The organism is Halobacillus sp. A1-3, assembly GCF_050971765.1.
In the GTDB taxonomy this organism is placed as follows: domain Bacteria; phylum Bacillota; class Bacilli; order Bacillales; family Halobacillaceae; genus Halobacillus; species Halobacillus mangrovi_B.
The window spans coordinates 171,607-229,277 of the sequence record NZ_JBPCEO010000008.1 but is presented as its reverse complement, the minus strand read 5'-3'; the positions used below and the strand labels follow the sequence as shown (position 1 = coordinate 229,277).

Annotated in this window: 57 protein-coding genes and 1 riboswitch (2 of these 58 only partly in view); of the genes, 23 read left to right on the top strand and 34 right to left on the bottom strand. The window is 41.2% G+C overall.

Features of this window, described 5'->3' with window-relative positions:
• The 5 genes in view from ACRYKC_RS15365 to ACRYKC_RS15345 are tightly spaced (each overlapping or abutting the next) and all read left to right on the top strand, a layout consistent with a single transcriptional unit that may run on beyond the window.
• Positions 1–367: the 3' end of an ABC transporter substrate-binding protein gene (locus ACRYKC_RS15365; RefSeq protein ID WP_433807888.1), read on the top strand. The gene continues 872 nt to the left of window position 1, outside the view; the window shows 367 of its 1,239 coding nt (coding positions 873–1,239); its start codon lies off the left edge, out of view; its stop codon occupies positions 365–367.
• The gene (locus ACRYKC_RS15360) at positions 348–1,205 is read left to right on the top strand and encodes an ABC transporter permease (protein ID WP_433807886.1); all 858 of its coding nucleotides are present in this window, start codon (positions 348–350) and stop codon (positions 1,203–1,205) included. The genes ACRYKC_RS15365 and ACRYKC_RS15360 overlap by 20 nt, the downstream gene beginning before the upstream one ends.
• Positions 1,205–2,014, top strand: a complete 810-nt coding sequence (locus tag ACRYKC_RS15355) for an ABC transporter permease (RefSeq protein ID WP_433807884.1) — start codon at positions 1,205–1,207, stop codon at positions 2,012–2,014. Before ACRYKC_RS15360 ends, ACRYKC_RS15355 begins: the two co-directional genes overlap by 1 nt.
• Complete coding sequence (locus ACRYKC_RS15350; RefSeq protein WP_433807882.1) at positions 2,011–2,976, top strand: ABC transporter ATP-binding protein; 966 nt, start codon at positions 2,011–2,013, stop codon at positions 2,974–2,976. Before ACRYKC_RS15355 ends, ACRYKC_RS15350 begins: the two co-directional genes overlap by 4 nt.
• Positions 2,973–3,617 carry a TVP38/TMEM64 family protein gene (locus ACRYKC_RS15345; RefSeq protein WP_433807880.1) on the top strand — a complete coding sequence of 215 codons (645 nt, stop codon included), beginning with the start codon at positions 2,973–2,975 and terminating at the stop codon, positions 3,615–3,617. The genes ACRYKC_RS15350 and ACRYKC_RS15345 overlap by 4 nt, the downstream gene beginning before the upstream one ends.
• Positions 3,618–3,649: 32 nt before the next feature.
• Here the strand turns inward: ACRYKC_RS15345 and ACRYKC_RS15340 are convergent, their stop codons facing one another.
• From ACRYKC_RS15340 to ACRYKC_RS15315, 6 genes are all read right to left on the bottom strand, one after another.
• Positions 3,650–4,732, bottom strand: coding sequence for an FAD-dependent oxidoreductase (locus tag ACRYKC_RS15340; RefSeq protein ID WP_433807878.1), 1,083 nt, complete (start codon positions 4,730–4,732; stop codon positions 3,650–3,652).
• A gap of 67 nt (positions 4,733–4,799) precedes the next feature.
• Positions 4,800–5,117: a thioredoxin family protein gene (locus ACRYKC_RS15335; protein WP_433807876.1), complete on the bottom strand. Its 318-nt coding sequence runs from the start codon at positions 5,115–5,117 to the stop codon at positions 4,800–4,802.
• Positions 5,118–5,192: 75 nt separating this feature from the next.
• A complete protein-coding gene (locus ACRYKC_RS15330; protein ID WP_433807874.1) occupies positions 5,193–6,008 on the bottom strand; it encodes a DUF368 domain-containing protein in 816 nt (271 codons plus the stop codon).
• A gap of 316 nt (positions 6,009–6,324) precedes the next feature.
• On the bottom strand, positions 6,325–7,845 hold the full coding sequence (locus tag ACRYKC_RS15325) for a glycine betaine uptake BCCT transporter (protein WP_433807872.1): 1,521 nt from the start codon (positions 7,843–7,845) through the stop codon (positions 6,325–6,327).
• Between the two features lie 192 nt (positions 7,846–8,037).
• Positions 8,038–9,339: a DUF2254 domain-containing protein gene (locus ACRYKC_RS15320; RefSeq protein WP_433807870.1), complete on the bottom strand. Its 1,302-nt coding sequence runs from the start codon at positions 9,337–9,339 to the stop codon at positions 8,038–8,040.
• A 14-nt stretch (positions 9,340–9,353) separates the two neighbouring features.
• Positions 9,354–9,923 carry a nucleotidyltransferase domain-containing protein gene (locus tag ACRYKC_RS15315; protein ID WP_433807868.1) on the bottom strand — a complete coding sequence of 190 codons (570 nt, stop codon included), beginning with the start codon at positions 9,921–9,923 and terminating at the stop codon, positions 9,354–9,356.
• Between the two features lie 127 nt (positions 9,924–10,050).
• On the opposite strand from ACRYKC_RS15315, the gene ACRYKC_RS15310 reads away from it, so the two are divergent.
• Both ACRYKC_RS15310 and ACRYKC_RS15305 read left to right on the top strand, forming a co-directional pair.
• Positions 10,051–10,632, top strand: coding sequence for a GNAT family N-acetyltransferase (locus ACRYKC_RS15310; protein WP_433807866.1), 582 nt, complete (start codon positions 10,051–10,053; stop codon positions 10,630–10,632).
• Between the two features lie 103 nt (positions 10,633–10,735).
• Positions 10,736–12,274 carry a BCCT family transporter gene (locus ACRYKC_RS15305; protein ID WP_433807864.1) on the top strand — a complete coding sequence of 513 codons (1,539 nt, stop codon included), beginning with the start codon at positions 10,736–10,738 and terminating at the stop codon, positions 12,272–12,274.
• Positions 12,275–12,331: 57 nt separating this feature from the next.
• On the opposite strand, the gene ACRYKC_RS15300 is transcribed toward ACRYKC_RS15305, so the two are convergent.
• From ACRYKC_RS15300 to ACRYKC_RS15280, 5 genes are all read right to left on the bottom strand, one after another.
• Positions 12,332–13,354 (bottom strand): AimR family lysis-lysogeny pheromone receptor, encoded by a 1,023-nt coding sequence (locus tag ACRYKC_RS15300; protein WP_433807862.1) that lies wholly within the window; start codon positions 13,352–13,354, stop codon positions 12,332–12,334.
• A 153-nt stretch (positions 13,355–13,507) separates the two neighbouring features.
• Positions 13,508–14,116 (bottom strand): metal-dependent hydrolase, encoded by a 609-nt coding sequence (locus ACRYKC_RS15295; RefSeq protein ID WP_433807860.1) that lies wholly within the window; start codon positions 14,114–14,116, stop codon positions 13,508–13,510.
• A 710-nt stretch (positions 14,117–14,826) separates the two neighbouring features.
• Entirely contained in the window at positions 14,827–15,111 is a 285-nt protein-coding gene (locus ACRYKC_RS15290) for an iron-sulfur cluster assembly accessory protein (protein ID WP_433807858.1), read from the bottom strand.
• Between the two features lie 153 nt (positions 15,112–15,264).
• Positions 15,265–15,681 carry an organic hydroperoxide resistance protein gene (locus ACRYKC_RS15285; protein ID WP_433807856.1) on the bottom strand — a complete coding sequence of 139 codons (417 nt, stop codon included), beginning with the start codon at positions 15,679–15,681 and terminating at the stop codon, positions 15,265–15,267.
• Between the two features lie 75 nt (positions 15,682–15,756).
• Positions 15,757–16,065 carry a YkvA family protein gene (locus tag ACRYKC_RS15280; RefSeq protein WP_433807854.1) on the bottom strand — a complete coding sequence of 103 codons (309 nt, stop codon included), beginning with the start codon at positions 16,063–16,065 and terminating at the stop codon, positions 15,757–15,759.
• A 185-nt stretch (positions 16,066–16,250) separates the two neighbouring features.
• On the opposite strand from ACRYKC_RS15280, the gene ACRYKC_RS15275 reads away from it, so the two are divergent.
• A complete protein-coding gene (locus ACRYKC_RS15275) occupies positions 16,251–16,802 on the top strand; it encodes an NADPH-dependent FMN reductase (RefSeq protein WP_433807852.1) in 552 nt (183 codons plus the stop codon).
• Between the two features lie 666 nt (positions 16,803–17,468).
• Positions 17,469–17,666 (top strand): hypothetical protein, encoded by a 198-nt coding sequence (locus ACRYKC_RS15270; RefSeq protein WP_433807850.1) that lies wholly within the window; start codon positions 17,469–17,471, stop codon positions 17,664–17,666.
• Between the two features lie 49 nt (positions 17,667–17,715).
• Here the strand turns inward: ACRYKC_RS15270 and ACRYKC_RS15265 are convergent, their stop codons facing one another.
• The 6 genes from ACRYKC_RS15265 to ACRYKC_RS15240 form a co-directional block, all read right to left on the bottom strand.
• Entirely contained in the window at positions 17,716–18,597 is an 882-nt protein-coding gene (locus ACRYKC_RS15265) for a diacylglycerol/lipid kinase family protein (protein ID WP_433807848.1), read from the bottom strand.
• 70 nt (positions 18,598–18,667) lie between these two features.
• Positions 18,668–19,138 (bottom strand): GNAT family N-acetyltransferase, encoded by a 471-nt coding sequence (locus ACRYKC_RS15260; RefSeq protein ID WP_433807846.1) that lies wholly within the window; start codon positions 19,136–19,138, stop codon positions 18,668–18,670.
• A 23-nt stretch (positions 19,139–19,161) separates the two neighbouring features.
• Positions 19,162–19,437 carry a GNAT family N-acetyltransferase gene (locus ACRYKC_RS15255; RefSeq protein WP_433807844.1) on the bottom strand — a complete coding sequence of 92 codons (276 nt, stop codon included), beginning with the start codon at positions 19,435–19,437 and terminating at the stop codon, positions 19,162–19,164.
• A gap of 430 nt (positions 19,438–19,867) precedes the next feature.
• Positions 19,868–21,310, bottom strand: coding sequence for a carbon starvation CstA family protein (locus ACRYKC_RS15250; protein WP_433807842.1), 1,443 nt, complete (start codon positions 21,308–21,310; stop codon positions 19,868–19,870).
• A gap of 138 nt (positions 21,311–21,448) precedes the next feature.
• Positions 21,449–22,186, bottom strand: coding sequence for a LytR/AlgR family response regulator transcription factor (locus tag ACRYKC_RS15245; protein ID WP_433807840.1), 738 nt, complete (start codon positions 22,184–22,186; stop codon positions 21,449–21,451).
• A complete protein-coding gene (locus tag ACRYKC_RS15240) occupies positions 22,183–23,928 on the bottom strand; it encodes a LytS/YhcK type 5TM receptor domain-containing protein (RefSeq protein WP_433807838.1) in 1,746 nt (581 codons plus the stop codon). Before ACRYKC_RS15240 ends, ACRYKC_RS15245 begins: the two co-directional genes overlap by 4 nt.
• A 106-nt stretch (positions 23,929–24,034) precedes the next feature.
• Between ACRYKC_RS15240 and ACRYKC_RS15235 the strand changes: the two genes are divergently transcribed.
• Entirely contained in the window at positions 24,035–24,811 is a 777-nt protein-coding gene (locus ACRYKC_RS15235; RefSeq protein WP_433807836.1) for a carbon-nitrogen family hydrolase, read from the top strand.
• An 18-nt stretch (positions 24,812–24,829) separates the two neighbouring features.
• On the opposite strand, the gene ACRYKC_RS15230 is transcribed toward ACRYKC_RS15235, so the two are convergent.
• Together ACRYKC_RS15230 and ACRYKC_RS15225 are read right to left on the bottom strand one after the other, a co-directional pair.
• Positions 24,830–25,921, bottom strand: coding sequence for a nitric oxide synthase oxygenase (locus tag ACRYKC_RS15230; RefSeq protein ID WP_433807834.1), 1,092 nt, complete (start codon positions 25,919–25,921; stop codon positions 24,830–24,832).
• A gap of 70 nt (positions 25,922–25,991) precedes the next feature.
• A complete protein-coding gene (locus tag ACRYKC_RS15225) occupies positions 25,992–27,323 on the bottom strand; it encodes a CoA-disulfide reductase (RefSeq protein ID WP_433807832.1) in 1,332 nt (443 codons plus the stop codon).
• Between the two features lie 285 nt (positions 27,324–27,608).
• Here ACRYKC_RS15225 and ACRYKC_RS15220 point away from each other — a divergent pair, with 285 nt between their 5' ends.
• The gene (locus ACRYKC_RS15220; protein WP_433807830.1) at positions 27,609–28,778 is read left to right on the top strand and encodes a pyridoxal phosphate-dependent aminotransferase; all 1,170 of its coding nucleotides are present in this window, start codon (positions 27,609–27,611) and stop codon (positions 28,776–28,778) included.
• A 133-nt stretch (positions 28,779–28,911) separates the two neighbouring features.
• Here the strand turns inward: ACRYKC_RS15220 and ACRYKC_RS15215 are convergent, their stop codons facing one another.
• Positions 28,912–30,366, bottom strand: a complete 1,455-nt coding sequence (locus tag ACRYKC_RS15215) for an aldehyde dehydrogenase family protein (protein ID WP_433807828.1) — start codon at positions 30,364–30,366, stop codon at positions 28,912–28,914.
• Between the two features lie 90 nt (positions 30,367–30,456).
• Positions 30,457–30,903, bottom strand: coding sequence for a GNAT family N-acetyltransferase (locus ACRYKC_RS15210; RefSeq protein WP_433807826.1), 447 nt, complete (start codon positions 30,901–30,903; stop codon positions 30,457–30,459).
• Between the two features lie 494 nt (positions 30,904–31,397).
• On the opposite strand from ACRYKC_RS15210, the gene ACRYKC_RS15205 reads away from it, so the two are divergent.
• Both ACRYKC_RS15205 and ACRYKC_RS15200 read left to right on the top strand, forming a co-directional pair.
• Positions 31,398–32,774, top strand: a complete 1,377-nt coding sequence (locus ACRYKC_RS15205) for a DUF2254 domain-containing protein (protein WP_433807824.1) — start codon at positions 31,398–31,400, stop codon at positions 32,772–32,774.
• A gap of 189 nt (positions 32,775–32,963) precedes the next feature.
• Positions 32,964–33,866 carry a cation diffusion facilitator family transporter gene (locus ACRYKC_RS15200; RefSeq protein ID WP_433807822.1) on the top strand — a complete coding sequence of 301 codons (903 nt, stop codon included), beginning with the start codon at positions 32,964–32,966 and terminating at the stop codon, positions 33,864–33,866.
• Positions 33,867–33,888: 22 nt separating this feature from the next.
• Here the strand turns inward: ACRYKC_RS15200 and ACRYKC_RS15195 are convergent, their stop codons facing one another.
• Entirely contained in the window at positions 33,889–34,314 is a 426-nt protein-coding gene (locus ACRYKC_RS15195; protein WP_433807820.1) for a pyridoxamine 5'-phosphate oxidase family protein, read from the bottom strand.
• Positions 34,315–34,655: 341 nt separating this feature from the next.
• Here ACRYKC_RS15195 and ACRYKC_RS15190 point away from each other — a divergent pair, with 341 nt between their 5' ends.
• Entirely contained in the window at positions 34,656–35,519 is an 864-nt protein-coding gene (locus ACRYKC_RS15190) for an alpha/beta hydrolase (protein ID WP_433807818.1), read from the top strand.
• 38 nt (positions 35,520–35,557) lie between these two features.
• Here ACRYKC_RS15190 and ACRYKC_RS15185 read toward each other — a convergent pair whose 3' ends face one another.
• Complete coding sequence (locus ACRYKC_RS15185; protein ID WP_433807816.1) at positions 35,558–35,701, bottom strand: hypothetical protein; 144 nt, start codon at positions 35,699–35,701, stop codon at positions 35,558–35,560.
• 79 nt (positions 35,702–35,780) lie between these two features.
• A complete protein-coding gene (locus ACRYKC_RS15180; RefSeq protein WP_433807814.1) occupies positions 35,781–36,461 on the bottom strand; it encodes a class I SAM-dependent methyltransferase in 681 nt (226 codons plus the stop codon).
• A 207-nt stretch (positions 36,462–36,668) separates the two neighbouring features.
• A riboswitch (cobalamin riboswitch) is annotated at positions 36,669–36,844 on the top strand.
• Positions 36,845–36,984: 140 nt separating this feature from the next.
• Here ACRYKC_RS15180 and ACRYKC_RS15175 point away from each other — a divergent pair.
• The 5 genes from ACRYKC_RS15175 (at position 36,985) to ACRYKC_RS15155 (ending at position 42,545) form a co-directional block, all read left to right on the top strand.
• Positions 36,985–39,219: a ribonucleoside-diphosphate reductase subunit alpha gene (locus tag ACRYKC_RS15175; RefSeq protein ID WP_433807812.1), complete on the top strand. Its 2,235-nt coding sequence runs from the start codon at positions 36,985–36,987 to the stop codon at positions 39,217–39,219.
• 14 nt (positions 39,220–39,233) lie between these two features.
• Positions 39,234–40,271, top strand: coding sequence for a ribonucleotide-diphosphate reductase subunit beta (locus ACRYKC_RS15170; RefSeq protein ID WP_433807810.1), 1,038 nt, complete (start codon positions 39,234–39,236; stop codon positions 40,269–40,271).
• A 220-nt stretch (positions 40,272–40,491) separates the two neighbouring features.
• Positions 40,492–40,833: a P-II family nitrogen regulator gene (locus tag ACRYKC_RS15165; RefSeq protein ID WP_433807808.1), complete on the top strand. Its 342-nt coding sequence runs from the start codon at positions 40,492–40,494 to the stop codon at positions 40,831–40,833.
• A 30-nt stretch (positions 40,834–40,863) separates the two neighbouring features.
• Positions 40,864–42,258: an ammonium transporter gene (locus ACRYKC_RS15160; RefSeq protein ID WP_433807806.1), complete on the top strand. Its 1,395-nt coding sequence runs from the start codon at positions 40,864–40,866 to the stop codon at positions 42,256–42,258.
• Positions 42,259–42,305: 47 nt separating this feature from the next.
• The gene (locus tag ACRYKC_RS15155) at positions 42,306–42,545 is read left to right on the top strand and encodes a putative holin-like toxin (protein ID WP_433807804.1); all 240 of its coding nucleotides are present in this window, start codon (positions 42,306–42,308) and stop codon (positions 42,543–42,545) included.
• 212 nt (positions 42,546–42,757) lie between these two features.
• Here ACRYKC_RS15155 and ACRYKC_RS15150 read toward each other — a convergent pair whose 3' ends face one another.
• Positions 42,758–44,434, bottom strand: coding sequence for a YndJ family protein (locus ACRYKC_RS15150; RefSeq protein ID WP_433807802.1), 1,677 nt, complete (start codon positions 44,432–44,434; stop codon positions 42,758–42,760).
• 123 nt (positions 44,435–44,557) lie between these two features.
• On the opposite strand from ACRYKC_RS15150, the gene ACRYKC_RS15145 reads away from it, so the two are divergent.
• Both ACRYKC_RS15145 and ACRYKC_RS15140 read left to right on the top strand, forming a co-directional pair.
• Entirely contained in the window at positions 44,558–45,136 is a 579-nt protein-coding gene (locus tag ACRYKC_RS15145; protein WP_433807800.1) for a sigma-70 family RNA polymerase sigma factor, read from the top strand.
• Positions 45,129–45,773 (top strand): hypothetical protein, encoded by a 645-nt coding sequence (locus ACRYKC_RS15140; protein WP_433807798.1) that lies wholly within the window; start codon positions 45,129–45,131, stop codon positions 45,771–45,773. Before ACRYKC_RS15145 ends, ACRYKC_RS15140 begins: the two co-directional genes overlap by 8 nt.
• Before the next feature lie 33 nt (positions 45,774–45,806).
• On the opposite strand, the gene ACRYKC_RS15135 is transcribed toward ACRYKC_RS15140, so the two are convergent.
• Positions 45,807–46,445, bottom strand: a complete 639-nt coding sequence (locus ACRYKC_RS15135; RefSeq protein ID WP_433807796.1) for a uracil-DNA glycosylase — start codon at positions 46,443–46,445, stop codon at positions 45,807–45,809.
• Positions 46,446–47,084: 639 nt separating this feature from the next.
• Here ACRYKC_RS15135 and ACRYKC_RS15130 point away from each other — a divergent pair.
• Positions 47,085–49,226 (top strand): MMPL family transporter, encoded by a 2,142-nt coding sequence (locus ACRYKC_RS15130; protein ID WP_433807794.1) that lies wholly within the window; start codon positions 47,085–47,087, stop codon positions 49,224–49,226.
• 25 nt (positions 49,227–49,251) lie between these two features.
• Here ACRYKC_RS15130 and ACRYKC_RS15125 read toward each other — a convergent pair whose 3' ends face one another.
• From ACRYKC_RS15125 to ACRYKC_RS15115, 3 genes are all read right to left on the bottom strand, one after another.
• Positions 49,252–50,238 carry a sodium:calcium antiporter gene (locus tag ACRYKC_RS15125; RefSeq protein WP_433807792.1) on the bottom strand — a complete coding sequence of 329 codons (987 nt, stop codon included), beginning with the start codon at positions 50,236–50,238 and terminating at the stop codon, positions 49,252–49,254.
• Between the two features lie 106 nt (positions 50,239–50,344).
• On the bottom strand, positions 50,345–51,853 hold the full coding sequence (locus ACRYKC_RS15120; protein WP_433807790.1) for a phytoene desaturase family protein: 1,509 nt from the start codon (positions 51,851–51,853) through the stop codon (positions 50,345–50,347).
• A 17-nt stretch (positions 51,854–51,870) separates the two neighbouring features.
• A complete protein-coding gene (locus ACRYKC_RS15115) occupies positions 51,871–52,428 on the bottom strand; it encodes a methyltransferase family protein (RefSeq protein ID WP_433807788.1) in 558 nt (185 codons plus the stop codon).
• Between the two features lie 194 nt (positions 52,429–52,622).
• Here ACRYKC_RS15115 and ACRYKC_RS15110 point away from each other — a divergent pair, with 194 nt between their 5' ends.
• Positions 52,623–52,778: a hypothetical protein gene (locus tag ACRYKC_RS15110; RefSeq protein WP_433807786.1), complete on the top strand. Its 156-nt coding sequence runs from the start codon at positions 52,623–52,625 to the stop codon at positions 52,776–52,778.
• A 73-nt stretch (positions 52,779–52,851) separates the two neighbouring features.
• Here the strand turns inward: ACRYKC_RS15110 and ACRYKC_RS15105 are convergent, their stop codons facing one another.
• The 5 genes from ACRYKC_RS15105 to ACRYKC_RS15085 all read right to left on the bottom strand — a co-directional run.
• Positions 52,852–53,073 carry a hypothetical protein gene (locus tag ACRYKC_RS15105; RefSeq protein WP_085031438.1) on the bottom strand — a complete coding sequence of 74 codons (222 nt, stop codon included), beginning with the start codon at positions 53,071–53,073 and terminating at the stop codon, positions 52,852–52,854.
• 143 nt (positions 53,074–53,216) lie between these two features.
• The gene (locus ACRYKC_RS15100) at positions 53,217–54,431 is read right to left on the bottom strand and encodes a M24 family metallopeptidase (RefSeq protein ID WP_433807784.1); all 1,215 of its coding nucleotides are present in this window, start codon (positions 54,429–54,431) and stop codon (positions 53,217–53,219) included.
• A 78-nt stretch (positions 54,432–54,509) separates the two neighbouring features.
• Positions 54,510–55,220, bottom strand: a complete 711-nt coding sequence (locus ACRYKC_RS15095; RefSeq protein WP_433807782.1) for a GntR family transcriptional regulator — start codon at positions 55,218–55,220, stop codon at positions 54,510–54,512.
• 177 nt (positions 55,221–55,397) lie between these two features.
• Positions 55,398–56,735, bottom strand: a complete 1,338-nt coding sequence (locus tag ACRYKC_RS15090; RefSeq protein WP_433807965.1) for a glutathione S-transferase family protein — start codon at positions 56,733–56,735, stop codon at positions 55,398–55,400.
• Between the two features lie 142 nt (positions 56,736–56,877).
• A protein-coding gene (locus tag ACRYKC_RS15085; protein WP_433807780.1) for an anti-sigma factor crosses the window boundary here: on the bottom strand, positions 56,878–57,671 show its 3' portion. 13 nt of this gene lie beyond the right edge of the window; only the last 794 of its 807 coding nucleotides appear in the window; the start codon falls outside the window, past its right edge — the gene reads right to left on this strand; it ends in the stop codon at positions 56,878–56,880.

Sequence of the window (57,671 nt, the reverse complement as noted above, 5' to 3'; positions counted from 1 at the left end):
AATTGATCAAGGGGTTTTTCCTGAATCAACACGCTCATTCGTAATGGAACCGGGTTCTATAGGAAACACCCACTTTCTTTCTATCCCCTTCAATAGTTCAAACCTTGAAGCATCTATGACAGCGATCAACTTCATGCTTTCGCCAGAAGCTCAGCTGGCTAAGTTAAAACCAAACTATTGGGGAGAAAATACACCAATCAGTATCGAAAAGTTACCCGATGAAATGAAAGAAGCCTTCCGATCTGTAGAAAGAGGACCGAGTGTATTGAGGCAGAAAAAACTTGAAGAAAGCTTTATACCAGAGGCAGAGGCTGCTTACGTCGACTGGATGAAAGAACAGTGGTTCAATGAAGTTGTCCAGAACTAAACCGCTTCTCCTGTTACTTCCAAGCGCTCTGTTTTTGCTCCTTCCTTTTTACGGATTATTTGCAGCAGTTTATCAAAGCTTACACAAAAATGGCTCGTTTACATTGGAACATTATCAGAAGCTACTTGAATCAGATCGGTTTTTAACATCAGTTATTTTCAGTTTAAAAAATGCATTGATTGCTACACTGCTCTCTTTAATCATCGGGATCCTATTGACACGATTTTTTTACAAGTATTTAGAGAAGTACACACCCCGCTTGATCGTCTGGCTGCCAATGCTCTTTCCCCATTTTGTATGGGGGTATATGGTGATTCTCTTATTATCGGAATCAGGTTTAATCTCTCAATTACTACAAACTGGGGGATGGCTGAATGATAATCGTTCTTTACCTGTCTTAACGCGTGACCCTTTTGGTATAGGGATTATCCTTACGTATGTATGGAAAGAGGTACCTTTCGTCGTTCTCATGCTTCTGCCCGTATATGCATCAATTAAACCTGAATATTACGATTTAGTCCGTACACTCGGGGGAGGTTTATGGAGAACATTTACGTCTGTTGAATGGCCATTTATTCTGCCGGTGTTGATCGAAACTTTCTTAATTATATTTTCTTTCACAGTCTCAGCTTACGAAGTTCCGGCTTTACTTGGCACGACATTCCCTGAGATGGTATCTGTCCTAAGTTATGATTGGTTTTACGGAAGCAGCTGGGAAGACCGGCCGTTAGCATTTGCTGCTATGATTACTCTTAGCTTATCGATTCTTTTGATGACGTGGGCAGGGTATGCTTGGATGAATAAGAAACGGTGGAAGGCTTTGAGAGGAAGATTCTGATGAATTCTACTACGATTAATCGAATAATTTTCTACCTTCTCGCCATCGTTTTGTTTGTAGGACCTGTTCTGCTCCTGATTTTGCAAAGCTTTAGCCAAACATGGCGGTTTCAAGCGGGAGAAGGTATAAATTTTCAATGGAAGAGCTATCAAATTCTCTTATCTGACCCGAAGCTGTTAGAAGCTTCCTTATCATCCATAGGGATCGGGGCAGGCGTGCTGCTTGTTAATCTAATTTTAGGTATAAGTACAGGAAAAGCATTGGCTCTACTTTCCTTTCGAGGGAAATCATTCGTAGAAGCTATACTCCTTTCTCCTATATTGATTCCTGTATTAGCTATTGCCATGGGGCTTCACTTATTTATGATTCGGATAGGAGTAGCGGATACCTTATTAGGTGTCACTCTTATCCACCTTGTTCCTACCGTACCTTACAGTATTAAAATCTTTCATAATGCTTTTCATCAATTGGGGAAGCACCTATTCGAACAACCTTTAGTATTAGGAGCCTCTCCTTTTTACCAATTGTTCACTGTAGAGCTTCCCTTGATGAAACCTGCTCTAAGGAGTGTAACGTTTCTAACCATTGTGATCAGCTTAAGCCAGTATGCAATCACAGCCATAATCGGTGGAGGACAGATTATTACCTTGCCGATGATTTTCTTTCCGTTTCTCGATACGGCGAATACTTCAGTGTTGGCGGCTTTTTCTGTCTGGTTCGCTATGATTCCGCTCAGCTTATACCTAGTGATGGAGGTATTCATTCTCCTCCTCCCTTATTCACGCATGCCATGGAGGAATAGAAAATGACAACCGCTTTGGAAATTTATCAGTTAACTAAATATTTTAATCAACAGCCAATTTTGAAAGACCTAAATTTCAAACTAAATAAAGGTGAGGTTCTGAGTATAGTAGGTCCCTCAGGCAGCGGTAAAACTACTCTATTAAGGATTTTAGCCGGGATCGAAGCCCCCACAAAGGGAAATATTCTTATGAATGATCATGAGATAACAAATAGAAAAGCAAACAAACGGAACATCAGCCTCGTCTTTCAGCAGCCTTTGTTATTTCCGCATATGACTGTAATAGAAAACATAAGATACGGGGCAAAACTGGCAGGAAAAAAGGATGACTCTAAAATCCAACAGCTGCTTGAAGCTATTGAAATGAGTTCCTATAAAAATTTTTTTCCAGGAGAAATTTCAGGGGGACAGCAACAGCGGGTCGCTTTGGCAAGAGCGATGGCTACAGGTCCGGAAGTCATCCTGTTCGACGAGCCTTTCAGCAGCTTAGACCCCAATTTGAGAAATGAATTAAGGTTTTGGGTGAGAAAATTTTTAGAAGAGCATTCCATTACCTCCCTATTCGTCACTCATGACATAGAAGAGGCGATGATTATGGGTGACCGCGTTGGCATATTTCATGAGGGGATATTCCAGCAAATTAATCAGCCTGAATTCCTTCACGAATATCCGGCAAACGCTTTTGTCGCTAACTTCCTCGGCGGGCATATCATTATTGATAAGACAAAGCACGTTCCATTGAAGGATATTACTCTTAATCCTTCTGAAATTGATGAGGACACTATGGTTCTGAAGGGATGGATACAGCATACCACTTATCAGAACGGGCTTGCATTTCATCATATTTTAGTCAGTGATCTGAACCAAAAAGTTATTCTTCCTAAGAAAACGCCTGAAGTCGATCAACATGTTACCTTATATGTACCTGTTGCCAGCATCCGAGAATTTACTGGGGGTAAGCATGAATGAAGCTCAAAAGTGTGGTAAGAGCTCTTATATTCCTCATCGTTTTTATTGCCATCGCATGGTTTGCTCGTCAGCAATTCGATGTTTCTGCTGATAACATCAGAGCCTATATTCTGTCTTTCGGAATCTATGGTCCGCTCATCTTTATGGCGATTTATGCTATCGGTCCAATTATAGCTTTTCCTACTTCTGTACTGTCTCTCGCTGCTGCTTTTGCTTACGGAATATGGCCAGGGATGCTGTACATTGTTATCGGAGCAACCGCTGCCGGAGTAACTGGATATGTAATGGGAAGGTTTTTCGGAGACTCAGTGGTCAAGTTCCAGGAATCTAAATGGGCCGAAAAGATTTATTACAGAATGAAGGATAAAGGTTTCCTCTATGTTTTCATTCTCCGTCTCATTCCTATTGTCGGTTTCGATATCCTCAGTTACCTTGCAGGGATGACAAGGGTTAAATTAGGACCGTTCGTCGGGGCAACCGTGTTAGGTATGCTTCCTGGAACATTTGCTTACAGTTTGGTAGGCACAAGCTTAGCAAGCGGAGATCGTACGTTGATTCTTATTGCTCTTAGCGTATTTGTTCTCTTATTAATGATGACCTTCTTATTTCGTAACAAAGTACGTCGCTGGTTGAACTTATAAAATAAGCGTTTGGTCCATCCATGACCAAACGCTTATTTATATTTATCCATAAACTCACGGTCAATTTTGTTTTTAACCTTCCAGGCTCTATGACTATGATTGACGAGAGGTCCGTAAATTAAAAAGCCTTTCTTTCTCCCAGTGGATAAAATGTACATAGCCGTCTTTTGTGGAGAATAGTCGATGAGGGGCTGAGCCGTCATATAATTCCTTAAATTTTCAAAAAGAATTGGTCCTTGCTTGACCGCATATACGCCGCTCTTTGGAAGCTCAGGATAATCACTCAACGTTACGCAGTCACCAGCTCCAAATATATAATCATATTCTTCAAATTGAAGAGTCGAACGCACCATGGCAAACCCCTTGCTGTCCACCTCTACCGCAGAGCGCTGAAAGATCGGATCGGCAAGAGCACCTCCTAACCACAGCACCCCTGTATGTCTAACCTTGTTACCGAAGTCGGTTTTAATGTAATGATCCCCCACCTCTTTGACCCGCTCATTTTCCCACACTTGAATTCCTTTTTTCAGTAGAAGGGTCTTCATTTTACTTGAAACCCAGGACGGAGACTCAGGGAGAATCGTCTCAGACGTTACCAGACGAACTTGTCCTTGCAAACGATGCTTTTCTTTATAAGCTTGAATCGATAAAGCCAGCTCTGTCCCAGCCGCTCCCCCGCCTACAATTAAAGGTTGGCTCGTCTGACGTATTTCTTGAATGTGATCGATAAAATGATAATTGGGTTTAATGCTTCGTGCCACAGTTTCAGAAAATTCTTCTGGAAGGCTTTTTGAACCAATATCAAAGCTGATGACATCGAATGGATACACAGATCCATCCATACAAATCAACTTATGATGACTTGGAAGAATTTTTTTAGCCATCTTTTTTATAAAATGAACACCTGTTTCTTTGGCTAGTTTACTAATATTCACCCTTGTCTCTTCCTTGGTATAAATTCCTTCCGTAAATCCTGAAAACATGCCCGAATAGTACTGGTAATCAGAAGGTGAGATCAAACAGATATCGACATCATTGATAGGTTCTTCTTTCAACTGCCACAGTACTTCCAAGTGTGCGTGACCAGCGCCAACGAGCAATAACCTTCTTGTCACCCCAATCCCCTCCGTTCTGTATACAAAACGTCCACACGGAACCCCATGTGGACGTAAAAATTAAAGACTAAAGACTGGCCTGTAAAAACTCTTGAACTTCTTCAGGAGTTTTCGCATTAGCACTATGAAGGTGAGCAACTTTCTTACCGTTCTTGAAGATTAGGAGGCTTGGGATTCCCATAACCTCATACTTCTCAGCAATTCCCGGAAGCTCATCACGGTTCACATCGTACCAATTGTACTGGTTATATTCCTCTAAAATATCTCCGATAAACATGTCCATACGCCGGCAATCCGGGCACCAGTCCGCCTGAAATTTAATGATGACAGGCTGATTACTTGAAATGGTCTGATCGAACACTTCTACGGTATGAATTGATTCCATCTTACATTCTCCTTTTGTCTCCACTCTATTGTCCATGATAAGAGTCGTTGAACCACCTATTATCTTATCATTTTCTTATTTATATTCTACACGCCCGAGCAGCCATGCAGCCAGTAGTCCGCTTAAGAAAGTAATAAAGCTTACGATCCACATTCCACCGTTTTCGGGCACTCCAGGGAATATAACAAAAACGGAACCGACTACCAGTCCTATGATGACAGCAAATGTTCCTGACGTGTAGTTATCTAGAAAGTATTTAACAATTTTACTCATTACGATAATCCCAAATAAGATCCCTAACCCGACAACAGCAATGATATCAAATCTGAAGTCAGAGATTCCACCTACTACCGTCGAATAAACTCCAATGATCAGCAAAATAAAGGAACCGCTAATGCCCGGTAGAATCATCGCACTGCTTGCAATCCATCCTGAAAAGAAAAGCAAAATGTAGGTAGAGAGCGTAAAATTCTGCATTTGCTCCCCTTCGCTCGTCTGGAAGAACGCCATCGAGGCTACAAGGACTGCGCCAATTAAAAGCAATAAATAATGCTTTGCTTTAAATTGGTTCTTCACATCCCCTTTGTGAACTAAGTAAGGAATAACTCCAATGATTAATCCTAAAAAGAAAAATTTAGTCGGTCCTGGATAATGTTCAAACAACCATTCGATTAATCGAGCTAACAGAACAATCGATATACCGATCCCAAGACCAAGCGGAATTAGAAACTTCAAATGTTTCTTCCACTCTCTACTAAAAATGCCGTTGATCGCTGCAATCAAACGATCATAGATCCCTAGAACAACAGCGATCGTTCCTCCACTCACACCTGGAACGACATCGCTGGCCCCCATGATCATGCCGCGATATATGTTTCTCCATTCCCACATAATGACGTACTCCTTTTCATTTATATCTTCTCTATTCTATCAAACATTTGTAAGATTTTATGATACATTTTCACAACAAACTTGTAAAACTCAAAAGCAGGAGGGTTCTGGGAGACCTGATAAGTAAAACAAACCATTAAGGGGCAGGGTTTGTCCCGGGATGTGGTTACTTAAGCCTCGAGTGTCTGGTCACTGTAGCTAGACGTTCAATACGAAAATGACGTTCTCTAGTTGAGATCAAACGTACAGCTAAAACTCCATACTCCCTAGAGTTAGAGCCATAAAGGAAGGTCCGGAATGACTCCGGACCGCTTTTTTAGGCTGAAGTTTTCTCCGTTGCTGTCGTTTTTCCTTCGTCAATGGCTGCTTTGTCTGCTCGTAATGCTTTATACAAGGAGACAACCATCAATATCATGATAAAGGAAAATGGGAACGCCGCTGAAATTAAGGCATTTTGCAGAGCTTGTAACCCTCCTGAATAGAGCAGCACCGCAGCCATAGATGACTGTATGATACCCCAAACGAATTTAACCATTGTAGGTGGGGTGAGTGAACCATTTGTCGTCTGCATACCTAATACAAACGTTGCTGAATCGGCAGAAGTTATAAAGAATGTTCCAATCAGGGTCATGGCAATGATCGACATAATTAACGCTAATGGATAGTTGTCGAACATTCCAAACATCGCTTGTTCAGTTGCCAGTTCAGCTAAGTTTGCGTCTCCGTCTTGCTGCACTTGAATCGCCGATGACCCAAAGGTAGAGAACCATAAGAATCCTACGGCAGAAGGTACGAGCAACACTCCGGATAAGAATTCTCTTATTGTCCGCCCTTTTGAAACACGAGCGATAAAAATACCGACAAACGGTGACCAGGCAATCCACCATGCCCAGTAGAAGACTGTCCAGTTGTTGATCCATGTACGACCCTCTTCACTATTGGGTGCTAAACGGAAACTCATGGAAGGCAAGTTTTGCAAATAGGCTCCGATCGTGTCCGTGAACATGTTCATAATAAAGAGCGTAGGACCAATAATCAGCATAATCACTAACAACGCTAAAGCCAAAAACATGTTAGTATTACTTAAATATTTGATGCCTTTACTAAGACCTGTGTAAGCAGAAACCATAAATAGAACCGTTACAATAGCAATGATCAAAAGCTGAATACCAAAGGAATCCTCAAGTGGCGTTAAGTATGTTAATCCACCATTGATTTGCGCTGCACCAAATCCGAGCGTCGTTGCAACACCCACGATTGTAGCGAATACGGCAATCACGTCCACTACTTTTCCCCAAGGTCCTTTCATTCTATCTCCGAAAATCGGCTCTAAAGTTGAACTGATTAAAGCAGGTGCGCCCCTACGGAATTTGAAGTAAGCAAGAACCAGAGCAACAATCGCATAAATGCCCCATGCGTGGACTCCCCAGTGGAAATAGACGAAACGCATAGATTCATTTAATGCCGCAGCAGTGCCTGTTTCTGCTGTAGGCGCATTGTTTGCATAAAAATAAATTGGTTCTGCGGCTCCCCAGAAGACAAGTCCAATTCCCATTCCTGCGCTAAACAGCATGGCAAACCATGTCGCATAATTGTAGTCAGGCTTGTCATTCGGTTTACCGAGTTTTATTTTTCCGTATGGACTGAAGATCATATAAAGACAGAAGATAACAAATCCAGTAACAATCAATAAGTAATACCACCCGAAATGAACGGAAATATAAGACTGTATGGAACCTGTAATGCTTTCTAAATTCTTCGGAGCTACCGCACCCCATATGACGGAAAGTAAGGCGATGGCTAATGTGATCCAAAATACAGACGTTACTTTTTTCATGTTTTTCTCCTTTCTTTTACTTTTTTAAAGCTTACAGTGGTTGTCAACTAGGAGGAAATAATCAAACGAGGATATGATTATCGAATACCCACTTGACGAAAATATAAACGATAAGTCGAAAAATATAGAAAATCCTCGAATATAAAAAAATCCCTATAACGAATGTCATAGGGATTTTTATCCATATCTTAATCAAATAGGCTGGTCACATGCCGAAGCTAATTTTTGTGCCTGTTTTTTATAATACTTTTGGTCTAGATCATCTAATTTGTCGGTATCGATGGCATTCATCATATATTTACCGAACCTCCACACCTCGTCTTTAACCTCTTTGTCGTTTACAACAGATATTTTATACAAGGCCTCCAGAACACCGTTCATGACTGAAATATCGTGGTACCCGTAAATTCTGATTTGATAAAAGCTTTTGTATAAATAATCTTGCAAAGTTCTTGGTTCCATAATTAAACGTAAGTTCTCTTCCTCATCGGAATAATATTTCAAAGGATGATAAACAGCAGCTAATTCAGCAAGCAACGACCCAATACGATTGATACAATTTACAGCAGTATGAGGATCATTGATTCCTGGAGAAATCGCCTTCACTGATATTTCTACTAATTTTTGAATAGAAAATTCGATATCTTGAACATCTGTTCGTTCGTTACCGACTAAAATATATTGAACACATTCTTCCGGATTTATTTCTTTTTCTTTTTCAAAATGCCAATAATAAAAGATCGGCATTCCCTTCTGAACGTAATCTCCTATATTGAAGTTAGCTTCCATTATGATGTTTTGATTTTTAGCCCATTGGATAAAAGGTTTGAACTGTATTCCTTGAAGATAACCTGACTGCTCAGCTTTCACTACGTTGGAATCCGAATGTTTTAAACGATTGATCTCTTCCTGATCCCATTCCACCGCTTCGTTGTAGTTTTTCTCTTCAAAGGTTCTTTCAATAATAGTTGAAGTACTCTTTCTAATTTGACCGATCAAATTATTCACCTGTACGAACCTGGAAGAATGATGAATGAAAATAATGAAAAAGGCCAGACAAATAATGGAAACAATTACAGTGAGAGTAGGGGTCACTAAACCACTTTGGTCACTTCCTAACAGTAATAGGTTAATCAAAGCAAAGATGAAGCCGAAGGAATATACGCCTAACACATGCTGCGTAACTCTGCTTTTCATAAAATCTTGTAAAGTTCTTGGGGAGAACTGTGTGGTGTAAGTCGTCAACACAACCATGATGGTGGAAAAACTGATCGTGGTCATTGTCAAAATCGAGGTGATCAACGATCCATACAGCGTTTGAGCCACACTTTTTTCTGTTAGGAAGAACTTCGGTAAACTTTCTTTCACCTGTGGAACAATCCAAAAATCAAGAACACTGGTCACTGAGACTGATAGAATGGACAGCACTCCATAAAGTGCAGGTAAGAACCAGAAACTGTCTCTGACACTGACTCTAATCTTCTCTTTATTCATCCCTCATCCTCCTGCTAGTATAATAATTTCTCCAACCATTTATGCTTCGGCTGGTGGTGCATTAATGCCTGCTTCAACCATTCTTTTTGATGTTCATTAAGAAATGGAAAGATATAATTGAAATCTTGATGATCTTTTTCCTTTGTCCGTTTCGATTTATAAAGCAGAACGATTTCCGGGTTCAAGTAAGGAATACCATATTCCGATTGTAAATTCATACTCGAAAGTGGAAATGAAATCTTCGTATCCCTCCTGAATCTCCAATTCTCATGTTTACGCTCATTCAATAAGAATTCAACAGCGTCTCTTCCAAAGAAAGAAGCATGAATTTCATGCAAAGGGGGTTCAAGATTCTTCTCAAAATCCCAGGCTACCAGATGGCCACTGTTTACAACTTGGACTTCCCACCCTTTTAACAGATTCTGAAGGTAAAACTGGTCGTCACGGAATATAGCTACTTCCACATCACTATGATCTCTCGTTTCTTCACCGATATGAAGATCAATCGCCCATCCCCCTGCGATCATCCACTTACCAGGATAAGACCTCATCAACTTTTTCACTTTCAAACACGTCTCAAACATATCCAACCACCTCTATCGTCATGTTTCCCCTTTTTCACATCAAGTATCACTCTCCCATAAATTCAATTTATTCTGACAAATACAATGCACATCTGCTAAAATATCATCTAAAAGGGGGAATTTAATTTTGCTGACAGGAGAGCTGGTCGAATTAAGACCTGTATCAAGACATGATTTAGATAAGCTGTACGAGTGGGCCAACGATGAAGCCCTTACTTTTTTAGGCTCTGGCAGCCAATCTGCGCTTCAGAATAACAACCCAAAAGAAGCCATCCAGGCCCATTATGAACAAAACTTAACCTCCCATAACCTGTGGAAAGATGGGAACGTGTTTATTGTTTATACTTTGGCAACAAAGGAACCAATCGGGAAGTGTGATTACAGAAATTTAAACCCGGTTACAAGAAGTGCCGAAGTAGGTCTCAGTATTGGCGAGCGGGAGTACTGGGGGAAAGGTTATGGAAAGGATATTCTTTACATCCTTCTGGATCATTTATTTCTCACTTTAAATATGCGCAGGGTCCAGTTGGATACGTGGAGCGGAAACACTCAAGCGGTAAGATTATACGAAAAAGTTGGCTTTCAAGTAGAAGGAAGATTAAGAGAGAACGAATTTGTTCAAGGACAATATTACGATACTATGCTTATGGGGGTCTTGAAAGAAGAGTATCTGTCAAAAAGAAATGAAAATAAGAAGAACTATACATAAATGATGAAAAGAGGATGTTTTTATTAGGAAATTATAGGGAATAACCAACCAACCTCATAAATTCTACACCTCTACATGTCTTATTTTCCAGAAAGGAGCTCCTATGAAAAAAGAATTTAAAAATCCAGTGTTTATGATCTCTGCTTCAGTGATTTTGGTACTTGTTATTCTAGGTGCCGTAAATCCTGAAGGCTTTGGTACTGTCGCTACAAGTCTGTTTAATTTCACCACAATCAATTTTGGCTGGTTCTACTTAATTTCTGTTTTTGGTTTCGTGATTTTCTTAATTGCCCTTGCACTCAGTAAATATGGAAAAATCAAAATCGGTCCTCCTGATTCAAAGCCTGAATATCCATTTTTCACTTGGATTGGCATGCTCTTCTCAGCAGGCTTCGGTGCAGGACTTGTATTTTGGGGCGTCGCTGAACCAATGAGTCATTTCTTTACTACGCCTTTCAATAGCCTGGAAGCGCAGACCGAAGACGCCGCCAGGGTAGCCATGGGTTACGCTTTTTTCCACTGGGGAATTAACCAATGGTCCGTTTTTGCCATAGTCGGTTTGTTAATCGCTTACTTACAATTTAGAAAAGATAAGGACGGGCTCGTATCCACTGCTCTTGAACCCGTTTTAGGTAAGAAAAAAGGTGTAAAAACTTCCATTGACTCATTAGCTGTTATTGCCACGGTTATGGGTATTGCCACCTCCCTTGGGTTAGGAATTTTACAGATGAATGGTGGATTAAAAGCGGTGTTTGGTGTTCCAAACAGCATATGGATTCAACTAGCAATCACAGTCGCCTTACTTACTTTATACTTAATTTCTTCCAGTACAGGACTCAATAAAGGAATTAAATGGCTGAGTAACATTAATTTAGGATTGTGTCTGATTCTTTTAGCCTTTGTTTTTATCGCTGGTCCTACTGTATTCATACTTAACACTTTCACTCTAGGATTAGGAGATTATATCACCAATTTCGTAGGCTACAGCTTACGTCTCACTCCATATGAAGGAGACGGCAGCTGGCTGAGAGACTGGACCATCTTCTATTGGGCATGGGTTATTGCCTGGTCTCCATTCGTAGGCGCATTTGTCGCTCGTGTATCCAGAGGACGTTCTATCCGCCAATTCATCTTTGGAGTACTCGTTGTGCCTCCGGCCATTGCTTGTTTCTGGATTGCTACCTTTGGAGGTACAGCTTTAAACAGCGACTTGAATAATGGCACCAATATTGCTGAAGCGGTTAACAATGATGTAACAGTTGCACTTTTTGAAACCTATCAGCACCTTCCAATGACAGGTGTGTTGTCCATATTGTCCATACTATTGATCGCAACTTTTCTTATCACATCTGCCGATTCAGCAACGTATATCTTAGCAAGTATGACCTCAAATGGAACCTTAACACCAGCATTGCCGATTAAGATTATATGGGGAGTATTAATGGCAGCCATTGCAGCAGTATTATTAGTTGCAGGTGGATTGAACGCCTTGCAGACTGCCTCCTTAGTCTCTGCCCTCCCGTTCACCATAGTGATTATCTTATTCGTTTACGCCTTTACGAAGATGATACGAAAAGAACCATTGCCAAGAAGAAGAGAAGAACATACCGATCAACATTTCCACAAAAGAAAAAACGGATAAATCAAGACTAAAACAGGAAAGCTCCCTCAACCATTTTGAGGGAGCTTTTCGTACTCTTTAACATTTTTGTAGTCGACTTAAATATCGTTCTATATATATTATTGGAATCTGAGCATAAAATTGATCGCCGAGTTCATGAATGAATCTATGATGTGAGCGGACAAGTCTTTCTTTGCTATTGGTAGCTGTCCCAAGATAACACTCTTGTAAAGGGGTCAGACTATCTAATTGAGATAGAATACTCTCAGCTGCTTTGAATTTTTTTTCAGCAATAGCTAAATGTGCCGTTTCAATTGGATCAGGAGTAGAGATATTTTCCGTTTGGCAATGGAAGGCAGAAATGAAAGGGATAGTGTGGTGTTTAATCATTTTAGCTGTATGCGTGAGAAGGTTTTTGTTCGCGAGTTCAAGGGCGATTGTGGCATTATGTATGGAGTATTGATAGCCTTTATACAAATTACATAAAGCTAGCTCATGATACATGTTACATATTTTCCTCGATGATAATTCAGAGTTGATGATCTTATAGGCATACCTGCTAGCTAGCAGCGGATTGTTCGTCTTCCAATAGTGCTGAAACAGTAACTCGTTAAACCTTAATTTTAAATAATAATATAAGAGAGGTTCATTGATTGTACTCAAAGCCTGGTCGCATACTTCCAAGTATTTATCTAGTCCCGTGTACTGCTTTGAGTCATAGTAAAAGTGCACGATAATAAACATATGCAAACACCGAAGTGTTGGATGGGAGAATTTCAGAGCTTTTATTTTTTTTAATTGTAATTCTGTGACAGCCTTGTGTTTCCTCTTAATCAGTAATCGATATAACAAAGAAACATTCGGATCGAATTCTCTAGAGTGAACAAGCAGCTCTAACTCGGAGAAAAAATCATTCATATATAAAAATTCTAAAAAAGCAATTTGATCTTCGATGGACTTAGGCTTTTCTTTAAGACAGTATTTCTTCGTCAGATGCATAGCCAGTTCTCTGGAGTGATCCTCAAGATAGGAGCTGTAAACCTCATACAATTGGGAAGTGTGGTTCATCTGTAAACGGTGCAAAGGACTAGGTTCAATCATTTGGTGATTCACCATGGATCATCATCCCTTCTTCCAACTTGTTTTTATTTTATTGTTATTTGTCAATAATGTCCAGTTTATTATCTAATTTATTAGAAAATTAATATTTTTGAAAACAAAAAGACTTCTGCCTATGTGGCAAAAGTCTTTTTGTTAAAAAATAGTGGCGGTCAAAAACCATACATTCCATATGACCAGGCTATAAACAATCATTCTCTCAATAGGAGAGCCTGTCCTGAAGGTAAACAGAAACTGCACGTGCTTCCTTGAAATTGGATAGACGATCGGAATGCCTCTTTTGGTTATGTAATCGGCAAAAAGATGAGAGATGACTCCAATAATAAGTCCACTCAAATAAAACCATGGGATATGAAAGATTCTTTCGATCAATACGCTGTAAACAATTAATAGGAGAATGAACAACAGCGAGTGAGTCATTTTTCGATGACTTCGGATCATGATTAATACAGGAAGAAGAAGTAAGACGAAAACTTTCAGCTGCTCCCTATAGATATCTATATAATGAGGAGCGAATAAGTAACTTAACAGGGCGATGGAAAATAGTATCATCAACCCTCTCCAGAATTTACTCCCTAATCTGGAGGTTGGTGTATCAATATCTGGAAGCAATGATCCAAATATAACAAAAACAAAAAATAGTACGGTTTGGAATGGCTTGTCGTATGTTATGTCTAATTGCGGGAGCAGCGTTAATGCTCCTAATCCGAAGGTAAACCCTACGACTTGATGCCCTGATGCCATCATGATGATAGTAAGTCCTTTCTCTTAAACATTTGGTTATAAATATTTTCAAATTTTTTAAGCTTTTAAAAGATCTTTCCTCTTCCACAATTGACTCCTTATCCTGAAGACTTGAATTCGAGATAATAGCCTTGTTTAGATGGGTCTGTTTCCGTTACCTAGTAATCTGGAGAGGCGGCCGGGGAAATGGCTCGCTTTCCGCGGGGATGACGGCAAGTCTCCTCGGTTTGCCAACCTGTGGGGTCTTGCCAGCCATACCATTCCCGCAGGAGTCTCACCATTTCCCCTCTCACCTTGCTAATTTTTGGACAAACGGAAACGCAGGTAAAAGTAAAAATCGTCCTTTTAATACTGGAAATTCACTTTAGATTATCCTATCAGAATAGGATTATAAGGGATTTCACGAGCTTTCCTCAGAGAAGCTCAATTACCTTTACTCTAAATACTGACACTAGGTGAGTTTGAGAGGTTAGTGACAGCTGGGATGGCTGAAAAATGACGAGACTCCCGTGGGAGAAGGCAGTTCCTCCCACAGGAAAGCGAGTTATTTTCCAGCCATCCCTAACACTATCTAAATGCAAACCCATGATATCTCTGCGTCAAGTCTTCGAGTATGCTACTACTAAACTGAATAAGTTCTTCTAAAAATGTAAAATCACCAGTCAATAAGAATTATGTAAAATAGCCCACAATGAATGCGGGCTTTTGTTTTAGCAGTCTTTTTCCGGAAGGCCAAGCATTTGGAATTTAGGACCTTCCATCGTCTGTTTGCCTTCAATCGTCAAAGATTCAGTCAAATGGATAATTCGCCGATCGATAGCCACAGGAATAGAATTGATATGATGTAATTCATCGTCCGCTTCCGGCTCGCCTATAGACATGCCAATATCAGGCTCACCACAGCCGTACCCTGCAAAAAATAATCGCAGACAGCCGGCATTTTCTTCTTCTAATATCGGATTGAGCAAATCACGAGCTTGATCAGTGATCTTCATATTTTTCTCTCCTTCGACTCTAAAATACCACATATTAAGGCTTTACATAAGTAATAAAGCTTTTTCTCAGTAGTATTCTTTCCAGTATGAGAAAGATTGTTACCTATTAAAAAAAAGCCTCCGGAACCATTTCCGGAGGCTTCATTTTATTCATTATACAGCTTGCAATTTAATTTCTACATCAACATTGCCTCGGGTAGCTTTAGAGTACGGGCAAACCTTATGAGCTTCTTGTGCTAGCTCTTCGGCCTCTTCCTGAGAAACGCCTTTCACCTTAACATTAAGCACTACACCTATCTTAAATCCATTGTCAGCTTCATCTTTCATCAGGCTGACATCTGCTGTGATTTCAGAATCGATTTCCTTTTTTTGCTTACTTGCTACAAGGTTAAGAGCTCCATCATAACAAGCGGAATAAGTAGCTGCGAAAAGTTGTTCAGGGTTTGAGCCCTTTTCATTACTTTCTCCAGGCATAACCAGATTAAGGTCGATCAAACCATCTTCTGATTTAACATGGCCATTTCGGCCTCCTTGCGCTGTTGCGGAAGAAGTAAACATTACATTACTCACGATCATCACTCCTTGAAATGGATTATAAGTCTACACAACATTCTCATACCTCTTCTTGAACTCTATTAAACCTGTCTACTCTTCCTCTATTCGGTACTCCTCTTTTAAAGATTCTGGAGCCATTTTCACCATCAGCTGCATAATATAGGTAAAGACCGCTACATCATCAACGATCCCTAAGAGTAATAAAAAATCCGGAATGATATCCCACGGAAAGAGAATGTAGGCAATAACAAAAAAGATGGATAGCCCTTTTTTCCGGTTGCTCACCTCTTTAGACTTAAAAAAGCGAATAAGGAAAGGTATCGATTTTCTTATGTTAAAAATAAATTTTACTCTTCTCCATAGCCGAAGCATTGATTTCACCTCTTCAAATATTGCCATTCATTATACCTCTTCCCTGCTCTCCTTGTCCTTAGTCACAATTGCTTAATTAAAACGTATGCTTTAACATAAAAAGAAAAACGGAAGCGTCAGGCAAAGCCCGTTTTTAGACTTCTTACTCGAACAGATACTAATACTTGATTACATAAAGATAAAGCTAGAGAAATAAAGGGGAGACACGGAACATGAAGATTCTACTGTTGAATGGAACAATTGTCGGCAAGAAAACGAGAACCTTGCTTGATGAAATCAAAAAATATATTGCAGAACTTCCAGATAAACATGAAACAAAAATCATTGATTTGGAAGATTACGAACTCCAATTCGTCGATGGCCGCCCTCCAGAAGAATATAATGAGGATATGCAGCAACTCATTAAAGAAGTAGAAGAGGCAAATGCTTATGTCATTGCTACCCCAATCTTCCAGGGTTCCATACCCGGAACTCTGAAAAATGTGTTTGACGCAGTGTCCCCACTGGCTATGCGCTACAAGCCTGTCTCCATTGTTGCTAACGGGGGGACGCTTCAACACCATTTAGTGATCGAAAATCAATTGAAGCCGATATTGAATTACTTCCGCTGCATGGTCACTCCGAATTATGTGTATACACATACCAATCATTTCTCTACACAGGGCGAGCTGATTGATGAAGACGTTCGTAACCGCTTGAAAGAAATGACCAGAGTATTTAATCAATACATGCAGATGAGCCAGGAAATCGAACCTGATAAATAAAAGCTTGCCAGTTGCTGGCAAGCTTTTTTCATACGTGTTCAAGCACTTCTGGAACATAATTTTGTGTTCGTATTTCCATTGACTAATTTCCTCGATCCACCTTACTGCATGTTTGTAATCCAAATTCATCCTATTCAAGTTATAAAATAACGAAATAAGGAAATGTCTAACCACCTTTACCAAATGAAGTAAAAAGTTGCGAAAAAAGAACAGAAAAACTAACATTCATTTACGATTTTGTAACGTCTTTTTCCCAAAGCGGCGACGGTCATAAAATGATACAATATAGATATCAAAAGAGATTACTATCCATTCAACACCCATAAACTAATCGAGGGTTTATGGGGCATAAAAATGGATTCAGGAAAATTCTGGTCTAATTTACGACGCTTTGGTACTCTCTTTTGTCTCTTACGTCGAATCACCCTAATCTATTTTTCCCCGCCAGGAAAAATAGACCTGTAGATTTCATGGCAGGTCTCCCTCAATCGAAGGCACGCTGCCATACCTCTTTTTGCTTATCAAAAAGAGGTTTTTTTATTCGACTTTTGAGTCTATAAATCTAGCTTGTCCAACCGACTCCTCCTAATCCCAACATTTTTTTCATTAACAATAAATATTGGGATTAAAACGAGCATATATTGTTCGTAAAGGAGGGATGAAGAAATGAATATCAATTTTGATAAGAACGTGTTTTTGTATTTAGCAGCAGTGGTGGCAGGTTTCTTTTTAATAAATTTATCCGCTGATGCTGCCGTTACGGGATTCTTTGAAGACTTATTCTTTTACGTCGGAGCAATTGCCATGGCCTTATTCTCATTCGTAATCATATTCTTTTCTCTATTCAGCTTCTTCAAGAATTAACAAAAAAGCTGTCTCTACCGGTTAAAGAACCGGTCGTGAGACAGCTTTTTTAATTTACAATTACATCGATGTGAGAAGGCTTAACCTCTATAGACACTGGAAGCGGGTCCCCTTCCTCCCCATCAACGTTTGTTATCAATTCATTCTCAGAATGGATATCCAGGTGCTGGGCAGTGAAATATTCGACGTCTTCTTGATTCTTTAACTCGCCTTTAAGAATAGCTGTTACAATTGAAGCTAAACGAATCATACTGACATTTTTAATGATATAGCAGTGCAATAATCCATCATTTACTTTGGCTTGAGGAGATAATTTCTCAAAACCCGCAGTAGAGTTCGTGAGAGCAGCTAAGAATAAAAAGCATTCTCCTTCCCACGCTTTCTCTTCATTCTCAATTCTTAATGGATAACCTTCTTTAGAAGATAACGTTTTGAAGCCTTCCATTACATAAGCGAGTGGACCGAATTTAGACTTTTGCTCTGCTGTAACCTCATAAGTGGCTTCTGCTATGGAGCCAATTGCAACAATATTCACAAAGTACCGTTCATTGAATTTACCGATATCCACTTTTTTCGAACGGTCTGAACGAAGAGACTGGACAGCTTCTTTTGGATCCAAGGGAAGCTGAAGTGCTCTTGCAAAATCATTAACTGTCCCAAGCGGAACAATCCCCAGAAGCGGACGATGAGCCTGATCAACCATTCCATTGATGGTTTCATGTAGTGTACCATCCCCTCCTAAAGATACAACCAGGTCGAATTCATTCTTACAGGCATCCTCGCAATATCTTGTTGCATCCAGTTCCTTTTCCGTTTGTGATATGACTACATCATAACCTTTATCATCTAAAATGGATTGAATTTCTTCCACATAATCTAGAGCCTCTTCTTTACCAGAGGCAGGGTTTACTATGACCATTGCTTTTTTCAAACGTTATTCCTCCTCCACACACATTCTTATACGTATTCCTTATTCATGAGGGGAAGAAACTATGAAAGGATTATTTTTTTGTAAATTTATAGAGCGTGCTTACAGATGTGAATCCGACTGATTCAATAAAGGCTGCCGCCGTACGAGGATGGCCGGATGTAAAAAGCATCTGAATGTTCGTTACTCCTTGTGCTTCCATCCATTGGATCAATTCACAGCAAAGTTTCGTACCAATCCCTTCTCGCCTATAAAATTCGTCAACAAACAATTCTTCGACATTCCCGTAATTCTCTTCATCTGTTGATTGTTTAATTGTTCCTACTATATAACCCACAACTTTTCCTTCAACCTCGGCTACCAGTAATTTCTCATCACTCTTTTCTGTCACGAACCGATCAGCCGCCCAATATTTTCGTTCAAGCAGCTGCTCATCCAGTGTTAAATCTGATGATTTATCTTTAAGGACATGATGAAAAAATTCAATGGCATAACGAGTGAAGTGCATTAAGTCTTTATCTTCAGGCTCCCTTACCTTTGCCACAAAACCACTTCCTCTTTCAATCCTTACTGTTTCCACACCACATGATATTCTGGGGTATCTTTAATGACATCCCGTGCGAAAGGGCATACAGGGTCAATTTGTAATTTATTTTTTCTTGCATAGTTTACGGCATGGTCTATAAGTTCTGTTGCAAGACCTTGTTTCCTTGCTGAAGGTTCAACGACAGTACTGGTTATAACCATCGTCTCTCTTTCTTCCTCAAAATCTAAAAATGCAATAGGATCTGTCTGATCTCCTATATAAAAACGTTCACGTTCTTCTTGAATGGTATGATCCATACTATCTCTCCTTTCCTATACTAACCATACCCTCCTTTACCATTACGTATGCAAAAAATAAGTGTGCAGAGGGGCCGGGAAATCTGACATGCATAAGCAAAACATCAAAAGTGAAGGGTTCTTTCCTCACGTTGATGGATTGCGTAAGTTGCTAAAATCCCCCCTCGGAACCGGATAAATAAGTGAGAGGGCACATGGTTAGCAACGTATAGCAGTATACCGAGATCCAATATTGAATCACACATAAAAAAATCATCCATCAGAACCTCTGATGGATGATGAATTCATATCAAGTAATAGCCTAGAGATACAATGACGATCATGGTACTAATCATTTTCAGCCACAGGGGAACTTTATCTTTTTCCGCTTTATTGACCTTCTCTTCCTTCTGACTCACTTGTTTATGATAATTCGGACTACAGCACCCCATTACGCTGTAGGTTTCAACTCTTCTTCAAGAGGAATGTTCTGATGCAAGCCCCGACGAGCAGCTATAAAGAAGATCGTAACGATAGCCACCGTAATGATCGCGGCAAAGATATAGGATACGTTCATCGGCAGACCGAACCCAATTGGAGCATTTAGGATATAAGAGAACGTTGCCATCGTCATGAATGTCGCCGGAATGGCAGCAATAAAGTAGTTTTTTCTAGACAAGAACAAGTACATTGCTCCGACCCATAGGGCTATGACAGCGGTTGACTGGTTAGCCCAGGAGAAATATCTCCAGAGTAACGTGAAGTCAATGCGTGTGAGCACAAAGGAAATTGCAAACAACGGAACAGCAATCCAAATTCGGCTCGCTACTTTTTTCTGTGAGACTTTCAAGTAATCGGCAATAATCATACGAGCACTACGGAAAGCTGTATCACCGGAAGTAATTGGGAGAACAATGACACCGAGCACAGCAAGTGTACCTCCGACAGCTCCAAGCATAGCGGTTGAAACTTCACTTACGACAGCAGCTGGTCCACCACTTGCAAGAATTTCATTCAATCCTGCAGATCCGTTGAACAAGCTCATAGCAGCGGCTGCCCAAATCATAGCAATGATTCCTTCTGCAATCATCATGCCATAGAAAATCCGACGGCCTTGTTTTTCTTGTTGCGTCGTTCTAGAAATAATTGGCGTCTGAGTAGCGTGGAATCCGGAAAGCGCCCCACAAGAAATTGTCAAAAATAATAGCGGGAAAATCGGTGCATTATCCGGGTGCATGTTTGTAAAAGAAAGTTCCGGAATCGGTGCTCCTGTAAATACAAGAGAAGCCCCAACACCAATGGCACTGATTAATAGTAGTGCCCCAAAGATTGGATAGAAACGACCGATGATTTTATCGATCGGCAGCATTGTAGCCAGTAAATAATAAGCAAAAATAGCAGCTAAGATAACCGGCAGACTGAGCCAGCTACTTGTCATGTTGTGCAGCAGATCAGCTGGTGCTGTTACGAACACCGTCCCTACCAACACAAGTAGCAAAATCGCAAACGCGTTGACTACGTGTTTCATCACTTTCCCTAGAAATTTACCGGCAAGCTCAGGCAAGTGAGCTCCACGGTTACGTATAGAAATCATACCCGTCAAGTAATCGTGGACAGCACCTGCAAAAATAGCTCCAAGTACAATCCACAAAAAGGCAACGGGTCCATACAGCGCACCTAGAATCGGACCGAAAATCGGACCTACTCCGGCGATATTTAATAATTGGATTAAAGCATTTCTTTTTTGACCCATCGGCAAGTAGTCCACGCCATCACCGTGCGTGTATGCTGGAGTCTGGCGCTCTGTATTAACGCCGAACGTTTTTTCAACATATTTACCGTACGTAAAATAACCAACAACTAAAAGTGCAATACTCACAAGAAACGTAATCACAACAGTTTCCTCCTTCGACTCTTTGTAATCGCTTACACAAATCGTATCAGGAGAGCGTTTACATGTGACAGAATTATGTCTAAGATGTCGAAATATCTGTTTAACATGCAAAAAAACCGCCCTCAAAAAAGGGCGATTTTACAATTCTAATTGTTTTCTTAGACCTTTCACATAATTGCGGCTTACAGACAACTTTTCTTTTTTACCCCTTAGTTCCAACTGATAAGCACCGTTGAACCAAGGAGTCAGCCTGTCCACATAATCCAGGTTCACAAGATAACTTTTATGAATTCTGAAAAAAGGGAACCCTTTTAAACGCTGTTCCACTTCTTTAAGCGTCCATTTGGTTTCGTAGGCCTTTTCTTTTTCCACAATTTTAGTTATTCGGTCTTCCCTGTACACATACATGATATCCGCTGGGTCAAGGTAATGGATTTCTTCATCTCCTTCTACGGCCAGCTTAGAAGGTTTTGTTTTAGAAGAAGGTTCTGGTTCGTGCGGCGGCTTCAGCTTCTTCTCTAATCTAGTGATCGCATCACCTAGCTGTTCTTCATCGTAAGGCTTCAACAAGTAATCGACCGCCTCATGGCGAAACGCTTCAACAGCAAAATCGGGGTAAGCGGTGGCAAAGATAATCGCTGGAACTTTCTTCAACTCTTTTAGTGACGCAGCCACCTCCATACCATTCATTTTCGGCATTTCTACATCTAAAAATATAACATCAGGCTGCAGCTGGATGGCTTTCATGACAGCCTCATCTCCTGAGTCTGCCTCTCCGATAATTTGAATAGATTCATACGGTTTTAGCAGGTAAATCAGCTCTTCCCTGCTGAAGCGTTCGTCATCCACGACCAGTACCTTTATCGAATTCTTCATGCGGATACCTCCTCTCTTTTATGAGGAATGAGAAAGGAAATCGTCGTCCCGTAACCGAGCTCACTCTCAATTTGGAGTTTGGATTTTTCTCCATGCATATGTTCTAACCGTTTATTCACATTAAAAAGACCAAGTCCAGTGCCTTTTTCTGACTCCACCTCATTTTCTCCAATTGACTGAAGACGCTCCGGTGTCATACCGCTTCCATTATCTTTAACGGTAATCTTTACTCCTTCATCAAGGTCTTGAATCTGAATTGAAATTCTGCAATCTTCTTCTTGATCCTTAATGCCATGCTTAATGCAATTTTCGACAAGCGGCTGAAGAGTCAGTGGGGCAATTTTCACAGACAGAGCTGAATCATCCACCTCATAGTTGACTTGCAGCTTATCAACAAACCGTGCCTCTTCTATAAGGAGATAAGCTTTGACATGCTTTAGTTCCTCTTGAAGTGAAGTCCATGTCTTCGTTGTTGCACCTAGGTTTTGCCTGAAAAACTTCGACAAGGCTATAAGAAGAGAACGGGCCCGATCAGGTTTAGTACGGGTCAAGGAAACGATAACGTTCAGTGAATTGAATAGAAAGTGTGGGTTCACTTGCGCCTGAAGGGCTTTTACTTCTGCTTCTCTTGCAAGCTCCTGTGCCTTTTCTGCTTCGGCAATTTCAAGCTGTTGACCAAGAAGTGCACTTAGGCCTTGAATCAACTCAAGTAGTACATTTGAAATCTCTTTTTCCGACTGTACGTAAAATTTAAGAGTACCGACAACTTCCTGTTTCCGTTTCAACGGAGCGATAACGGCAGCCCCGAGAGGGCAATCAGGATGGCTGCAATTAATATCTGCATGTTTTGCAATGATCATTTCCCCTTGGTCAATGACTTTTTTCGTTGCGTAAGTTTGAATATTTTCCCCGGATTGGTGATGGTCATCTGCCTGTCCTACATGAGCGAGAATGATTTCCTTATCCGTCATCGAAATGGCGCTTACATTTACTTCCTCGTAAATGATTTGGCACGCCCTTTGAGCAGAATCTTTCGTCAGTCCTTTTCTTAAGTACGCAATGGTCGATTCCGCTAGCTTCAAAGCTTTTTGAGCTTGAAGCGCACCTGCTTTTTCTTCCTCATTTAATACATTTCTAATAATAAGTAAAAAGAGCGCAGAGCCTACTCCATTAGCGAGAATCATCGGCAGTCCGATTTCCTGGACAAGCTCCCAGGCTCTACTAAAAGGCTTAGATACAGCTAATATAATTCCCATCTGCACTGTTTCAGCTAACCCACCGATCAGTAGGGCTGTCTTCAATTTCAGCGGTTGATCTTTTTTATGAAAAAAGCCTGCAATGGCGCCTGCAATAACAGCTGATATTCCACAAGCAAACCCTGTGAACCCCCCAAGCGAAAAGCGGTGCAAACCAGCTATCAGTCCGGCTCCTATCCCGATTCGGTATCCTCCGAACAGGCCGGCCGCAACGATTCCGATGACTCTGGAATTAGCGATCGCTTCTGATTCCCCCAGGTCTAACGCCCAGCTACCGAATTCTAAAGAGCTTGTATCATAAGTGATTCCCGTGTAGGTACCAATAATGCCGAACAAACCAAAGAAACCGATCGCCATTAGCTGCTGCTCTCGATGCAAAGTCTTGCGGTCGATCAGTTCCCTAAAAAAGCGGAATCTTGTAATGATGAAAGCGACGGTTACAATGATGCCGAGCCGCTCTAACATTGGGAGAAATAATTCGAACATCTTTCTCGTCCTTTCCCCGTTCTATTTGTTACTATTGTAGCATGCTTGAAAACGTTTCATACAAATGGAATAATCTAACGTAAATGATAGGAACGAGGTGCTCACTATGAAATTAGCGATTGTACAAATGGATATCGCATTTGGCGACCCAGAAACAAATCGATCGAACGCAAAAAAGTATATTGAGAAAGCTGTCAAAAAGGACAGTGAGCTGGTGCTGCTTCCTGAATTATGGACTACCGGGTATGACCTCAGCCGTTTTGAAGAAATAGCTGAAACTTTGGATGGTCCAACTCATCAAATGATTCGCGAGCTTGCTCGTGAACACAACGTCACCATCGCTGGATCTATCGCTGAAAGAGATGGCGGACATTTTTATAACACGTTTGTTGTTTATGATCCTAACGGTGAACGAATTTTGAACTACCGCAAAGTCCACCTCTTCCGTTTAATGAACGAAGAAAAATTCCTTCATTCAGGGAATGCAAAGGGGAACTTCAATCTTGGAGGAGTTAAAGCCGCTGGAGTCATTTGTTATGACATCCGCTTTCCTGAATGGATGCGCACCCACATGCTTGACGGTTCCAAAGCTCTGTTTGTCGTTGCGGAATGGCCTAAGCCAAGGGTGGACCACTGGAGAACATTGTTGATCAGCCGTGCCATTGAAAATCAATGCTTTGTTATTGCATGTAACCGAATCGGTTCAGATGCTGATAATACTTTCGGCGGTCACTCCATAATTATTGACCCATGGGGCAATATCGTTGCCGAAGCCGGCGGCGATGAGGAAATCCTCTATGGAGAAGTTGATTTTGAAGATGTAGAAGCAATAAGAAAACAAATTCCGATCTTTCAAGATCGACGCCCTGGTCTATATGAATAAGCAAAAACCCTTCAGACACTACTCTGAAGGGTTTTTTTCATAAGCTTTTCCCTGGTAAAAGTAATTCGGTGTATCCATCCTGTTTTCATAGGATGAATGGAAAATATGAGTGCTGGCAGGGGAAATGGGCGGAATGAGCCAAGTCCAGTCTCCAGTGGCTTCCCGTCCACATTTACGCTCTTTGTTTTCAAACAACTGAAATTGCTGAGCCGCTGAGTGATGATCGACAATATTCACTTTATCTGCTTTATAAGAATAGATCACGGCCTGGTTTAATTCAATCAACGCTCGATCTTTCCAAAGTGTGGTGTTCCGTTTTGTATTCAGCCCCATAGCTTCAGCAACTACGGGCAAAAGGTTGTAGCGAAACTCATCAGCAAGATTCCTAGCCCCGATTTCTGTTTCCATATACCATCCGTTGAACGGAGCAGCTGTGTAATGAAGCCCTCCGATCTCTAGCTTCATATCGGAAATGATCGGCACCGCATACCATTTTAATCCAAGATTTTCAAACCAGTTGTACACCGGGTGCCTCAAGGTCACTTCGAGAATTTTTTCTTCAGGAATATCAAACCATTGCGGTTCTTTTCCATCAATCTGAAGGACCAGGGGTAAAATATCAAATGAACCTCCTGTGCCTTTCCAGCCGAGGTCCCGACATTTTTTTGTGAATTCCAATGAGGCTGGGTCGCCAATCACTCCTTGATCCGTTTCATACCCTGCATATCTTATCAGCTGATGATTCCATAACCGGATCTCCTGTTCATTACGTTTCGGCCTGAAGATAGAAATCGTTGATCGGATACGTCCGTTATTCGTCGCATAATCAATATGGTCCACTAATGCGTCACGTATATCCTCTTCTTTCTCAAGCTCTCTATGATCAAACACTTTTAGACTGTTCCAGAATAGACGTCCAATACACCTGTTGCTATTCCTCCAGGCCACTTTTGCTCCATATTCCAACTCTTCAAACGTATGGTCATACGTTCCTCTATCATGAATCGACTGATATACTTCAGCCAAGCGATGGTCAACATCTGTTTTTTCCATTTCCTCATAGAATTGGCGGATAAACGATTCAGCTTCTTGGTATAGTTCTTTACTCAAAGCGATAAAGCCTCCTGTATCTTACTGCCTCCCTTCATCCTATCATAGATCTTGTGCCCTTTACTTCGATTTAATCTGCTCTTCTTGCAGCCTGCTGGACAGGATCCCAAACACTGTTGTAGGGAGGAGCATAACCAAGGTCTAAGTCTGCCAATTCATCTACCGTCATGTCATGGTAAAGCGCAGTTGCCAAGACATCGAGTCGCTTATCCGTGCCTAGTCTCCCAATAATTTGCCCTCCGAGAAGTTTCCTGGAATCCTGGTTATATAAAAGTTTTAGCGTCATTGGATCTTCTTTTGAATAGTAACCGGCAGCGTGGGTCGATTCTATCGTCACCTTCTTATACGGCATGCGTTCCTGTTTTGCTTCTTTTTCGGATATTCCTGTCCTCGCGAGTGTTAAATCGAAGAACTTCAAAATCGATGTACCAACAATGCCCTGGAATACCTTACGCTGGCCAATTATGTTTAGTCCTGCAACTCTTCCCTGTTTATTTGCATGTGTGCCTAACGGAACAAAATCTGATCTTTGTTTAATACGGTGGAACTGGGTCGCACAGTCACCCGCTGCGTAAATGTGCAAAATACTGGTTTCCATAAAGGCATTCACTTCAATGGCATCTTTAATTCCTTTAGAAATTCCTGTTCCTTCGAGAAAAGCGGTATTTGGGGTAACCCCTGCAGCGACTAACACAAAATCAGTATTGTACTCTCCTTTATCCGTGACGATTTTTTCTACTCGGCCATCTCCTTGAAATTCTTCGACTGATTCTCCTAATTTTAGCTCCACACCCTGTTTTTCTGCTTCTTCATGGATCAGCTTGCCCATATCCTCATCAAAAATCTTCGCAAGCTGATTTCCTCGGTCGATAATTCTTACATTCTTTCCAATTTGAATCAGACTCTCCGCCATCTCAAGCCCGATATAACCTCCCCCAATGATCGTGACATTTTGCACATCGTGGGAGAGATCATTCATAATATCTTGTACATCAGGAATCGTTTTTAAAGAGAAGATACCTTCTAAGTCACGCCCTTCCCATGGCGGTAAGATAGGATCGGCCCCGGTTGCAATCAGCAGCCGGTCATATTTCTGCTCGAATTCTTCTCCAGAACGATGATTCACGCCGTATACGATTTTATGATCACAATCGACTTTCGTCACTTCGTGTAAGGTGCGTACGTCGATTCCATATTTATCTCGAAACGTTTCTGGCTTCCTGGCAATGAGGTCTTCTGCCTTCTCAACATCCCCACTTACCACATAAGGAAGACCACACTGGCCGTAAGAAGTCACTTCACCTCGTTCGATGGCGATGATTTCATGTCCATCGCTGTTTCTTACCATTTGCATCGCTGCACTCATCCCTGCAGCGTCGCCCCCTATAATAACAATTTTCATCCAAAACACTCCTTCCAAATAGCTCTCTACTCCCATTTACCCTGAAATGGATCCCTTGAAATCTCTAGATTCATTCAGAGTATCTAAGGAGATTAATTCCCGATCTTTTGATCATTGTCACTTTAGGAGTTTTTATTGTTCCTTGTCTCATAGAGATTGTTCCCGTACTTCACACCATTGTTCCTTATCTACCATTCATTGTTCCCTAACGCAGATAGAAAATGTTACACTAGCGATAATATCTTTTTTGTGGGACTTTTCTAAAAATAATAAAGGTGGGGTTCGATGAAGCAATTCACATATTCAGATGCTATGCAGCGTCTTCCAGATCAATTTTTTGCCAAACTAGTAAACAAACTTAACAAACACCTCGAAAAAGGACATGACGCTCTCAACTTAGGTCAGGGAAACCCGGATCAGCCGACACCAGAGCATATTGTAAAGTCTCTGCAATCAGCGGCTGAAAACCCTGTCTATCATAAATACCCACCCTTTCAAGGTTTTGACTTTTTGAAAAACGCGATCGTTGATTATTACAAAAATGAGTATGATGTTGATCTAGACCCAGCGACGGAGATTGCTATTCTTCCTGGTAGTAAAACAGGACTTGTCCAGCTCAGTCAGTGTTTTTTAAATCCAGGGGATGTAGCCCTGATGCCTGATCCCGGTTATCCGGATTATTGGTCAGGAGTCGCCATTGCTAACGGCATCATGGAGCCGATGCCGCTTCTTGAGGAGAATCAATTCCTCCCCGACTTAGAGGCCATAGATGAAGAAACTTTGAAAAACGCTAAGCTGATGTTTTTGAACTACCCGAACAACCCAACAGGAGCGGTAGCGAACCGTGACTTTTTCGAAAAAACGATTGAGATTGCTGACCGTGATGATATTTGCGTCGTCCATGATTTTGCTTATGGGGCCATCGGGTTCGACGGAAAGAAACCACTAAGTTTCATGCAGGTACCAGGGGCGAAAAATGTCGGTATTGAAATTTATACGATGTCCAAAACCTACAACATGGCAGGCTGGCGAGTTGCATTTGCTGTCGGTAATCAAAGCGTGATCAAAGCACTTGAGGACATTCAGGATCATTATTTCTGCAGTCTGTTCGGTGCGTTGCAAGAAGCGTCCGCCACAGCGTTAACTAATTCTCAGGAAGATGTGAGAGAGCTAAATAACACTTATGAAAGAAGAAGAGATTTGCTCGTTGAAGGACTAGAAGAAGCAGGCTATGACGTCAAACCTTGCAGAGGTTCTTTCTTTGCGTGGCTCAAGGTCCCAGAAGGATATACATCCGAGGAATTTGCCGACGCTCTATTAGAGGAAGTCGGTTTGTTTGTCGCTCCAGGCATCGGGTTTGGCGAGCATGGGGAAGGTTTTGTCCGAATCGGACTCAACAATTCTGACGAAACTTTAAAAGACGCGGTCGAGCGATTTAAACGCTTCGCTAAATAAACAGAACAAATACGCAAGCGCCTTGGGGGCTGGGAGTAACTGACCAGCACAAAGTCTCCACAGCCAGAAAAATTTTATATTCTCCTAACCAACAAAAAGCTGTCTCTTATATAAGAGACAGCTTTTTTTCTACTTAAAATGGAAACTCGCGATAGCCGTTCATAACTCCGATCCATTTAACTGTTGTAAACTTATCGAGTGCCCATTCACCGCCGAAACGTCCGATTCCAGATTCTTTTTCACCGCCAAAGGCAACATGAGCCTCATCATTAACGGATTGATCGTTGATATGAATCATTCCTGTTTCTACTCGTTTTGCAATTTCTACTCCTCGATGAACGTTTTCTGTAAACACGGCTCCACTCAAGCCATAAGGAGAACCATTAGCTGTTTTAACAGCCTCCTCTTCACTAGAAACTTTGATCACAGAAGCGACAGGACCAAAGACTTCATTGTGAGCCATCGGCATGTCGTTCGTTACTTCTGTCAAAACAGTCGGCTGAAAGACATTGCCTTCCGCCTCACCTCCTGTGAGTTTTGTCGCTCCCTGTTCAAGAGTTTCACGTAAATCTTCCTGAATACGTTCAACAGCCTCGCTATTAATCAATGGTCCAATAACGGTATCCTTTTCAGAAGGGTCTCCGGCTTTCAAGTTTTCTACTTTCTCTTTGAAAGCTTGGACAAATTCATCATACACAGTTTCTTGCACAATAATGCGATTGAGTGACATACAAATTTGTCCCTGGTGCAAAAATTTACCAAAGGCAGCCGCTTCTACTGCTTTTTCAATATTTGCATCGTCCAATACAATCATGGCATTGTTCCCGCCAAGTTCCAGCGCGGTTTCTTTTATATGCTTACCAGCTAATTCACCAATATGACTCCCTACTTCAGTGGAGCCAGTGAAGGAAATCAACTTCGGCGTCGGATGAGCCACAAACGCGTCTCCGATCTCAGAGCCGCGCCCGACAACAACATTGATCACTCCTTTTGGAAATCCTGCCTCTTCGAATAAATCGGCAATCAAAAGACCGGAAGTGACTGGTGCGTCAGAAGCTGGTTTTACTACGACTGTATTCCCTGTTGCGATGGCAGGTGCTACCGATCTCATTGCTAAGTGGAATGGAAAATTCCATGGACCGATGACACCGATCACTCCTTTTGGAGAGCGATACACTCGATTCTCCTTACCAGGTGTATTGGACGGCAGGATCTGTCCGCTCATCCGAGTTGGGAAAGAAGCTGATTCGCGGATGATCCCTACTGCCGCCTGGAACTCTACTTCTGCTTTTACTAGCGTACTGCCTGCTTCTTTTACAAGCCAGTCGATGATTTCGTCTTTTCGTTCATGAACCATATTCAACAGTTTGTCGAAATAAGCTTGCGCTTTCTGAGGTGTCAACTGCATCCATTCTTTTTGAGCTTCTTCTGCAGCTTTGTATGCTTCATTCAAATCCTCTTCGTTTGCTGAAGGAATCGTGGCGATCGGTTGTTGGGTATATGGATTAACATTTTCAACGTTCTTATCACTTGAACCTGACTTCCATTCTCCATTAATGTATTGTTTCGTAAATGTTTTAGGACTCATGTTTGTTTCCCTCCTACTGAAGTTCATCATACTCCGCTATGTTCCACTGGGTATAATTCTGTAAACGTAGGGAGAACATCCAAGCTATACTTACTCTACTTTCATCAACATATCGACATGTGGAATCCCGTCCTCTAAATAAACCTCTGAAACTTCTTCAAACCCAAAGGACCCGTAAAATTGACGTAAATGTTCCTGACCATGCAGCCAAATATGATCAACTTTCATTTCGTCCCTAAGAATAGAAATTGCTCGGTTCATTATTTGTCTAGCGTATCCGTCTCCGCGCTTTTCTTTTACAACTAAAACCCGTCCGATGGCATAATGTTCTTCCTCTGTTACCGGAGGCACTATGCGGCAATAGGCCACGATTTCTTCGTTTTCCTCAATCCATATATGTAAGGAATCTTCATCCCGTCCATCAATCTCAGGGTAAGGGCATTCTTGTTCTACAACAAATATAGAGACTCTTAGCTTTAGCAGGTTATATAGTTCTTCTTTTGATAGTTCATTAAATGTTTTACGCATCCACTTCATTTGAGTATCATCCTTTTAAATAAATTTAATGTTACTATACTTGAACCTTGTTTGCAGTGGCTAACATTTTATTTCTCACTTCAGCAAAATGGTGTCGGTTTCTTCTCCATCTACCTATTCAACAAAACATAATAACAGTATGTTTGAGGATTCGCTTTCCTGAGTGGGAACTGACGAGCTTCCTCGGGCTACGCCCTGTTGGATCTCGCCTATTTCCTCCTCCCGCGGGAGTCTCACCCTTCCCCAACGCCCCTCTCCTAATGAGGTTCTCGAAATCTCGCTACTTAGGCTCTTCCCCATTGTAGGAAAACGGGTGGAAACGCAGGATTCCCAACATCATCAAACCGCACATGCTTCCTTGTGTTGATAGAAGCTCACTTTGGCATTTCCTAGTCAATCTCTAAATTTATTTTATAAAAATAATATTTATTGTTTAAGTGTAATTTCTAGTGGGAACTAAAACTTTACAATAAAATCATTAAGGAGCTTTAACGATGTTGATCGATCTATTACCTATTTCTCTAAGAAAATACTTTCAAATGTCCAAACGACAACGGAAACATGAAGTGCAATCGGCAATCTGGTACATGCCTCTCTTTTATATTTCAATGTCGATTGTCTTCGTCGCAGCTACTCTAATTCTTGACATGATTGTTGAGTTGGACCAATATACATTTGAGTTTTTCCGAATCAGCGGGGATATTACCCGTATGCTCGTCAGTACCCTCATTGGCGGAATTCTTACACTGAGTGCTTTTACACTCAACTCCCTGCTTGTTGTTCTTACAACGTTCAGTGGGCAATTCTCTCCAAGGATGCTGTTAAACTTTATTTCTGATAGAAGAACCCAGCACGCTCTCGGTATATTTAATGGAAGCTTTGTTTATGTCCTGCTCGTCTTTCTTTTCGTTGGCAACAAAACAAAAGAAGCGTATGTAGCCGTCCCTATTATTACGGTAGCCCTTGCCTTTATCGCTGCTGTAACGTTCATTTATTTCATAAATCACGCTACAACCTGGATGCAGGTTCACAACATTACAGAAACCATGAAACAATCTTCAGAATCCATCATAAATAAGACGCTGAGTGAAGAACTGGAAACGTACCGCACCGAAGAACCAGGAGACTTGATGGAAGATGAACGCGACAGAGAAAAAGGACTGGACTCTGTTGGCTCAGGATATATACAAATTGTCAATTATAAAAGCATGATTGAAGAAGCACGTAAGGATAATATTATTATAAAGTTCCATTCCCAAGTCGGGGATTATATATTAGAAGGAAATCAAATGCTCAGCTACTGGGGCCCTGGTGCTAATCAAGTTGATGAAGCAAAATACTGCCGAATGATTGAAATCGGCCATAAAGAAACTGAACTTCAAGACATTCAAATGGGTATGCATAAATTGGCAGAGATTGCGATTAAGTCCTTAGGAAATGATGACCCTAAAACGGCTTCTGATACGATCTTCCGAATGGCTGAACTTATGCTTACTGTTGAGGACTATATTACCTTTACTCCTTACCTTAAAGATGAGGAGGGACAAGTAAGGCTCATTTTGTTATCCGAGTCCTTTGAATATTATATCTATCGAGGCTTTGGTTACATTCGTCACTATGCCCGTGATAATCATTTAATCATTACAGAACTGATATCTGCCCTTGCTATGGTTGCTGAATCCATCGATCCGTCCAAGCATGATCGAATATGGGAGTTTGCCTGCAACACCTTAGACCATATCGAGCAAGAAATCATCTATAATTTAGATAAAGTTTTTTTACTGAATGCAGTTAAAAAGCTAGCAGATTTAACGGACCATCAGTTTGACTATAACGCGATTGAGCGTCGTTTCTACCCGGAAAAAATATAAGCTCCAGGCTAAGCCTGGGGCTTTAGTTATTCTCCCCATTAAAATAGAGATCGATCTTTATGTAAAAGATAACTATGGTACTGATTTGCTTTATCTCTAAATGGGTAAAGATTATTGACAAAGCCTACTTAATTTCAATAAAATTATATATGAGCATATGTTCATATATTGGATGAGGGGGTTAGAGACATGGGTCATCATCACCATCATCACGCAGACTCTTCAACAGGAAAGATCAAAACCGCGTTCTTCTTAAATATCTGCTTTACGATTATCGAAATCATAGGTGGACTATTAACCAACAGTATGGCCATTCTGTCTGATGCTTTGCATGATTTAGGAGACTCGCTTTCCTTAGGACTTGCCTGGTTTTTGCAGAAATTCTCAAACAAGGATCACTCCAGTGACTTTTCCTTTGGATATAAAAGATTCTCCTTGCTAGCTGCTTTAATCAACAGCGTGGTGCTCATTGTTGGTTCTACATTCATTTTGTTTGAAGCTGTCCCGCGTCTGCTTAATCCCGTCACCCCAAATACAACAGGGATGATGCTGCTCGCGATCCTAGGAATATTCGTCAACGGAGCTGCTGTCATCAAGCTCCAGGGCGGGGATTCAATGAACCAAAAAGTGATGACATGGCACCTGCTTGAAGATGTTCTTGGGTGGGTAGCCGTTCTCATTGTAAGTATCATCATGACGTTTGCGGATGTTCCGATCCTCGATCCATTAGCATCTATCGGAATAACCCTCTACATCTTATACAACGTAGTCCTTAACTTTATTCAGACGATGAGACTGTTTTTAGAAGGCGTTCCCAAAAATATTAATTTGGAAGACATTATTCATAAAATAAATGCCATCGACAATGTTGTCTCCACTCACCATACTCACTTATGGTCGATGGATGGGGAAAACCATGCCTTTTCCACCCACGCTGTCGTTCCTGCAGATGCAGATAAAGAAGAAGTATGCCGTGTGAAAGACCAAATTAAAGAAATCATTCATTCCATACACCTGGAACACGTGACCATTGAAATTGAATATGAAGATGAACCTTGTTCCATTTCGGATCTTCATGAAAAAAGTGACTAGCTTGAGAGCTAGTCACTTTACTTTATAGTTCTAATGTTTCTGGAGTATCCGCATCCGCATTCATCAATCGGATCGCTTCGGGGTATATCTCGAGTACGATGTATTCCGGATCGCCTTTTCCTGAAAACCAACGCTCCATTTGTTCCGTCCATAGCCAATCTTTAATCTTCTGATCATCGCGGATCTTCGCCTGGCCTTCAACTTCGAGGTAGCTGTCTCCATATCCTTCTCCTTCATAACCGATCAGAATATGCACGTGAGGATTTTCATCAATTTCTTCTGCCTTATGAGTTTCTTTGTTTGTAGGGGTATAAAATGTGAACTCATCGTCATTACTGAAGGTCATGTAACGCGAATGTGGCTTGTTTCCTTTTACTGTAGCTAACGTTCCGACTTTATGTTGATCCATGATATGATAAATTTTCTTTCTTAATTCTTCTTGATTCATGATTAATCCCCTTTCGTTTATTGTAGTTTCAGTTTTCCCTCGTCCCTGTAAAATATAAACATTTAAATGTTCCGATTGGTTCCTTCATCCTACGCCACCTTAATTTCCCATAGCATATAAGTGTTCCTTGGTTTCGTAGAGGGTATGATAAGGAAATGAGAACAAAAGCGTAAGCGCCTATTTCGATGGGCTGGGGCTGGGGCTTGCGATGGATGTAGCCTTACGTGGCAAAAAGTTATTCACCCACAAGTAATTATATTATTTCCTATATCATCAGAGCCCTTCAATAACCAGGCCATTTTGTATTAAAATATATATAGCCAAATTCAGGAGGATCTTTCATGACTTCAAGGTTTTACAAAAAGAATAAGAAATTCCTGTCGATAATAATGACTTCCATCCTAATAGGATTGACCATCTTTTTCATTCAATCGACACCAACCCGATCTGAAAATTCTTCAGAGCTTGTTCCCACCATCTTCGTTCACGGCTATAAAGGCGGTCCGATGAGTTTCGGGAATATGATCGACCGGTTCCAAGATTCGAATTGGGGTTCTAAACGGATGGTCGTCTATGTACGTTCAAATGGAGAACTGTCAGTGCGAGGGGGAATTCCGCATAATATGAATCCTATGATTCAGGTTTTGTTTGAAGATGATCGAGCAAGTCTTCAAAGTCAAACCCTTTGGATGCAAAAGGTCATGTCCACCTTGTACGAGAAACATGACATAGAAAAAGCTAACCTCGTCGGCCACTCCATGGGAGGCCTGGCATCCGCAAGCTTCTTGATGAATAACCAACAAGAAGGATTCCCGACCATCCAAAAGCTTGCGGTCATTGCTAGTCCTTTTGAAGGAATTGAGAAACAGGAATACTTCAAGAACAACAACGGTCCTGCCACGGACGATTTAAGGCCAGGTTCGGATGCGTTAGAGTACTTGTTTCAACATAAAGAAGACTTTGACCAAAATGTACAAGTGTTAGCTATCGCTGGAGTGATTAATCCAAATGATTTAGAAAAGAATTATTGGGATGGTCTTGTCCATACGTCAAGTGTTCAAAGTTTAAGCGAAATCGTCCCCTTTGGAAGTTATCAAGAGCATTTAGTATATGGAAAAGCAGCCACTCATTCAGGGTTGCATGAACACCCAGAGGTCGACCACATGCTCGGTGAGTTTTTATGGAACATTAAAAGTCAGCCATAAAATCAAACAAAAAACCAGGACCCCAAATCGGTCCTGGTTTATTTTCGTTGGAAAAATTCAAAGAAATCAAGAAATGCTTGAAACATGACCACAGATTGAAAAGTCAGCAAGCTTAAAGCTGTCAATGAAAAGAAACCAATAAAGATAAACCGCATGGAAAAAATCGCATGTACCCAGGCCATCATTATCCCTCCTCATTGTTTCACTTTATGAGTGATTTAAAATAATCATACTCCCTTTTCTCCAAAAGGCAAGAGTTTTTTATTTTTGAAAGATGAACACCCACATGAATGTAAGCGCCTGTTTCAAGTCATCTGTAAAGTGTTCAATAGCCTCAGGTTCTACTCCCCTTTTGTAAACGCCGTGACCATTCAGAACGCGCCAGCCTGTTTCTTCAGCCATTTTTTCAAGCTCCCACGGCATCATCGTATTACATACAACCTTCTCTCCGTAAACTCTACGATAACTGTTAACTCGCGGCATTGCTGTTGGTCCCAAAATGCCGACACAAAGCTTTCCACCTGGTTTAAGTACACGCTTCATTTCTTCCAAACCTACATAGGGTACCTCTGTCCACTCCAGCGAATTAACCGCCATAAGCCCATCAAAAGATTCATCTTGAAAAGGAAGTTTTGTTAGATCTCCTTGTACAAAAGACAATCTATCCGTTTCTAAACGCTTATTTGCCCTTTCTATCATGTCCTGTGATAAATCAAGACCTGTGACACAGTACCCTTCTTTATAAAGCTTGTAAGCCCCATAACCATCGCCACAGCCAAGGTCAGCGATGTGATTTCCTATTTCTATGTGCTGCTTAATAAATGGAACAATTGTCTTCCGGCTTCCTTCCTCCCACATCCCCTTGCTCTTGGAATTCCAGAACTCAGCCTTGTCATTCCACACTCTTTCAGCCTCTACGTGCCAGTTGAATTGTTCAGTCATTCTTCTCCCCCTCAGTCTTCTGCAATCTCTTAGCTTCTTCAATTATAATGAAAACCAGATGGAAATAAAAAAATTTCTTTGCTTTATAAAGGCGTGACTCGAGGATTTTGCGACCTATCTATAAATCTTATGGATTGCATCTTTGATTCATCTTCGATATGATAACAACACAATATAAGCTAAAAATATTTACATTAACACTATATATAGTATCCGCGAACAGAAGATGCCAATAGGCTTAATAGGGAATCCGGTGAAAATCCGGAGCTGCCCCCGCAACTGTAAGCACTCGCGAAATGGATGATCCACTGTGCAACGTGCACGGGAAGGACCAGAGTAGAATCGAGTGCGAGCCAGGAGACCTGTCTTCGTTCGCAGAAGTTTCAACTTCTTCGGGGATTGAGGAGATGAGACGATGGAATAAAGATCCTTACGTGCCCCTTCTTTATTTCATGGTTTCATCCGCTCAATTGTTGAGCGGATTTTTTTATTTTCGAGAGGGACTACAATAAGGAGTGAAATCATGACTGTAATTACTTATAAACCGAACTGGACGGAAAAGCTTAATGACCTTCAGCAAGTCTTCCCGACTGTAGAATTAAGTCGAATAATAGATAAAATCTCAGGATTGGGCCTTAGTGAAATGAACGAATCGGAACAAGTAAAAGCTCTAATTCTTGAATGCTTATCAGAGATGGATGAAACAGAACCAGAATGGACTTACGTAGCAAGCCGCCTTCACTTAAATCATCTTTATGAGACGTCTTTAAATAACCGAGGACAGGAAGAACCCTACGAAAACTTCTTCCATCTGATTGAAACTATGATTGAAGAAGGCATCTATACACCAAAGATCCTTACATATTACGAAAAGCATGAGATTAAGCAGCTCGAAGCAGCGATTGTGCCAGAAAGAGATCACTTTTTTACGTACATTGGACTCAAGACGCTAAGCGATCGTTATTTAGCTTGTTCCAAATCCAAGGAAACGTACGAATTGCCACAAGAAAGATTTATGATTATCGCGATGATGTTAATGGCTCAAGAAGAAAAAAGTCATCGACTAGCACTTGTAAAGGAAGCGTACTGGGCTTTAAGCCAATTATATATGACTGTTGCCACCCCAACACTTGCGAATGCAGGAAAGCGGTACGGACAATTGAGCTCTTGTTTTATTGACACCGTTGATGACAGCCTCCAATCGATTTACGACAGCAATACGGATATCGCCAACCTTAGTAAACACGGCGGCGGGATTGGAGTGTACTTAGGCAAAATTCGCAGCCGCGGAAGCGATATTCGAGGCTTTAAAGGAGTCTCATCAGGAGTTCTACCGTGGATGAAGCAGTTGAACAATACTGCTGTTAGTGTTGATCAATTAGGGCAGCGGCAAGGGGCTGTCGCCGTATATTTAGATGTTTGGCATAAAGATATTTTTCCGTTTTTAGATAGTCGATTAAACAATGGTGATGAGCGCCAGCGAACCCATGACTTGTTTACAGGCGTTTCCATTCCTGACTTGTTTATGGAAGCTGTCGAAAATCGAGAAGACTGGTACCTTTTCGACCCTCATGAAGTGCGTCATGTTATGGGATTTTCCCTTGAGGATTCTTTTGATGAAAAACGAGGAGAAGGATCGTTCCGAAACAAGTATATGGCGTGCGTTGAACATCCCGAACTATCGAAAGAAAAAGTCCCTGCCATTGAAATTATGAAACGAATCATGGTTGGTCAATTGGAAACAGGAACACCATATATGTTTTATAGAGATGAAGTCAACCGAATGAACCCGAACCATCATGCAGGCATGATTTATTGCAGTAATCTATGCACAGAGATTACCCAAAACCAGCGTCCTACCATTCAGGAGGAACAATACGTTGAGAACGGAAAAATCATTTCAGTGAAATCACCCGGAGACTTCGTCGTATGTAATTTGTCCAGTATCAATTTAGGACGAGCTATTCCTGAAGGTGTTTTGGAACGACTGATCCCAATCCAAGTCCGCATGCTCGACAATGTCATTGATCAAAACACCATCCCTGTTCTTCAAGCTCAATTGACGAACCGGAACTATAGAGGGATAGGGCTTGGAACATTTGGCTGGGCCCACTTGCTCGCTAAGAAGAAAATCGCATGGGAATCAGATCAAGCTCTTGATTATGTCCATGAAGTTTATGAAGCGATCGCTTACTACACCATTGAAGCAAGCAGTGAGCTTGCGCGAGAAAAAGGAAGCTACCCTTTATTTGAAGGTTCAGACTGGGAGACCGGGGACTTTTTCAAAAAGCGTTCCTTTAGCAAGGAAGGCTCTTGGAATTGGGAAGCCTTACAAAGCAAGGTGAAGGAACAAGGGATTAGAAACGGGTATTTACTTGCTGTTGCTCCAAACTCCAGCACTTCCCTTATTGCTGGCAGTACAGCAAGCATCGACCCTATTTTCAAAAAGTTTTATTCAGAAGAGAAAAAGGATTATAAAATTCCAGTCACAGCACCCGATTTGAATTCAGAGACGTATTGGTATTACAAATCTGCCTATGACATTGATCAACACTGGAGCATTAAACAAAATGGTATAAGACAAAAATACGTCGATCAATCGGTTTCCTTCAATCTTTATGTGCGTAACTCCATCCACGCGAAAGAACTTCTAGCTTTGCACATAGACGCCTGGAAACAAGGATTGAAAACGACGTATTATACCCGTTCCACTTCAAGCCAGGGTGAATACGACGACTGTGAAAGCTGTTCATCTTAAAGGAGGCACATCAGATGATTGATATACAAAAAAGAAAACTAGTCGACCATAAGGCCCCGAATGCTTCCACCGGGATTATTAATGGAAGAAGTTCTAACGTGTTGAACTGGGACGATACACGATATTCCTGGGCCTATCCGATGTATAAAAATATGCTCGCTAATTTCTGGATTCCGAACGAAATCAATATGAGCAATGATTTAAAGCAATGGCAGACGCTATCCGACCAGGAACAGGCTTCTTTTAAGAAAATCATAGGACTCCTGGCTTTTCTAGATTCCATCCAGACCGACTATTCCGGCAAGATTGCAGATTATCTCACAGATTCCAGTCTGTCTGCTCTCATGCAAGTCCTTGCTTTTCAAGAGGTTGTTCATAACCAGTCCTATTCTTACGTTCTTTCAACACTCGTGGATCAACAAGAACAGGAAAAGATCTTTGAATATTGGAAGCACGATGAAGTACTAATTGAGCGAAATAAGTTTATTACAGATGGATATGAAGAATTCTCTACCTCTCCTTCTGTCGAGTCCTTTTTAAAATCTATCGTTTACGACGTTGTGCTAGAAGGTTTGTTCTTTTATGCCGGTTTTGCCTTTTTCTATAACCTTGCTCGTAACAATAAAATGGTCTCAACCAGTACCATGATCAATTACATTAATCGTGATGAACAAATCCACGTCACCTTGTTTGCCCGTATATTCAAAGAGACGTTAAAAGAGAACCCAGAGCTTAATGAAGAGGAATACCTTAATTTTGTAAAAGAAACTTTTACGAATGCGGCCGAGCTCGAGATTAAATGGGCCCACCATATTATCGGTGACCGTTTTCCGGGTATTCCGATTCATGATTTGGAGGATTACATTCGTTTTATGGCGAATAAACGAAGCCGCCAGTTAGGGGCTGACAAGCCTTTCCCCGAGTATAAAAAGAATCCATTGAAGTGGATCCGCGCCTATCAAGAGGTTGATGAAGGCAAATCAGATTTCTTTGAACAAAAATCTAGGCAGTACACAAAAGTTTCCGAATCGAATGGTTTTGATGAATTGTAGTTACTATTTATACGCCCAGGTCATCTAAATGGACCTGGGCGTTTTTTTCTCACCTGCTTAAATATTGATCCTATAGTAATTAAAACGGTTTCATGTCAGTTTTCCTTACATAATATCGATTTATACTATTGATTTTTCAGAATATTTACTTTATGATTATATTTATTCATTACTCATTGTGTAAGGAAACCTAACACATGAAACAAGGAGGACTAAATGCATGAAAAAAGTCGAGGCAATTATTCGACCTGAAGCCTTTCAAACACTAAGACAAAACCTGGACCACGTCGGTGTAAAAGGGTTAACGGTTTCAGAAGTCGCTGGCTGCGGACAGCAAAAAGGACAGGAGGGGATTTTTCGAGGCAGCCGTTTTGAAGTGAAGCTCTATCCAAAAGTTAAAGTAGAAATGGTACTGGAAGATCACGAAGTAGAATCGATCATTGATGTCATAACGGATTCATGCACAACAAATGAAGTCGGTGACGGAAAGGTATTCGTCTCAACCATTGATGAAGTTTACCGTATTCGTACTGGAGAATCTGGTAAGTCCGCATTAATCTAATCTATTATTTGGAAGGAAGGATCTTTACTAATGAAAAAAATCATTCCACTGCTCTTATTCGCTTTGTTAGGGTTCCCCGTCGTAGCAAGTGCCGAAACTGCTGTAACTCCTGAAGCTGTCCTTGAATCAGTCGATATGGTCTGGATTATGATTGCCGCTTTCTTAGTCTTCTTTATGCACGCTGGATTCGCCATGGTCGAATCAGGATTCACCCGCTCCAAAAATGCACTTAATATTCTAATGAAAAACTTCATGACAGTCTCCATCGCTTCTGTCCTCTACTTTGTAGTTGGCTACGGCATCATGTTTGGAACTTCCGGTGGAGGAATTCTCGGTTTAGATGGGTTCCTTCTTAGTGGCCAGGAAGATCAAATCGGATTCTTCGTTTTCCAAGCTGTTTTCGCCGCAACCTGCGCTACAATCATCTCAGGCGCAGTTGCTGAACGTATGAAATTAAGCTCCTACCTTCTCCTTACTGTATTAATGACAGGATTTATCTATCCCGTTGTAGGTCACTGGGTCTGGGGAGGCGGCTGGTTGTCCGAATTAGGCTTCGTTGACTTTGCCGGTTCGACGGTTGTTCACTTAACCGGTGCACTTGGAGCCATCGTGACAGTTATGTTCCTTGGACCACGTCTTGGTAAATACAATGGAAAAAACGTCAATGTCATCCCTGGCCACAACATCCCGTTAGGTGCATTAGGTGTATTCATCCTTTGGTTTGGATGGTTTGGTTTTAACGGAGGAAGTACATTAGCCGCAGACCCATCCTTGATTCCTGCTGTCATAGCTACAACCTTGCTTTCAGCATCTGGAGGCGTCATCGGTTCTGCACTTTTCTCCTACGCTAAATTTAAGCAAATTGACGCTTCCTTGACTTTAAATGGAGCGTTAGCCGGATTAGTTGGTATTACAGCAGGTACAGCGAACGTGTCACCAGTGGGAGCCATTATTATAGGCTTGCTGGCTGGAGTCATTCTTGTTGAGGCAGTCCAATTCCTTGATCGTGTCGCTCGTATCGATGACCCTGTCGGTGCCATTGCTGTACACGGCGTATGCGGAATCTGGGGTACCATCGCTGTTGGTTTCTTTTCTGTGGAAGGCGGCCTCTTCTACGGAGACGGATTTGCCTTACTGGGAATCCAGGCTCTAGGTGTCTTAGCTGTGATAGCTTGGACAATGTCCGCTACCACTGTTGCCGTCCTAGTTATTAAAGCAACTTCAGGAACCATTCGCGTTTCCCGACAAGAAGAAATTTCTGGTCTGGACTTTGCTGAACACGGTTCGACTGCTTATGAATCCAGCCGGAGTATCTTTAATGAAAATCCAGGAGTGGATAGCGACTTTGGCGTAGGCCTGCTTCACAGACTCGATCGTCTCGACAGCCAACCCAAGCCAAAGAGCGCACATAAAACCGCGCAGTAGAACCACATTTTCCCACCTCAGGTCATCCAATATCTGGATGACCTGAGGTGTTTTTATGGTCCGTTCTGGCTATTTTCGAAATATATACGAACAAATGTTCTTGTTTTGGATCAAAATATGGTATCCTTGTATATAGATACCGTTCTACTAGGATTGGGATAGGTGGCGATAGAAAGGGAGTGAGGCCTATCATAAGCACATATGAAGCTCTTATGATCATGCTGGCGTTTGGAACATTCATTCTTACACTCCTTGCGCTGATCATAAAAATAAACAATAAAAAATAGACCCCTTACTCAACTAGGAGAGGGGCCTTTTCATCAAATCAAATATGTGAACGGTATCTAATCAGGTTACAGAGGCGACTGTAACCTGATTTTCTTTTATTATAGCATAGTCTACTAATTACTAAAGAGAAAATGTCTCAGCCTCTCCTCAGGTCATCCAGAATATGGATGACCTGAGGAGTGATAAAGAAGAGAGAAAAATGATCCTTCGTTTATCTGATTTTCTTTATTGCGTAGTGGATTGAGAGAAACGGAATTCGGCCTAGGGATATATGATGTTCTGCACGTAATGTTCCTTCTTTCTCTTCTACTACATGAAACCATTCTCTTAAAGGAAGACGAACCGTCCAATCCCCCAATGTAAAATAAATCCCTTCATCACCCCTAGCATCTTTTCTCAGGTGACTCGTTAACAAAAAGCCCCCTTTTCCATCTTCCGCAGGCATTAATACACCTGTCATCACACCTCTCGGAAAAGGCAAGGCTATGTTCATATAGGCATCCTCATACTTCTTATGGTACGAATACAAGGCTGTAAAAATCGGCGCATTTGTCTGCGCGTTCTTTCTAACCCATGCTCTAACCTGCTTCCTTCCGTCCTTATGATCTGAAATGGAAACAAGATCTCCTTCCATATGTATGTCCCCAGAAGCCGGAATATTCACTTGCCCCCACCGGTTAGTTATACGGCGGATCAACCGGGAACTCCTACGAAACCCTTTATGCCATATAACCCTTGTCTCCATATTGTAGCTGGTTGTATGTAGATAAAAATCCCTCACACCAGCCCCCACTCTTTCAGGGTTAAAATGGTTACTTTTTAATGACCGCCAATCCGGAATCAACCCCGTGACGTATTCGTGCCTGGAGATCCACTCTTTTCTTGAAACTACATCGTTCCCAACATAGCCGTTGGCACGTAATTGACTAATAGGAAAAGCTGTATAAGAATGCCTTATAGGGGCATGAACACCTCTCCATGCCAGAACCGCCAGAATAGAAAAACCAAACGCATTAAAAAGTCCGTGATAGCGGAACATTTCTCCTATATTTATCCACTCTGTTTTGTATAGCATTCCTAAACTGTATAAAAAAGATAACCCCATTGTTCCCAGCAAAATAATAGACGATAATTGCAAAGCTGTGGATATCCACGTCTTAAAATCCACGGACATCCAAAACCACCAAATGCACAACCACGCTAACACTATAACGTATAGAGCTACTGCATACGTTTCGACAGGCGGACCTTGAGCAAGCCCCAAAGCTACGAGAAATGGTCCAACGGCGATACCTAAGGCTAATACAGCATAAGGACGCTGGAAATACCTTTTTCTTATTCGATTCCCTTCTGCTCGATAACGGCCAAAGAATCCTGTCACTAGCGGGAGCACAAAGGCAGCATAGTGAAAATGAATCGCTGTCAATTGAACAATGGATTCTGTATAAGGAAGATGCTGAGCCCACCCAGCACTAGAAACCAGAAGCCACATGGCTCCAACAGCAACGTAAATTAGCCCTAAATCAATGATAGCTTCTTCAATTGGCCTGAACCCTCTTGCCAATAGTCGCATAAGGCCTCCGAAGGCGATCAGGCACGTATAGAAAAACCAGACCGCTGCCCACCACCCTGCGTCACCTCCGGACGGTAAAGTGACGGCAATAGCCCCCGCACCAGCAAAAGGCAGGGAGGATTGCATAACATTTTTCAACCAACGTTCTCCTCTGTTTTTATCAGGCTGCTGAACAACCTCATCTAGTAACAAGGGAACAAGAACAAAGAAAGCGAACCCTAAAGCTAAATCGATAGCGCTTATGTAAAAAATCACCTTCCATAGGATGATTAGAATAACCCCGGCCACAGCGATCAAAAACCCCGGACGTTTCATAGCTACTCCTCCTGACTAATGAAAGAAAACAAGGATTATCTAGTTTTTTATCGAAATATGTAAAGAGAGATCTACTATTATCCATTCTATCAAAACCTAAAGGAAGGGAATGTCGTCTATAGTATGAGGTGGAATAAATTGATCCATAAAAAACGCTCTCAATCTTATACATATGAACCAAAAATGGACGACATGGTAGAAGAATGGATTTCTGATTACGGACATGATTTAAAATGGTTAGCCTATTCTTACGTTAAAGATCATTCCATAGCGGAAGACATTACTCAGGAAACCTTTATTAAAGCATACCAAAAATATCCCACTTTTAGAGACCAGTCCAGCATAAAAACTTGGTTGTATAAAATTAATATCAACCTATGTAAAGACCACCTTAAAAGTTCATACATACGTAGAGTGGTGAAAAAAGGGACAGACTTGTTCAGGAGCATCCCCTCTATAGACGGGACGCCAGAAGAACGTCTGATTAAAAAGAGTAATGACGAAGAACTAGTGGATCAAGTATTGAAGCTTGAGAAAAAATACAGAGAAATCATCATTTTATACTACTTCGAAGAATTCGAAATTAAAGAGCTGGCTGAGGTTCTGAAAACAAGCCCGAATACGGTTAAAACGAGACTTCGCCGGGCCAGACAACTCCTTCAAGATCAGCTGACTACAGAAGGGAGTTCAGAAAATGAATGATTTACTTGCTCACAAACTAAAAAAGATAGATAAGAAAGTCAAACAAGACAAAGTTTCGTTCGACAAAGAACATACCCATAAAGCTGTGATAGCAAGAATGCATAAACCCAATGGTTCCAACCAACTCCGGGTTTCTTTGATGATTTCTCTTCCCGCAATCGCATTAGTTACCTTTTTCTGTTTGCAAATATTGGATACCCATTCTGGTACACCTATTCACACAGCTTCGATGCATCCGGAAAAAACAATGGCTTTTGTTGCTAAGACAGCCGCCTTCCATGACGGAACCTTAGATAAAAAGTCATTCACTTCAACGGAAGCTAGCTCAACCATGATTAGAGAGACTTATGTCATCCATAACAATGAACATTTCGTTCAAACTGGTGAGCTTGTGAATCCTGAAGAATTGAATGAAATCCTTGGGTTAGTAAAAAATGAAGATTCGGCAGAAGAGCTAGCATTAAGAAGGAACTCTTCATCTTTTTTTCCAGAGGCGAAAATTTACAGTATAAAGGGCAGAGACAAAAATGAGATGATTGCCATCCAAAGTACACGAAGTACAGGGATTGGTTCTTCTTCTATTAGCAATCAAGGGTATTTTGTCTTTAAAAAAAGGAATATCAAAGCAGCCCAGTAATCTTACGATAGAGAAGCCCTCTTACCAGATTTCTCAAGAGTCGGGTAAAAATTTTTTCACCTGATCCAGTGACTGATCAATCGTTTGTTTAATCTTTGGATTATAAAATACGGCTGCGGGATGATAGAGCGGAATCACTTGGTAAATCTCTTCCGATGGTTCATAAATCCCCTTGTCTGCATCCTTCACTTTCATGACGGGCGTATCTATGACGCTGCCAATTATTTCACTAATTTTATCTTTCCTTCCCGTCACCCTTTCAAAGGCCACTCCGCCGAGCGTAAGGATAATCTTAGGCTTCATCTTTTCAATCTGGTAATCCAGAAGGGAAGCATGAGCATTGATCTCCTTTTGATTCGGTTTTCGATTGGCCTTTCTTTTTCCTCCAGCGTTTTTCTTATTTGTTTTCACCCATCTATAAGGACGACTTCGAACAACACTCGTAATGTAGATATCCTCTCTTTTTAACCCCAATTCCTCTAATTGTTTATCAAGCTCTTTTCCTGCACGACCGATAAAAGGCTTACCTTCTACCGCTTCATTTTCGCCTGGGGCCTCCCCAATTAGCATGACCTTTCCATTTGCATCTCCATGTCCTAAAACGAAGCCTTCCACGTCATAAGGCTCCATCCTTCTTTCAGCCTCTTTAATTAGATGATTCGGAAACTGCATTTGCCTCCCCCTCTCTGCTTTATTTTCTATATGTTCCACTAAATTTCCGAAATCACACCCCAAGAATTATCAGTTTTCAATTTTTAGGAAAAAGAGTATGATTTGTATGTGTAAAGGTCAATTTTTAAGTAACAGAAGTTTTTTACCTTGATTAACCAGCAAGCTAGAACTTCCACCTTACAAAAGTAAGCCTCCTTATCTCGAAGACTTGAATCTTTGTTTAGATGGGGATGTTTCCGTTACCTTATATTCCGAAGAGGTGGTCGGGGAAATGACGAAACTCCCGCGGGAGAAGTGCCTAGGCGAGAGCCCACAGAGAGCGCAGCGAACCAGGAGGCTCGGCAGTTCCCCTACAGGAAACTGTTCAAATGCGGAATCGCCCTAGTAGACACAACTCGCATAAGCAAAAACTCAAAAAGAATGTGCCTTTTCATTCCGTTGATTACCTGTTATGACGCGAGTGTCTGGGCGGTGCAGCTAGACGAGTTATTTTCCATCCCTAACCCTATTACAAATCAAACCCATGATATCCCGGAATCAAATCTTCCAAGATACTGCTATTTAATGGATTAAATTCTAATGTTTATAAACCAACAATACTTTAAATAAGACCTTTAAGAAAAAGGAGTTCGTAAGAGTATGCGAAAACTTTCATCGCTTATCGTTCATTCCTATAAATGGTTCCTTGCCTTGTGGATCATTATTGCTGTGACCCTTGGGTATTTTGCCGTGCAGCTCCCATCCCTATTAGAAGGGGATGGATTCAGAACTGACGGAGAATTTGAAGAAGTAAAAGATGAGTTGAATGAAACATTTAACTTTCCCGAGTCCACCATCCTCATATTGTTTGAAAATCAAGATGAAAATACTATTTCCACAACACTTGATAAGATTGATGAATTAGACACAACGTCAAACATAGAATCTCCTCTTGATAACGAATCGATGAGGAAAGATGATCGCGCTTATGCAGCCGTTCACTTTGATGATGAATCCTTGGACATGGGGAAGGTCATAAAAGATATCGAGGAGATTACAAAGGATCAGAACAACGTCACCCTTACAGGAGCTCCTGTCATTTCTGAAGACATCAATAAAGCCAGTCAAGACGATTTGAAGCGCGCAGAGCTTATCGGGCTGCCAGTAGCTTTACTTATCCTGCTGCTGGCATTTGGTACCGTTGTAGCCTCTCTTCTACCGCTTATCATGGGAGGAATCACGATCCTTTTTGGCTTCGGTATATTAGCGTTGATCGGACAAGAAATGCAGCTGTCTATATTCATCTTGAATATTTCACCTATGATTGGACTCGCTTTAAGTATTGACTTTGCCCTTTTATTCATAAATAGGTACAGAGAAGAGATGCATAAGCAAGATAAAGCCCAAGCCTTAATGACGACCATTCAAACAGCTGGTCGCTCAATCCTTTTTTCAGCGTTATGCGTATTTATCGGTCTTGCAGCTATGAGTGTAATTGAAGTAGACATTTTCCGAAATATTGCTATCGGAGGTACGGTTGTCATTGTGGGGGCGGTGTTCGCGACACTCACACTTTTACCTGCGATCCTGTACTTATTAGGTCCTAACCTAAACAAGTGGCGCGTCATTCCGACCGATAAAGATACGACGCCAAGATGGCGTAAGTTTGCTCAATGGGTAATGAAACATCCAGTAATTATTGCTTTTCTTTCCTTGATTATCTTGTTAATCGCTGTCATTCCAGTAAGCGGGATGCAAGTATCGATCCCAACGATCAACTCACTGCCTGAGAGCTACGATTCAAGAGCTGCTTACGAAACGATTGAGGATACCTTTATGTCAGATCAAGAAAGTACCGCTTACATTATTGCGGAGCGGGAAGGCGGTTGGCTTGATAAAGAAGGATTAGAGCAGATGAAAGATTTACAGGAAGAGCTTACCGAACCAAAAATTGTGGATTCGGTTAATACCCTCTATACAGAAAGTGAAATCGACTCAGTTGAAAAATTGAACGCTTCCCTGGACCAGCCTCAAGCACGCAAACAGCTTGAGCCTGCCATTGAACAGTTCATCGCAGAAGACAAGTTGATGATCCCTGTAAACCTTACCGTCCCAGCTAATTCACAGGAAGCACAATCTCTAATGACGGATTGGTCGACAGGAGAATGGGAAGTTGCTATGAAGTTTGGGGGACAGCCGAAGTTCAACCAAGAAATTTATACAGAAATCCTGGATAAAATCGCCTATACTCTGGCGATCATTCTCATATCTACTTTCTTTATACTCATGATTGCTTTCCGTTCCCTTTTCATTCCATTGAAAGCAATCCTAATGAATGTCATCGGATTAACTTCAACTTTTGGAATACTCGTCTGGCTTTTCCAGGGTGGTCACTTCGGTTTAAATGAAGCCGATATTGCTTTAATCCTGCCCGTAATTGTATTCAGTCTTGTTTTCGGTTTGAGCATGGACTACGAAGTCTTCTTGATATCAAGAATTCACGAATTTTACTTACAAAACGGAGATAATACGGAATCCACGATCCAAGGTTTAGCCAATACAAGTAAGATTATTACATCTGCTGCTCTCATCATGATTGTCATCACAGGCGCATTTGCTTTTACTGGCGTGGTACCCGTCAAACAAATTGGAATCGGTATTGCCATTGCTATTTTTATTGATGCAACCATCATCCGCTTGCTATTAGTACCAAGCTTAATGAAGCTATTAGGCGATTGGAACTGGTGGCTTCCGTTCAGCAAGAAAAACCAAAAACCAGTACGCACTCCAGAACACCATTAAAAAAAGCGGCCTATAAGCCGCTTTTTTATTTTATTTGAAAGACAAGGTACGTCGTTACGAAATAGCTGACGATAATCAGCAAGGATGGCAGCAAATAGTTCCAAGACCTGGCCCTTTTTCTTGTGATACTTAAAATAATTAGAAGAATAAACACAATAGAAACAGCCCCAGTAATTAAGTTCGCTGGGCCGGCATTTTCTAATAAATTACCTCGGAAGTACATCACATCTGTGATCGCTAGAATCATAAGGTTAAACGCATTGCTTCCTAATAATGAACTGATTCCTAAATTAAAGTTTCTTATCTTCAACGCTGTTCCTACACTCACCGCATCAGGCAAGGACGTGCTGATAGCAACAAGGAATGAGCCGATAAAAGATGCTCCTATTCCGGTAATCGCTGAAATTCGATCAGCAGTCAGTGTCAACACACTTCCTATTACCATAATAGCAACCGCAGAGCCGATAAACCTTATAAGAACCTGATTATAGGTATATTCCTCGTATCTGCTGTTTTGCCTTTTGACTTTACGCCCTTTATACTCCGTTCGATCATTAATAAATTTTGAACCAATGAAATAAATCAAAATGATTGCTATGGACGTATAGCTAATATGAAAAAAATGAGTAGGCAGAGTTAAGCTCAGCCCTAAAATTACGATCAGCGTCATTAGAATGACTAACCATCCGTATAGTTTACTTTCCACCGTTGCGTGGGTCATAATTTGGTACCTGCGATAGACAATATCAAAAATAGCCAGCCCCATGATATTAAACAAGTTACTGCCAACTAAATTCCCTACTGCTAAATCCGGACTATCTATAATAATAGCGGTCACGCTCGAAGTAAGTTCAGGTAACGAGATGGCGATACCAATGATCGCCCCCATAAACGCAGACGATACTCTACTTTTTTCCTTCACTGCATCCCCAAAAATTGATAATCTTGAGGCAATAAAAAACGTGCTGATCCCAGATAAGAAAAATAATGTAAAAACTAACCAACTGCTCATGAGAAAACCCCTTCGTCCTGTTCGCTATTGTTGCATCTACTATCCATTCCCTTCTCTTTATTGTGTAAAACAGTAAAAAAAGACCAGCTCACTGCTGGTCTTTCCTCTATTGATTCACAGGCTCTTTTGCTTCTTGCTCTTTTATCAAATCAGCGGTCAACTGACCTGATAATGTGACCATTGGAACGCCTCCACCCGGGTGAGTGGACCCTCCTACAAAATACAAGCCATTATAAACTTGACTCTTGGAAGGGACTTTGAAACCGCCGTTGGTTTTCTTATCAGCTGCAATTCCGTAAATCGAACCGCCGTTAGGGCCGTATAGCGATTCCAGGTCTTCAGGCGTAAATCGATATTCGAATTCAATGGAATCTCTCAGTCCAGTCATACCCATTCTTTCAAGTTTATTCAACACAGTTTCCCGATACTGATCCCAGTCAATCGGTTTACGTTTTTTGTTAGAAAGAGGTGGGACATGCGTAAGAACAAATAAATTATCTTTACCAGCCGGAGCCTGCGTTTCATCTGAACGAGCAGAGATTCCAATGTAAATCGTCGGGTCATCTGCCGGCTTCCCTTGATCAAAGATTTGCTTGAACTCTTTTTCTGGATCCTCAGAGAAAAAGAAATTATGATGCTTAAGATTTTCAAATTTCTTATCTGTTCCGAGCAGTAAAACCAAACCAGATACTGTAGGATCGAATTTTTTCTCTAAGTTTTTTGTTTCTTTCTTCACTTTGGACGTATTTGGCGCAAGTCTTCGGTAAGCAGGAATAGCCTCCAAATTAGATACGACCACATCCGCCTCATGAACCGTTCCATCTTCTGTTTCGACACCGATAACGGAGTCTCCTTCGACTACAAACTGCTTCACAGGAGTATTAAGTTGAACTTCGACCCTCAGTTCATCCATTAAACGTCCCATAGCTTCAGCAATCTGATACATGCCGCCTTTCACATAATGTATACCTAAACCAAGCTGAACATAGACCAGCTGATTGAGGATGGCCGGAGAGGAATACGGATTTGAACCTACATACATGACAAAGAAGTTGAATAGCTGCTCCAAGTACTTGTTATCAAAATGTTTATGTGTGGATTTGGCAACTGTACTCATCGGATCCATCTGTAGAAGTTCTTTCAATTTATGATGACTCTTCAAGTCTTTTAAGTCTTCAATACTGTATTTATAAAAACTCTTCATACACAGTGCATACATGTCCTGACTATACGACAGAAAATCCGTAAGTTTACGGTTCGGTCTCTCTGTCACCTTCGCCATTTCCTCTAGCATTGTTGGAAGATCACTTGTTACATCAAGTTGTGTGCCATCTTCAAAAAAGGTACGCCATTGAGGTTCCACTCGTTCGACTGTTATGTAGTCTTCGAGACGACGATGAACACTTTCAAACAACTGCTCCAAAACCCACGGCATTGTTAAAATTGATGGCCCAGTGTCAAAGGTGAACCCTTCTCCTTCTCTTCTATTAAGCTTGCCGCCTAAATTACTGTTTTTCTCAATCAGTTTGACATTATAACCATCCGCCGTTAGACGGATCGCTGCAGACATTCCGCCTAAACCAGCACCAACAACAATCGCCGTCTTTTGTTTCAACTCTCCCACCTCCAAGATTAATAGACAAACGGGACCAGCCGATACCTCGACTGACACCATTGTTTATACCTTTCTCCATGAGCTTCAATCAGCATCGCTTCTTCTATGTGAATTCTATGTAGCAAGGCGAAGAATAAGATTGTGCCACAAATTAGAGCGGTCCAAACATTTCCTACTCCCAGACAGAAACCTAGGATAATAAAAAATAACCCTGTATATAAGGGATGCCGCAGCACTTTATATGGACCCGCACTTACAAGACGGTCACCTTTGCTGACTGAGACATCTCTCGTAAACTGTTCCTTCAAATGAATAATACCCCAATACCTTAAGAAAACTCCACTAGCATAAAGTAATACCCCAAACCACCAGAGTCCTTTCGAAAAGATGATTCCAACCTGCCATTCACGCATAAGAAGCGAACCGAAAACAGCGGATAGAACCGATACAAGAATAATGGGAAAAGACTTCTTCTCAAGGCGGCCTCCCTGGGCAGAGGGTGAATTGCGGAAAATGACGAACTCAGCTAACCATACTAGAGTGATCGTTAGAAACACTCCTTCGTAAATTGTCATTTATCCGTACTCCATATCCAATCACCAATGAGCATCCCATCCCCTCCCACTCTCTTGCCATAGCTGCTATCTTCTACCATTCCCAAAAATTTCTCAGGTTAAACGATACAAGATTAAAATACTTGAAAGCTTTGAATCTGAAAACTATGATAAACAAAAAGGAGCAGATAGCTCCCGTTGAAAGGCACGAATTTATGACTATTTTATATTGGATGTTCGTCTTATTGGTTGTTATTGTTACCTTTTACGTCATTTTTCGCTCGTTGTCCAAAAAAAGCTACTGGATCATGGCCATAATCGCCTTGTTTTATGCGTTACTTCTTGCATTCAGCTTTTTTCAGAGGTTTTAGAAAACACCGTTTCTAGTTTTAATAACGTACCCAAAAATAAGAAAAGCTGATGCATAGGCATCAGCTTACTTAACTATCTCCGTTTCCTCTCTTGGTTGATCGCTTCACGAATATGATACAATTCCGCATACATCGCTGTTGCGTAAACGCTTAATATACTCAAGAACATAGATAGCACAAAGACTGATCCATCCAGGTCAAAACCCAGCACCGAAGTAAACCCGACAATGGCTCCAATAATGACACCAATGGCGGTCAAATAGATGATCTTTTGAAAAGTAACGGAATAAAACACCAGAACCACCTCTTCCACATAATCTACTATATTTATACCCATCTATCGACTCGCATACACGTAAGCGGAACTAGATGCTTCGTTCAATTCATTAAGTGTAAAAAAGAACTGTCTCCAATAGGAAACAATTCTTCTTACATTAATTATCTCAAAAGCCTTTGTTCAAATGGGAAGTCCGAAAAGTTCTCGACTCCGTCTTCTGTGACAAGCAATTGTTCCTCTAATTTGACGCCTTCTTTTCCACCTGGAGATCCAATATAGCTCTCTACTGAGAGAACCATGTTCTCCTGAATAACTCCATCATAGCCTTTTTCTTCAAAATCCTGAGGGTAAACAATATAAGGATATTCTCCGCTCAAGCCTGTACCGTGAGCGACCGTGAAATAACGGTTTGGGAAAAATTCATCCGGGATTCTCCAGCTCTTCTCCGCATACTCTCGAAAAGTCATTCCAGGTTTTAGAAGTTCAATATTATATTGAATTTGTTCGTAAGCGGTTTGGTATAGACGTTTTTGCTCGACTGTAGGCTCTCCATCTCCACAATAGAATGTTCTGCTGATGTCTGTGAAATAACCGAAGGGACCATTCATATCTGTATCAAAAGAAACTAACTCCCCATCGTTTATCACTTTATCACTGCATTCCTGGAACCAGGGGTTTGTACGTGCTCCAGAACTGAGCAGCCTTGTTTCAACATAATCGCCGCCCTGCTGGATATTTGTCTGGTGAAGATAAGACCATAACTCATTTTCTGTAATTCCAGGCTCTAATGCTTGCTGCATCCGAATCATACCTTCTTCTGCTGTTCGAACGGAAATTTTCATCGCTTCAATTTCTTGTTTGTTTTTAATACTTCGCGCATGCTCAATCGGTTCCTGACCATCAACAACTTCAATGCCTTGTTTGGCAAGTTCGATCGCCCCGACAGATGGAACATAATCAATCGCGAGCTTTTTGTTATCTCCTGCATACTGTTTCATAAGGTCAGCAATTTCCTTTGCCCATTCCTTAGCATTATCATAAAGGTTTTCACCTGAAGCGACATAAGATAAAGTGATAGCCGGTCTCACTTCATCAATGGTCTCAATTCCTTCTGACAAATGCTCGCAACTTGGAAAATCAAATAAAGTCACAGGGCCCTCCGTAGGGATGAAAACATAGCGCGCAGGATTTCGGAGCATGAACACCTGCATGTTCCTGCTTCCTGTCGCGTAGCGTAAGTTTACCGGATCGAAAATGACAATTCCTCCGTACCCCAAAGATTTTAACTGCTCTCGAACACGCCCTAAACGATATTGGCGCATACGCACAAGATCTATTTGAGTTTTATCATGTCTGATACTTGATAGCTTACTCATCGTTTACCTCCTATCGAATACATTATAAGTTAAATGTTACGACAGGTTATAACTTATTGCAATAAGTTAGCGGGTAGTTTAATTTCCAATTTCTACTCTATAATCGAAATAATAAGGAAGATATTTAGTCTGGCTGTACTCAATCGGAACCGAATCGCCTCCAAGCGTATTCCGAGTAATAGTAATCAACGGTTCACCTATTGCTATACCAAGGAGGTCAGCTTCACGTTGAGTAGCACTTGAAGCCGAAATTCTTTCTTTAATATTTGTGTAATGAATATTCTTTTGACCCATTTTTGGAAACAAATCAAAGATATCTTCTATGTGAACGTGAACTTTCTCGGCCACATCTAATGGCAGAAACATTTGCTGGTATCCAATTGGAGTCCCATCTGAAAATCTGAGCCTTTCTGCCATAAACACTTCCTCATAATCATCTACATTCAATTTAGCTTTCGCGGAATAGAATTCTTTACTTTTTCTTTCGTTAACAATTTTTACAGATAATTGCGATCCCCTTTCATGGTGAAAAACGCCAGGGTTAGCCATTTCTTCGTCTGGGACAAGGCGAACTTTAGTTGGAGCCCCTCGCCTTGTTTCTAACATTCCATTTTGGGCAAGCTCTCGAATCGATTGCCTAATCGTTGTGCGGCTCACATTAAATTGCTCCATCAGCTGGCTTTCTGAAGGAATAGAAGATCCTGGTGTCCACACTCCCTCTTTTATATTGGTTATCATTTTATTTTTAATTTGAATATACAATGGCAGTTTTCTTTGCTTTTCTGACATGTTTGAACTCCTTTTTTAAGAAACACTTTTTTCTATTTTAAAGGACTGGTCATCACAGTGCCACCATTGCCGAGCAGAATAAAATAGCCGCCCCCTAAATTAGAGACGGCCATCAATGGTTCTGTTATATAATAAGAAGCTCTTTATCCTTCAAAATCTCACTAATCCGAGTAGACCTTACTGCTTTCTCGGTTGTCTGCGCAGGAAGATCCCCGTTGCGGCAATGGCTGCAAGAATGGAGGCATACAACCAGATGTTGTTATCAGACGCCGTCCCACCCATGCCTGTATCTGGCATTTCTTCCGGCATTTTATCACTCATGAATTTATCAGGGTATGCTGCTACAATTCCAGTAGAAAGGGCTTTAGATGCACCAAACATGTGAGCATAAGAATCTCTTAATGTCATATATGTTTTTTCATAATCTTCTGCTGCATATTGATCAAATGTATCGAACAAGTAATCCGCATGTTGCTGGAGGCTTGGAGTGAGTTTGTCTGCGCTCAACTCCCCTTTGGTTCCCTCTTCAAGGAACTTAGCGAAGGTTTCACGATAATCTTCCAGAGCTTTCATCGCTTCTTCTTGCTTCGCTTCATCTTCATTAGCGGTAGCTTTCACGTAAGATACGAAGTCGTCGATATGCTGTGTCCAAATATCATTGAATTGTGTACCAGCATCTTCACCAAAAATGGATGTGATTGCTTTAGTTAAGTCCTTTGTATTATTAGAAAGAGCTTTAGCAGATGCTTCGAAATCTTCAGAACCGTCCAGACCATTTTGCATCGCCATTGTAGCTAGTCCAACATGTTCACTTAGAAGGTGGTTCAAGTTAGAGCGAAGGTCGGCTGCCGGGGTGATGGCTTTCGTATTGTTAAATTTATCAGGAAATTGATTAACAATTGCACTGGACATCCCTTTACTTACTCCATACATATGTTCAATCGCTTCGCGCTCCTTCATATAAGCTTTTTCATAATCCCCCGCTCCATAGGCATCAAAGGCACCAATTAGTTGGTTGACGTGCATCTGTAAGCCTTCAGCTAGTGCATCAGCTTTCAAACGATTTCCAGTTGCGTCAGAGATGAATGTAGAGAAGTCCTGGCGGTATTGGTTCAATTCATCCAGCGCCTTTTTTTTCGCCTCTTCATCTTCATTTCCTGTCGCTTTTACATAATCCACAAAGTAACCAATGTGAGAAGACCACATCTCATTAAATTGTTTCCCTGCTTCTTCCCCATAAACCGATTCGATGGCAGCTGTTAAATCTTCTGTGTTAGCAGAAAGAGCGGCAGCTGCTTGTTGAAAGTCAGCAGCACCTTCTGCCCCTTTTCTCATTGTTTCAACAGCAAGGTAGGCATGCTCACTGAACAAGTTATCTAGCTGGGATCGTAATTCTACTGCTTCTGTTTGTGTTTGAGGTATTTTATGATCTTCCGCGTTCACAATATCCAAAGACGTTGGCAGCAATAAACTGGCACTCATAGGGACAACTAGTAATGCTTTTTTGAAATTCATGATCCGATCATCTCTCCTTTGATTTTGTTTATTCACTTAGCTATCGCATTGGATGTAACATTGGATCAGTTTTCTTCCAAAAAAAATTAAAAAAATTGCAGACAGCTGTCAAAAGCTGTCTGCATCAGGGTTTTTCGCTCATCTATAATTCTGAACTTAATATGACTTCTCCTTGTGGGGTTTTGCTTGTCGCATCAGGTTCTTTAGATATTGCAACAGCATCCCAGTTGGTATCTTCCGGCAATTTATCCAAAGAATAAGATACTGCACCTTCTCCGTTTTCGTTGGCAACAAATGTCCCTGCACGGTAAGGTTTTTCACCTTGGATCAACCATACTTGATAAACCTCATTTCCTTCTAGCTGATCAAGTTGTTCTGCTTGTAGTGTAAGAATATCACCCGTTTTTTGCTGGATAAGGGCAGCAGAAGCCGTTGCATCAATTCCCTGCCCTTGAAGCTGCACTCTTTTCATAACCTGGTCGGTTCCATCTTCAGGCGCATCTGGCGGGGCGGGTTCAGGGGTCGCTTCCTCATTATCGATAACCAGAGCGTATAAGTTCCCGGCAATGGATAACACCAATGCTGCTACAAGAACGCGTATTAACCATACCGGTTTTTTACGTACTGAATCCTCTTCTTTTTCTTGTTTTTTCTTATCAAAATCTACGATGCTATTCGGTTTATTTTCTGATGATGTCTTATCCTTCTCACCTAAAGTAGCAGTCGGTGATTCCTCAGAAAACACATTTCCTAATACTCGGTCTTTCATATCTTCAGGAGGGTCTACGGGGTCAGAAGCAAATGGCAGATCAGCTGTCAACATTTGCAGCTCTTCCAGCTCATCTCTGCAATCCGCGCACGTTTCTAAGTGTTTTTCAAATTCATTCTTCTCTTTCTCACTTAATTGATCATTAAAATAATCCATTAACAGATCAC

Excerpts from the sequence above, each read along its gene's own strand:
- ACRYKC_RS15270 (WP_433807850.1), top strand. The coding sequence starts at position 17,469 with ATGAATATCAATTTTGATAAGAACGTGTTTTTGTATTTAGCAGCAGTG.
- ACRYKC_RS15305 (WP_433807864.1), top strand. The coding sequence starts at position 10,736 with ATGAAAAAAGAATTTAAAAATCCAGTGTTTATGATCTCTGCTTCAGTG.
- ACRYKC_RS15335 (WP_433807876.1), bottom strand. The coding sequence starts at position 5,117 with ATGGAATCAATTCATACCGTAGAAGTGTTCGATCAGACCATTTCAAGT.
- ACRYKC_RS15225 (WP_433807832.1), bottom strand. The coding sequence starts at position 27,323 with ATGAAAATTGTTATTATAGGGGGCGACGCTGCAGGGATGAGTGCAGCG.
- ACRYKC_RS15175 (WP_433807812.1), top strand. The coding sequence starts at position 36,985 with ATGACTGTAATTACTTATAAACCGAACTGGACGGAAAAGCTTAATGAC.
- ACRYKC_RS15180 (WP_433807814.1), bottom strand. The coding sequence starts at position 36,461 with ATGACTGAACAATTCAACTGGCACGTAGAGGCTGAAAGAGTGTGGAAT.
- ACRYKC_RS15215 (WP_433807828.1), bottom strand. The coding sequence starts at position 30,366 with ATGAGTCCTAAAACATTTACGAAACAATACATTAATGGAGAATGGAAG.
- ACRYKC_RS15245 (WP_433807840.1), bottom strand. The coding sequence starts at position 22,186 with ATGAAGAATTCGATAAAGGTACTGGTCGTGGATGACGAACGCTTCAGC.
- ACRYKC_RS15360 (WP_433807886.1), top strand. The coding sequence starts at position 348 with ATGAAGTTGTCCAGAACTAAACCGCTTCTCCTGTTACTTCCAAGCGCT.
- ACRYKC_RS15090 (WP_433807965.1), bottom strand. The coding sequence starts at position 56,735 with ATGAATTTCAAAAAAGCATTACTAGTTGTCCCTATGAGTGCCAGTTTA.
- ACRYKC_RS15100 (WP_433807784.1), bottom strand. The coding sequence starts at position 54,431 with ATGAGTAAGCTATCAAGTATCAGACATGATAAAACTCAAATAGATCTT.
- ACRYKC_RS15165 (WP_433807808.1), top strand. The coding sequence starts at position 40,492 with ATGAAAAAAGTCGAGGCAATTATTCGACCTGAAGCCTTTCAAACACTA.
- ACRYKC_RS15135 (WP_433807796.1), bottom strand. The coding sequence starts at position 46,445 with ATGCAGTTTCCGAATCATCTAATTAAAGAGGCTGAAAGAAGGATGGAG.
- ACRYKC_RS15125 (WP_433807792.1), bottom strand. The coding sequence starts at position 50,238 with ATGAGCAGTTGGTTAGTTTTTACATTATTTTTCTTATCTGGGATCAGC.
- ACRYKC_RS15280 (WP_433807854.1), bottom strand. The coding sequence starts at position 16,065 with ATGGCAATATTTGAAGAGGTGAAATCAATGCTTCGGCTATGGAGAAGA.
- ACRYKC_RS15205 (WP_433807824.1), top strand. The coding sequence starts at position 31,398 with ATGTTGATCGATCTATTACCTATTTCTCTAAGAAAATACTTTCAAATG.
- ACRYKC_RS15150 (WP_433807802.1), bottom strand. The coding sequence starts at position 44,434 with ATGAAACGTCCGGGGTTTTTGATCGCTGTGGCCGGGGTTATTCTAATC.
- ACRYKC_RS15355 (WP_433807884.1), top strand. The coding sequence starts at position 1,205 with ATGAATTCTACTACGATTAATCGAATAATTTTCTACCTTCTCGCCATC.
- ACRYKC_RS15200 (WP_433807822.1), top strand. The coding sequence starts at position 32,964 with ATGGGTCATCATCACCATCATCACGCAGACTCTTCAACAGGAAAGATC.
- ACRYKC_RS15130 (WP_433807794.1), top strand. The coding sequence starts at position 47,085 with ATGCGAAAACTTTCATCGCTTATCGTTCATTCCTATAAATGGTTCCTT.
- ACRYKC_RS15220 (WP_433807830.1), top strand. The coding sequence starts at position 27,609 with ATGAAGCAATTCACATATTCAGATGCTATGCAGCGTCTTCCAGATCAA.
- ACRYKC_RS15185 (WP_433807816.1), bottom strand. The coding sequence starts at position 35,701 with ATGGCCTGGGTACATGCGATTTTTTCCATGCGGTTTATCTTTATTGGT.
- ACRYKC_RS15320 (WP_433807870.1), bottom strand. The coding sequence starts at position 9,339 with ATGAATAAAGAGAAGATTAGAGTCAGTGTCAGAGACAGTTTCTGGTTC.
- ACRYKC_RS15145 (WP_433807800.1), top strand. The coding sequence starts at position 44,558 with ATGAGGTGGAATAAATTGATCCATAAAAAACGCTCTCAATCTTATACA.
- ACRYKC_RS15255 (WP_433807844.1), bottom strand. The coding sequence starts at position 19,437 with ATGGATCATACCATTCAAGAAGAACGTGAACGTTTTTATATAGGAGAT.
- ACRYKC_RS15275 (WP_433807852.1), top strand. The coding sequence starts at position 16,251 with ATGAAGATTCTACTGTTGAATGGAACAATTGTCGGCAAGAAAACGAGA.
- ACRYKC_RS15345 (WP_433807880.1), top strand. The coding sequence starts at position 2,973 with ATGAAGCTCAAAAGTGTGGTAAGAGCTCTTATATTCCTCATCGTTTTT.
- ACRYKC_RS15325 (WP_433807872.1), bottom strand. The coding sequence starts at position 7,845 with ATGAAAAAAGTAACGTCTGTATTTTGGATCACATTAGCCATCGCCTTA.
- ACRYKC_RS15300 (WP_433807862.1), bottom strand. The coding sequence starts at position 13,354 with ATGATTGAACCTAGTCCTTTGCACCGTTTACAGATGAACCACACTTCC.
- ACRYKC_RS15295 (WP_433807860.1), bottom strand. The coding sequence starts at position 14,116 with ATGGCATCAGGGCATCAAGTCGTAGGGTTTACCTTCGGATTAGGAGCA.
- ACRYKC_RS15195 (WP_433807820.1), bottom strand. The coding sequence starts at position 34,314 with ATGAATCAAGAAGAATTAAGAAAGAAAATTTATCATATCATGGATCAA.
- ACRYKC_RS15315 (WP_433807868.1), bottom strand. The coding sequence starts at position 9,923 with ATGTTTGAGACGTGTTTGAAAGTGAAAAAGTTGATGAGGTCTTATCCT.
- ACRYKC_RS15240 (WP_433807838.1), bottom strand. The coding sequence starts at position 23,928 with ATGTTCGAATTATTTCTCCCAATGTTAGAGCGGCTCGGCATCATTGTA.
- ACRYKC_RS15095 (WP_433807782.1), bottom strand. The coding sequence starts at position 55,220 with ATGTCAGAAAAGCAAAGAAAACTGCCATTGTATATTCAAATTAAAAAT.
- ACRYKC_RS15350 (WP_433807882.1), top strand. The coding sequence starts at position 2,011 with ATGACAACCGCTTTGGAAATTTATCAGTTAACTAAATATTTTAATCAA.
- ACRYKC_RS15210 (WP_433807826.1), bottom strand. The coding sequence starts at position 30,903 with ATGAAGTGGATGCGTAAAACATTTAATGAACTATCAAAAGAAGAACTA.
- ACRYKC_RS15330 (WP_433807874.1), bottom strand. The coding sequence starts at position 6,008 with ATGTGGGAATGGAGAAACATATATCGCGGCATGATCATGGGGGCCAGC.
- ACRYKC_RS15290 (WP_433807858.1), bottom strand. The coding sequence starts at position 15,111 with ATGAAGATCACTGATCAAGCTCGTGATTTGCTCAATCCGATATTAGAA.
- ACRYKC_RS15110 (WP_433807786.1), top strand. The coding sequence starts at position 52,623 with ATGACTATTTTATATTGGATGTTCGTCTTATTGGTTGTTATTGTTACC.
- ACRYKC_RS15190 (WP_433807818.1), top strand. The coding sequence starts at position 34,656 with ATGACTTCAAGGTTTTACAAAAAGAATAAGAAATTCCTGTCGATAATA.
- ACRYKC_RS15235 (WP_433807836.1), top strand. The coding sequence starts at position 24,035 with ATGAAATTAGCGATTGTACAAATGGATATCGCATTTGGCGACCCAGAA.
- ACRYKC_RS15140 (WP_433807798.1), top strand. The coding sequence starts at position 45,129 with ATGAATGATTTACTTGCTCACAAACTAAAAAAGATAGATAAGAAAGTC.
- ACRYKC_RS15115 (WP_433807788.1), bottom strand. The coding sequence starts at position 52,428 with ATGACAATTTACGAAGGAGTGTTTCTAACGATCACTCTAGTATGGTTA.
- ACRYKC_RS15170 (WP_433807810.1), top strand. The coding sequence starts at position 39,234 with ATGATTGATATACAAAAAAGAAAACTAGTCGACCATAAGGCCCCGAAT.
- ACRYKC_RS15160 (WP_433807806.1), top strand. The coding sequence starts at position 40,864 with ATGAAAAAAATCATTCCACTGCTCTTATTCGCTTTGTTAGGGTTCCCC.